59 protein-coding genes and 1 pseudogene (2 of these 60 cut by a window edge) are annotated in these 55,369 nt (G+C 53.2%); 30 read left to right on the top strand and 30 right to left on the bottom strand.

The window, feature by feature from the left end:
- The 9 genes in view from AB0A83_RS13980 to AB0A83_RS14020 are tightly spaced (at most 56 nt apart) and all read left to right on the top strand, a layout consistent with a single transcriptional unit that may run on beyond the window.
- Nucleotides 1-253: the 3' portion of a glycerate kinase gene (locus AB0A83_RS13980; RefSeq protein ID WP_367154504.1), read on the top strand. Its footprint begins 1,118 nt before the window's first position; only the last 253 of its 1,371 coding nucleotides appear in the window; the start codon falls outside the window, past its left edge; it ends in the stop codon at nt 251-253.
- Between the two features lie 10 nt (nt 254-263).
- Nucleotides 264-1,517 (top strand): serine hydroxymethyltransferase, encoded by a 1,254-nt coding sequence (gene glyA / locus AB0A83_RS13985; protein ID WP_150049410.1) that lies wholly within the window; start codon nt 264-266, stop codon nt 1,515-1,517.
- A complete protein-coding gene (locus AB0A83_RS13990; protein WP_367154505.1) occupies nt 1,510-2,229 on the top strand; it encodes a glutathione S-transferase in 720 nt (239 codons plus the stop codon). The genes glyA and AB0A83_RS13990 overlap by 8 nt, the downstream gene beginning before the upstream one ends.
- A 28-nt stretch (nt 2,230-2,257) precedes the next feature.
- On the top strand, nt 2,258-2,905 hold the full coding sequence (locus AB0A83_RS13995) for a uracil-DNA glycosylase (RefSeq protein WP_367154506.1): 648 nt from the start codon (nt 2,258-2,260) through the stop codon (nt 2,903-2,905).
- Entirely contained in the window at nt 2,902-4,743 is a 1,842-nt protein-coding gene (uvrC, locus tag AB0A83_RS14000; protein ID WP_150049416.1) for an excinuclease ABC subunit UvrC, read from the top strand. Before AB0A83_RS13995 ends, uvrC begins: the two co-directional genes overlap by 4 nt.
- Nucleotides 4,733-5,311, top strand: coding sequence for a CDP-diacylglycerol--glycerol-3-phosphate 3-phosphatidyltransferase (gene pgsA / locus AB0A83_RS14005; RefSeq protein WP_150049418.1), 579 nt, complete (start codon nt 4,733-4,735; stop codon nt 5,309-5,311). The genes uvrC and pgsA overlap by 11 nt, the downstream gene beginning before the upstream one ends.
- Before the next feature lie 56 nt (nt 5,312-5,367).
- Complete coding sequence (locus tag AB0A83_RS14010) at nt 5,368-5,967, top strand: TetR/AcrR family transcriptional regulator (protein ID WP_150049419.1); 600 nt, start codon at nt 5,368-5,370, stop codon at nt 5,965-5,967.
- Nucleotides 5,968-6,001: 34 nt separating this feature from the next.
- Entirely contained in the window at nt 6,002-7,273 is a 1,272-nt protein-coding gene (gene tviB / locus AB0A83_RS14015) for a Vi polysaccharide biosynthesis UDP-N-acetylglucosamine C-6 dehydrogenase TviB (protein WP_150049421.1), read from the top strand.
- A 3-nt stretch (nt 7,274-7,276) separates the two neighbouring features.
- Entirely contained in the window at nt 7,277-8,284 is a 1,008-nt protein-coding gene (locus tag AB0A83_RS14020) for an NAD-dependent epimerase (RefSeq protein WP_367154507.1), read from the top strand.
- 7 nt (nt 8,285-8,291) lie between these two features.
- Here the strand turns inward: AB0A83_RS14020 and AB0A83_RS14025 are convergent, their stop codons facing one another.
- The 3 genes from AB0A83_RS14025 to AB0A83_RS14035 form a co-directional block, all read right to left on the bottom strand.
- Nucleotides 8,292-9,173: a fructosamine kinase family protein gene (locus AB0A83_RS14025; protein ID WP_150049425.1), complete on the bottom strand. Its 882-nt coding sequence runs from the start codon at nt 9,171-9,173 to the stop codon at nt 8,292-8,294.
- A 10-nt stretch (nt 9,174-9,183) separates the two neighbouring features.
- The gene (locus AB0A83_RS14030; protein WP_150049427.1) at nt 9,184-10,845 is read right to left on the bottom strand and encodes a glutamine--tRNA ligase/YqeY domain fusion protein; all 1,662 of its coding nucleotides are present in this window, start codon (nt 10,843-10,845) and stop codon (nt 9,184-9,186) included.
- Between the two features lie 295 nt (nt 10,846-11,140).
- The gene (locus tag AB0A83_RS14035) at nt 11,141-11,680 is read right to left on the bottom strand and encodes a gamma carbonic anhydrase family protein (RefSeq protein WP_367154508.1); all 540 of its coding nucleotides are present in this window, start codon (nt 11,678-11,680) and stop codon (nt 11,141-11,143) included.
- Nucleotides 11,681-11,760: 80 nt separating this feature from the next.
- On the opposite strand from AB0A83_RS14035, the gene AB0A83_RS14040 reads away from it, so the two are divergent.
- Both AB0A83_RS14040 and AB0A83_RS14045 read left to right on the top strand, forming a co-directional pair.
- Nucleotides 11,761-12,771 carry an SPFH domain-containing protein gene (locus AB0A83_RS14040; protein WP_150049431.1) on the top strand — a complete coding sequence of 337 codons (1,011 nt, stop codon included), beginning with the start codon at nt 11,761-11,763 and terminating at the stop codon, nt 12,769-12,771.
- A gap of 2 nt (nt 12,772-12,773) precedes the next feature.
- The gene (locus tag AB0A83_RS14045) at nt 12,774-13,442 is read left to right on the top strand and encodes a zf-TFIIB domain-containing protein (RefSeq protein ID WP_367154509.1); all 669 of its coding nucleotides are present in this window, start codon (nt 12,774-12,776) and stop codon (nt 13,440-13,442) included.
- Here AB0A83_RS14045 and AB0A83_RS14050 read toward each other — a convergent pair.
- Nucleotides 13,419-13,997 (bottom strand): chorismate lyase, encoded by a 579-nt coding sequence (locus AB0A83_RS14050; protein WP_150049435.1) that lies wholly within the window; start codon nt 13,995-13,997, stop codon nt 13,419-13,421. The two genes, AB0A83_RS14045 and AB0A83_RS14050, sit on opposite strands and share 24 nt — an antisense overlap.
- Before the next feature lie 276 nt (nt 13,998-14,273).
- Between AB0A83_RS14050 and AB0A83_RS14055 the strand changes: the two genes are divergently transcribed.
- The 6 genes and pseudogenes from AB0A83_RS14055 (at nt 14,274) to AB0A83_RS14080 (ending at nt 18,495) form a co-directional block, all read left to right on the top strand.
- A complete protein-coding gene (locus tag AB0A83_RS14055; protein ID WP_150049437.1) occupies nt 14,274-14,465 on the top strand; it encodes a hypothetical protein in 192 nt (63 codons plus the stop codon).
- 5 nt (nt 14,466-14,470) lie between these two features.
- Nucleotides 14,471-14,662 (top strand): hypothetical protein, encoded by a 192-nt coding sequence (locus AB0A83_RS14060; protein WP_150049439.1) that lies wholly within the window; start codon nt 14,471-14,473, stop codon nt 14,660-14,662.
- A gap of 341 nt (nt 14,663-15,003) precedes the next feature.
- Nucleotides 15,004-15,330, top strand: a pseudogene (locus tag AB0A83_RS14065) (RDD family protein); the annotation flags it as partial.
- 1,260 nt (nt 15,331-16,590) lie between these two features.
- Entirely contained in the window at nt 16,591-16,899 is a 309-nt protein-coding gene (locus tag AB0A83_RS14070) for a putative quinol monooxygenase (protein ID WP_150049445.1), read from the top strand.
- 460 nt (nt 16,900-17,359) lie between these two features.
- Complete coding sequence (locus tag AB0A83_RS14075; protein ID WP_367154510.1) at nt 17,360-18,058, top strand: hypothetical protein; 699 nt, start codon at nt 17,360-17,362, stop codon at nt 18,056-18,058.
- 35 nt (nt 18,059-18,093) lie between these two features.
- The gene (locus AB0A83_RS14080; RefSeq protein ID WP_150049451.1) at nt 18,094-18,495 is read left to right on the top strand and encodes a GNAT family N-acetyltransferase; all 402 of its coding nucleotides are present in this window, start codon (nt 18,094-18,096) and stop codon (nt 18,493-18,495) included.
- A gap of 9 nt (nt 18,496-18,504) precedes the next feature.
- On the opposite strand, the gene AB0A83_RS14085 is transcribed toward AB0A83_RS14080, so the two are convergent.
- Nucleotides 18,505-21,267 carry an EAL domain-containing protein gene (locus AB0A83_RS14085; protein WP_367154511.1) on the bottom strand — a complete coding sequence of 921 codons (2,763 nt, stop codon included), beginning with the start codon at nt 21,265-21,267 and terminating at the stop codon, nt 18,505-18,507.
- Nucleotides 21,268-21,535: 268 nt separating this feature from the next.
- On the opposite strand from AB0A83_RS14085, the gene AB0A83_RS14090 reads away from it, so the two are divergent.
- Nucleotides 21,536-22,585 (top strand): low specificity L-threonine aldolase, encoded by a 1,050-nt coding sequence (locus AB0A83_RS14090; protein WP_367154512.1) that lies wholly within the window; start codon nt 21,536-21,538, stop codon nt 22,583-22,585.
- 103 nt (nt 22,586-22,688) lie between these two features.
- Here AB0A83_RS14090 and AB0A83_RS14095 read toward each other — a convergent pair whose 3' ends face one another.
- Genes AB0A83_RS14095 through AB0A83_RS14115 form a run of 5 tightly spaced genes read right to left on the bottom strand, consistent with a single transcriptional unit; the run spans nt 22,689 to nt 25,911 of the window.
- Nucleotides 22,689-23,156: a GNAT family N-acetyltransferase gene (locus tag AB0A83_RS14095; protein ID WP_367154513.1), complete on the bottom strand. Its 468-nt coding sequence runs from the start codon at nt 23,154-23,156 to the stop codon at nt 22,689-22,691.
- Between the two features lie 49 nt (nt 23,157-23,205).
- The gene (locus AB0A83_RS14100; protein ID WP_367154514.1) at nt 23,206-23,670 is read right to left on the bottom strand and encodes a nucleoside deaminase; all 465 of its coding nucleotides are present in this window, start codon (nt 23,668-23,670) and stop codon (nt 23,206-23,208) included.
- A 3-nt stretch (nt 23,671-23,673) separates the two neighbouring features.
- Nucleotides 23,674-24,738, bottom strand: coding sequence for a homoserine O-succinyltransferase (locus AB0A83_RS14105; protein WP_150049461.1), 1,065 nt, complete (start codon nt 24,736-24,738; stop codon nt 23,674-23,676).
- A 12-nt stretch (nt 24,739-24,750) separates the two neighbouring features.
- Nucleotides 24,751-25,599 carry an ATPase gene (locus tag AB0A83_RS14110; protein ID WP_367154515.1) on the bottom strand — a complete coding sequence of 283 codons (849 nt, stop codon included), beginning with the start codon at nt 25,597-25,599 and terminating at the stop codon, nt 24,751-24,753.
- 9 nt (nt 25,600-25,608) lie between these two features.
- Nucleotides 25,609-25,911, bottom strand: coding sequence for a DUF6763 family protein (locus AB0A83_RS14115; RefSeq protein WP_150049465.1), 303 nt, complete (start codon nt 25,909-25,911; stop codon nt 25,609-25,611).
- A gap of 132 nt (nt 25,912-26,043) precedes the next feature.
- Here AB0A83_RS14115 and AB0A83_RS14120 point away from each other — a divergent pair, with 132 nt between their 5' ends.
- On the top strand, nt 26,044-26,250 hold the full coding sequence (locus AB0A83_RS14120; protein WP_150049467.1) for a SlyX family protein: 207 nt from the start codon (nt 26,044-26,046) through the stop codon (nt 26,248-26,250).
- A gap of 79 nt (nt 26,251-26,329) precedes the next feature.
- Here the strand turns inward: AB0A83_RS14120 and AB0A83_RS14125 are convergent, their stop codons facing one another.
- The 7 genes from AB0A83_RS14125 to AB0A83_RS14155 all read right to left on the bottom strand — a co-directional run bounded on the left by AB0A83_RS14125 (nt 26,330) and on the right by AB0A83_RS14155 (nt 31,297).
- Nucleotides 26,330-26,986, bottom strand: a complete 657-nt coding sequence (locus AB0A83_RS14125) for a DUF2076 domain-containing protein (RefSeq protein ID WP_150049469.1) — start codon at nt 26,984-26,986, stop codon at nt 26,330-26,332.
- A 26-nt stretch (nt 26,987-27,012) separates the two neighbouring features.
- Nucleotides 27,013-27,483, bottom strand: a complete 471-nt coding sequence (locus AB0A83_RS14130) for a hypothetical protein (protein WP_150049471.1) — start codon at nt 27,481-27,483, stop codon at nt 27,013-27,015.
- A 324-nt stretch (nt 27,484-27,807) separates the two neighbouring features.
- The gene (locus tag AB0A83_RS14135; RefSeq protein ID WP_150049473.1) at nt 27,808-28,131 is read right to left on the bottom strand and encodes an iron-sulfur cluster assembly accessory protein; all 324 of its coding nucleotides are present in this window, start codon (nt 28,129-28,131) and stop codon (nt 27,808-27,810) included.
- A gap of 9 nt (nt 28,132-28,140) precedes the next feature.
- Complete coding sequence (locus tag AB0A83_RS14140; RefSeq protein WP_150049475.1) at nt 28,141-29,244, bottom strand: cysteine desulfurase family protein; 1,104 nt, start codon at nt 29,242-29,244, stop codon at nt 28,141-28,143.
- Entirely contained in the window at nt 29,244-29,729 is a 486-nt protein-coding gene (locus tag AB0A83_RS14145) for a Fe-S cluster assembly transcription factor (protein WP_150049477.1), read from the bottom strand. The genes AB0A83_RS14140 and AB0A83_RS14145 overlap by 1 nt, the downstream gene beginning before the upstream one ends.
- 86 nt (nt 29,730-29,815) lie before the next feature.
- Nucleotides 29,816-30,568: a serine O-acetyltransferase gene (cysE, locus tag AB0A83_RS14150; protein WP_150049479.1), complete on the bottom strand. Its 753-nt coding sequence runs from the start codon at nt 30,566-30,568 to the stop codon at nt 29,816-29,818.
- Between the two features lie 6 nt (nt 30,569-30,574).
- Entirely contained in the window at nt 30,575-31,297 is a 723-nt protein-coding gene (locus tag AB0A83_RS14155) for an RNA methyltransferase (protein WP_150049481.1), read from the bottom strand.
- Between the two features lie 84 nt (nt 31,298-31,381).
- Here AB0A83_RS14155 and AB0A83_RS14160 point away from each other — a divergent pair, with 84 nt between their 5' ends.
- The 3 genes from AB0A83_RS14160 to AB0A83_RS14170 all read left to right on the top strand — a co-directional run bounded on the left by AB0A83_RS14160 (nt 31,382) and on the right by AB0A83_RS14170 (nt 34,137).
- Nucleotides 31,382-32,176, top strand: a complete 795-nt coding sequence (locus AB0A83_RS14160) for an inositol monophosphatase family protein (RefSeq protein ID WP_150049483.1) — start codon at nt 31,382-31,384, stop codon at nt 32,174-32,176.
- Between the two features lie 98 nt (nt 32,177-32,274).
- The gene (locus tag AB0A83_RS14165) at nt 32,275-33,183 is read left to right on the top strand and encodes an NAD(P)-dependent methylenetetrahydromethanopterin dehydrogenase (RefSeq protein WP_150049485.1); all 909 of its coding nucleotides are present in this window, start codon (nt 32,275-32,277) and stop codon (nt 33,181-33,183) included.
- 48 nt (nt 33,184-33,231) lie between these two features.
- Nucleotides 33,232-34,137, top strand: a complete 906-nt coding sequence (locus AB0A83_RS14170) for an NAD(P)-dependent methylenetetrahydromethanopterin dehydrogenase (protein WP_150049487.1) — start codon at nt 33,232-33,234, stop codon at nt 34,135-34,137.
- A 43-nt stretch (nt 34,138-34,180) separates the two neighbouring features.
- Here the strand turns inward: AB0A83_RS14170 and AB0A83_RS14175 are convergent, their stop codons facing one another.
- Complete coding sequence (locus tag AB0A83_RS14175) at nt 34,181-34,819, bottom strand: response regulator (RefSeq protein WP_150049489.1); 639 nt, start codon at nt 34,817-34,819, stop codon at nt 34,181-34,183.
- Nucleotides 34,820-34,976: 157 nt separating this feature from the next.
- Here AB0A83_RS14175 and AB0A83_RS14180 point away from each other — a divergent pair, with 157 nt between their 5' ends.
- Nucleotides 34,977-36,722, top strand: a complete 1,746-nt coding sequence (locus tag AB0A83_RS14180; RefSeq protein WP_367154516.1) for a proline--tRNA ligase — start codon at nt 34,977-34,979, stop codon at nt 36,720-36,722.
- A 60-nt stretch (nt 36,723-36,782) separates the two neighbouring features.
- The gene (locus AB0A83_RS14185) at nt 36,783-36,998 is read left to right on the top strand and encodes a TraR/DksA C4-type zinc finger protein (RefSeq protein ID WP_150049493.1); all 216 of its coding nucleotides are present in this window, start codon (nt 36,783-36,785) and stop codon (nt 36,996-36,998) included.
- Nucleotides 36,999-37,040: 42 nt separating this feature from the next.
- Here the strand turns inward: AB0A83_RS14185 and AB0A83_RS14190 are convergent, their stop codons facing one another.
- Nucleotides 37,041-38,000, bottom strand: coding sequence for an alcohol dehydrogenase catalytic domain-containing protein (locus AB0A83_RS14190; protein WP_150049495.1), 960 nt, complete (start codon nt 37,998-38,000; stop codon nt 37,041-37,043).
- 88 nt (nt 38,001-38,088) lie between these two features.
- Here AB0A83_RS14190 and AB0A83_RS14195 point away from each other — a divergent pair, with 88 nt between their 5' ends.
- On the top strand, nt 38,089-39,597 hold the full coding sequence (locus AB0A83_RS14195; protein WP_367154517.1) for a phenylacetate--CoA ligase family protein: 1,509 nt from the start codon (nt 38,089-38,091) through the stop codon (nt 39,595-39,597).
- A 62-nt stretch (nt 39,598-39,659) separates the two neighbouring features.
- On the opposite strand, the gene AB0A83_RS14200 is transcribed toward AB0A83_RS14195, so the two are convergent.
- From AB0A83_RS14200 to orn, 3 genes are all read right to left on the bottom strand, one after another.
- Nucleotides 39,660-40,040 (bottom strand): group 1 truncated hemoglobin, encoded by a 381-nt coding sequence (locus AB0A83_RS14200; RefSeq protein ID WP_150049499.1) that lies wholly within the window; start codon nt 40,038-40,040, stop codon nt 39,660-39,662.
- A 204-nt stretch (nt 40,041-40,244) separates the two neighbouring features.
- Nucleotides 40,245-41,516 (bottom strand): serine--tRNA ligase, encoded by a 1,272-nt coding sequence (serS, locus tag AB0A83_RS14205; protein WP_150049501.1) that lies wholly within the window; start codon nt 41,514-41,516, stop codon nt 40,245-40,247.
- 80 nt (nt 41,517-41,596) lie between these two features.
- On the bottom strand, nt 41,597-42,142 hold the full coding sequence (gene orn / locus AB0A83_RS14210) for an oligoribonuclease (protein WP_367154518.1): 546 nt from the start codon (nt 42,140-42,142) through the stop codon (nt 41,597-41,599).
- Between the two features lie 91 nt (nt 42,143-42,233).
- Between orn and AB0A83_RS14215 the strand changes: the two genes are divergently transcribed.
- Complete coding sequence (locus AB0A83_RS14215) at nt 42,234-43,484, top strand: M48 family metallopeptidase (RefSeq protein ID WP_150049505.1); 1,251 nt, start codon at nt 42,234-42,236, stop codon at nt 43,482-43,484.
- Entirely contained in the window at nt 43,484-44,377 is an 894-nt protein-coding gene (rsgA, locus tag AB0A83_RS14220) for a ribosome small subunit-dependent GTPase A (RefSeq protein ID WP_150049507.1), read from the top strand. The genes AB0A83_RS14215 and rsgA overlap by 1 nt, the downstream gene beginning before the upstream one ends.
- Here rsgA and lipA read toward each other — a convergent pair.
- From lipA to AB0A83_RS14260, 8 genes are all read right to left on the bottom strand, one after another.
- Nucleotides 44,374-45,330: a lipoyl synthase gene (gene lipA / locus AB0A83_RS14225; RefSeq protein WP_367154519.1), complete on the bottom strand. Its 957-nt coding sequence runs from the start codon at nt 45,328-45,330 to the stop codon at nt 44,374-44,376. The two genes, rsgA and lipA, sit on opposite strands and share 4 nt — an antisense overlap.
- The gene (gene lipB, locus AB0A83_RS14230) at nt 45,327-45,941 is read right to left on the bottom strand and encodes a lipoyl(octanoyl) transferase LipB (protein ID WP_367154520.1); all 615 of its coding nucleotides are present in this window, start codon (nt 45,939-45,941) and stop codon (nt 45,327-45,329) included. Before lipB ends, lipA begins: the two co-directional genes overlap by 4 nt.
- Before the next feature lie 5 nt (nt 45,942-45,946).
- Nucleotides 45,947-46,213 carry a DUF493 domain-containing protein gene (locus AB0A83_RS14235; RefSeq protein WP_150049512.1) on the bottom strand — a complete coding sequence of 89 codons (267 nt, stop codon included), beginning with the start codon at nt 46,211-46,213 and terminating at the stop codon, nt 45,947-45,949.
- Nucleotides 46,210-47,049, bottom strand: coding sequence for a D-amino acid aminotransferase (locus AB0A83_RS14240; protein ID WP_150049514.1), 840 nt, complete (start codon nt 47,047-47,049; stop codon nt 46,210-46,212). Before AB0A83_RS14240 ends, AB0A83_RS14235 begins: the two co-directional genes overlap by 4 nt.
- A complete protein-coding gene (locus AB0A83_RS14245; protein WP_150049516.1) occupies nt 47,049-48,206 on the bottom strand; it encodes a D-alanyl-D-alanine carboxypeptidase family protein in 1,158 nt (385 codons plus the stop codon). The genes AB0A83_RS14240 and AB0A83_RS14245 overlap by 1 nt, the downstream gene beginning before the upstream one ends.
- Before the next feature lie 100 nt (nt 48,207-48,306).
- Nucleotides 48,307-48,810 carry a YqiA/YcfP family alpha/beta fold hydrolase gene (locus AB0A83_RS14250; protein WP_150049518.1) on the bottom strand — a complete coding sequence of 168 codons (504 nt, stop codon included), beginning with the start codon at nt 48,808-48,810 and terminating at the stop codon, nt 48,307-48,309.
- 60 nt (nt 48,811-48,870) lie between these two features.
- The gene (gene waaA, locus AB0A83_RS14255; protein WP_367154521.1) at nt 48,871-50,139 is read right to left on the bottom strand and encodes a lipid IV(A) 3-deoxy-D-manno-octulosonic acid transferase; all 1,269 of its coding nucleotides are present in this window, start codon (nt 50,137-50,139) and stop codon (nt 48,871-48,873) included.
- Nucleotides 50,140-50,411: 272 nt separating this feature from the next.
- Nucleotides 50,412-51,335: a VPLPA-CTERM sorting domain-containing protein gene (locus AB0A83_RS14260; RefSeq protein ID WP_367154522.1), complete on the bottom strand. Its 924-nt coding sequence runs from the start codon at nt 51,333-51,335 to the stop codon at nt 50,412-50,414.
- A gap of 554 nt (nt 51,336-51,889) precedes the next feature.
- Between AB0A83_RS14260 and AB0A83_RS14265 the strand changes: the two genes are divergently transcribed.
- The 3 genes in view from AB0A83_RS14265 to AB0A83_RS14275 are tightly spaced (at most 16 nt apart) and all read left to right on the top strand, a layout consistent with a single transcriptional unit that may run on beyond the window.
- Nucleotides 51,890-53,608: a lysophospholipid acyltransferase family protein gene (locus AB0A83_RS14265; protein ID WP_367154523.1), complete on the top strand. Its 1,719-nt coding sequence runs from the start codon at nt 51,890-51,892 to the stop codon at nt 53,606-53,608.
- 16 nt (nt 53,609-53,624) lie between these two features.
- Complete coding sequence (locus AB0A83_RS14270; protein WP_367154524.1) at nt 53,625-54,629, top strand: M14 family zinc carboxypeptidase; 1,005 nt, start codon at nt 53,625-53,627, stop codon at nt 54,627-54,629.
- A protein-coding gene (locus tag AB0A83_RS14275; protein ID WP_367154525.1) for an alpha/beta fold hydrolase crosses the window boundary here: on the top strand, nt 54,622-55,369 show its 5' portion. It continues 41 nt past the right edge of the window; only the first 748 of its 789 coding nucleotides appear in the window; the start codon lies at nt 54,622-54,624; its stop codon lies beyond the right edge, outside the window. The genes AB0A83_RS14270 and AB0A83_RS14275 overlap by 8 nt, the downstream gene beginning before the upstream one ends.

Below are 55,369 nucleotides of genomic sequence, written 5' to 3' on the forward strand. Positions count from 1 at the left end.
CTGGGTATTTTTAAGCGCCGGCACCGACGGCCGGGACGGCCCAACCGACGCGGCTGGCGCCATAGTCGACGCAAAAACCTTGCCCCGCATTCGCGCAGCCGGCATCGATCCTGGCGCCGCTTTACGGAACAACGACGCCTACACGGCGCTCGATGCCGCCGGCGCGCTGTTGAAAACCGGCGCAACCGGCACCAATGTCGCCGATATCCAGATTTTATTGTTATCCCTCTTTTCCGAATACCATCCCCACTAAGGAGCAGCGCATGTTCACCCCAGCCATGACTATCGAAGAATTCGACCCGGATTTATACGCGGCGATACAACAGGAACGCAAACGCCAGGAAGACCACATCGAATTGATCGCCTCGGAAAACTATGCCAGCCCGCGCGTTCTGGAAGCGCAAGGCACCTTGCTGACCAACAAATATGCGGAAGGTTATCCGGAAAAACGCTATTACGGCGGCTGCGAATATGTGGACATTGTCGAACAGCTGGCAATAGACCGCGCCAAGGCTTTGTTCGGGGCCGACTACGCCAACGTGCAAGCGCACTCCGGCTCGCAAGCCAACATGGCGGTATTCATGGCGCTGGTGCAACCGGGCGATACCATCCTAGGCTTGAGCCTGGCGGACGGCGGCCATTTGACCCATGGCGCCAAGCCCAATTTTTCCGGCAAACTTTACAACGCAGTGCAGTACGGGCTGAATCCCGCGAGCGGCGAAATCGACTACGAGCAAGTCGAAGCCTTGGCCTTGGAGCACAAGCCGAAAATGATAGTAGCCGGCTTCTCGGCCTATTCGCGCATTTGGGATTGGCAACGCTTTCGCGACATCGCCGACCGGGTCGGCGCTTACTTCGTGGTCGACATGGCTCACGTCGCCGGCTTGGTCGCGGCCGGGTTATATCCCAACCCGGTACCGATCGCCGACGTGGTAACCAGCACCACCCATAAATCCTTGCGCGGCCCGCGCGGCGGGCTGATTTTGTGTAAAAGCAACCCGGAGTTGGAGAAAAAACTCAACTCCAACATTTTCCCCGGCATTCAAGGTGGCCCGCTAATGCACGTGATCGCCGCCAAAGCCGTGGCATTTAAGGAAGCCATGACCCCGGAATTCAAGGCCTATCAACAACAAGTGGTCGCCAACGCCCGGGCAATGGCGGAAGTTTTCATGCAGCGCGGCTACGACGTGGTATCCGGCGGCACCGACAACCATCTGATGCTGGTATCGCTGATCGCCAAAGGCATCACCGGCAAAGCCGCCGACGCCGCGCTGGGCCGCGCCCACATCACCGTCAATAAAAACGCCGTGCCCAACGATCCGCAATCCCCCTTCGTAACCAGCGGCATTCGAGTCGGCACCCCGGCACCCACGACCCGCGGCTTCAAAGAGGCCGAGGTCCGGGAAATCGCCGGCTTGATGTGCGACGTGTTGGACCACCTGGACGACGACAGCGTGATTGCCGCAGTACGCACCAAAGTCGCGGATTTGTGCGCGCGTTTTCCGGTTTATGCCTGACTACCCGTATGCGGACGGTTCCACAAGGAGCCGTCCGGTCTTGACGCCAATGCCGTCCTCCGCACTCCACAGCACCTGCCCGATTTTCTATAGCTTTCGCCGCTGCCCTTATGCGATGCGGGCCAGATTGGCGCTTGCCAGTGCCGGAATCAGGGTGCAGTTACGCGAAGTGGCGCTACGAAACAAACCGGCCGCCCTGCTTGCCGCATCGGCTAAAGGCACGGTCCCCGTACTGGTCCTCGCCGACGGCCGGGTGATAGACGAAAGCTTGGACATCATGCTGTGGGCGCTGGATCGGCACGACCCGGAACGCTGGCTGACCGCTTGGACCTCAGCCGACAACGCCGACCTCATTAGAGAAAACGACGGCGAATTCAAACGCCATTTGGACCGTTACAAATATGCCGACCGTTATCCGCAGCATCCGCCGCAACATTACCGCGAACTCGGCGAAGTCTTCCTCGCCAAACTGGAAAATCTATTGGCAAACGCCGCATATCTAAGCGGCGAACGATTTGGCATTTCGGACGCCGCCATCGCCCCCTTCATCCGCCAATTCGCCGCCGTCGACCACGACTGGTTCGCCCGCTCGCCCTACGGCCGATTACGGCTGTGGTTACAAAACTTTGTCGATTCGCCACGCTTTCAAGCCAGCATGTCCCTCTATCAGCCCTGGATGCCGGACAGCGAAGCGCTGTACTTTCCCGCGTAATCTCGTTACCACCTATCGTCAACAGTCAATGGACGCAGCAAGCACTTTCGATTCGGCCTGCAAGCAATGCCCGCGTTTGGCCGACTTTCTCGACCAAGTCAAATCCCAATATCCAAGCTACCACGCCCGACCGGTTGCGCCGTTCGGAGCGTGCGACGCCCGGCTGTTGATCGTGGGGCTGGCGCCCGGCATGCACGGCGCCAACGCCAGCGGCCGGCCGTTTACCGGCGATTACGCCGGGATCCTGTTGTATCAAGCCTTGTACGATTTCGGCTTCAGCAACCAAGCGCAATCCACTGCCTTGGGCGACGGCTTGAACTTGATGGATTGCCGCATCACCAATGCGGTCAAATGTCTGCCGCCGCAAAACAAACCGACCGGCGAAGAGATCAAGCGCTGCAACGGCTTTTTAGCCGCCGAATTGCAAACCCTGCCGGCCGGAGCGGTGATTTTGGCCCTGGGCAATATCGCTCACCAAGCGGTACTCAGGGCTTACGGCTTGAAAGCCGGCGCCGCCGTTTTCGGTCATCATAGGCTGTTCGAATTGCCGGACGGCAAGCGCCTGGTCAGCTCCTACCATTGCAGCCGCTACAACGTGCAAACCAAACGGCTGAGCATGGCTATGCTGGCCGAGGTGTTTGCCACCGTTAAAACCTTGTTGCCGCCCTTGCCGTGATCGATAACAGCCCTCCCACGAATTTCGATCCGAAAGCGTTTCTACAAACCCTGACCCAACGGCCGGGGGTTTATAAAATGCTGGATCAGAAAGGCGAGATCATCTACGTCGGCAAAGCCAAAAATCTGAAAAACCGGGTTTCCAGCTATTTCCGCAACCAAGCCACGACTCCGAAACAGCAAGCCATGGTTGCCCGGATAGCCGGCATAGAAGTGACGGTCACCCATACTGAAGGTGAGGCCCTGCTGCTGGAAAGCCAGCTGATCAAACGTCACAAGCCGCGCTACAACATCAGTTTGCGCGACGATAAATCCTATCCTTATATCTATGTCTCCACTTTTCACGATTTTCCGCAATTGGCCTACCACCGCGGCGCCAAGAAACGCAAAGGCCGGTATTTCGGCCCCTACCCCAGCGCGGCAGCCGTCAGGGAAACCTTAAAACTGTTGCAAAAAATCTTCCCGGTACGCCAATGCGAAGACTCTTACTACAGCGCCCGCTCGCGCCCCTGCCTGGAATATCAAATCGAACGCTGCACTGCGCCTTGCGTCGACTTGATCACAAAGGAAGCCTACCGGCAAGACGTCGAAGACACCATTTTGTTTTTGGAGGGGCAAGGCGGACAGCTCATAGAGCAATTGGTACAAAAAATGGAACGGGCCGCGGCAAAACTGGAATTCGAACAAGCCGCGGCTTATCGGGATCAGATTCAACGCTTGCGTAGCGTGTTGGAGAAATACCGGGTCGAAGGCGAAAAAGGCGACGTGGACATCATCGCTTGCGCGACCAAAGCCGATTCGGCCTGCGTACAAGTGTTTTACATACGCAACGGCCAAAATTTGGGCAATCGGCAGTTTTTCCCCAAAATGGGCGACGACAACGAAGCCGCCGCGGTTTTGCAAGCTTTCATCGGTCAATATTACCTGGACAAAGCGCTACCTCAGGAGTTGATCGTCAGCCATCCGCTGCCGGAAACCGCGCTGTTGACCCAGGTACTGACCGAACAAGCCAAGCACCCGGTCGCCATTAGCCACAGCGTGCGCGGCGAGCGGCAAAAATGGTTGCAACTGGCCTTGACCAACGCAGACAACGCCTTGCAAACCCGCTTGGCCGATAAACAAGGTTTATACGCCCGCTTTTTAAGTCTGCAGCAAGAATTCAAGTGCGCCGAAGTACCCAAACGATTGGAGTGTTTTGACATCAGCCACACCCAAGGCGAACAAACCGTCGCCTCCTGCGTCGTGTTCGACCGCGAAGGTCCGGTCAAATCCGATTACCGCCGTTTCAACATCGAAGGACTTACCGGCGGCGACGATTACGCCGCCATTCACCAAGCCGTGTTTAGACGTTTCAAACGCCAGCAGCAAGGCGAGCACCCGGCCCCGGACATTCTGTTCATCGACGGCGGCAAAGGACAAGTCGCCGCGGCGCAAAAGGCACTGGCGGAATTAGAGATAAACAATGTTATGATAATCGGGGTATCCAAAGGACCGGACCGTAAAGCGGGCATGGAAAAAATCATCGTGCCGGGGCGGGATCATCCGGTCGACGTTACGCCGAACGCCAGCGCGTTGCTGTTAATTCAACACATTCGGGATGAAGCGCACCGGTTCGCGATTACCGGCCACAGACAACGGCGCGGCAAAGCCAAACAGCAATCCCTATTACAAGAGATTGCCGGTCTGGGACCGAAAAGAAGGCAAAGTTTGTTGAAGCAATTCGGCGGTTTGCAAGGCGTCAGCAATGCCAGCGTCGAAGCTTTGGCCGGCATCGACGGCATCAGTAAACAACTGGCGCAACGAATATACGATACGTTTCACCATCAAGATGGTAGTTAAATTTAATTTACCGACATATTTGACCTTATTACGGATTGCGCTGATCCCGCTATTGGCCATCGTATTTTATTTACCGTGGGAATTCAGTCGTATCGCCTGTACCGTCATTTTTCTGGTAGCCGGCTTGACCGATTGGCTGGACGGTTATCTGGCCCGCAAACTAAATTTGGAAACTGCATTCGGCGCGTTTTTAGACCCCGTCGCCGACAAGTTGATGGTGGCGTTCGTGTTGGTACTGGTCGTACAAGCGGAAGCGACTCCCTATCTGGCTATTCCTGCGGCGGTTATCATCGGTAGGGAAATTACTATCGCCTCGCTCAGGGAATGGATGGCTGAGATCGGCCAACGCGCCAAAGTCCAGGTTTCGCAGCTGGGCAAATGGAAAACCACGGCGCAAATCACGGCAATCAGTTTATTGCTTTACCGGGACGATTTGCTGGGTTTACCGATCAATCAAATGGGCTATTGGCTGTTATACTTATCCGCCGTCTTAACCCTATGGTCGATGGTTAATTACCTGGTTGCCGCTTTATCGACAATAAATAATAACAATTTAAACAACTTGTAAGGCGCACGCACCTTACTCACCGGTAAGAACAGCAGGTAAAGCTGTACATAACAACCATGGAACAAGAATTAGAAAACACTATTAACAACGTTCCGAGCCAAGACGAAGTCCTGCAAGCGGCACTCAAACTGTTCGCTCAAAAGGGTTATTTCAATACGTCGCTCGCGGACCTTAAAAATGCCGCCGGACTGGGATCCACCAATGCGGTCTATCATTATTTCAAAACCAAGCAGGCAATCGCGCAAACCTTGCGGGAAAACATTCTCGACAGCTTGAGTATTTCCATAGACGACATCCGGCGCAGAAACCGCAAAGCCTCCGAGCAATTGCGCGAGATCGTGGATTTGTTGTGCCGGCTGACCGACGACGCCCCCGAAATCGTGCAATTTCTGTTGTTCGTCAACGCCGAGGATTTCATGCCCGACGCGATGCCTCTGCTGGATACTCCGGCTTTTACTAAAATAAAACGTATTATTCAGAACGGCATCAGGGACGGCGAAATCCGAGCGATCGATCCTTTGCTAGCCTATTGTTATTTTTTTGGCATCATCAACCAAACGCTGTCCATGGTGTTGACCGGCGCTCTGCCGAAATCGGCCGACAGCTATCAATCGCAGGTCTGGATATCGGCTTGGGGATGCATCGCCAAAAAATGAATTGTGACCTCGTATCAATACAGGAGTGACGCATATGCTTAAAGACATCAAGATCGGCATGATAGGTTTAGGTTATGTCGGCTTGCCGCTAGCGGTGGAATTCGGACGCCGATACCCTACCGTCGGCTTCGATATCAATAAGCATAGGGTGGCGGAACTGCAATCCGGCAACGATCACACCTTGGAAGTCAGCCCCGAAGAACTGGCGCAAGCCACTCAACTCAGCTACAGCGCCGAGGTTGCTTCGCTAACCGACTGCAATATTTACATCGTTACCGTCCCCACGCCGATCAACGAACACAAACAACCGGACTTGACGCCTTTGCAAAAAGCCAGCGACTTACTGGGCAAAGTCATCAAAAAAGGCGATATCGTGGTCTACGAATCGACCGTGTATCCCGGCGCCACCGAAGAAATCTGCGTGCCTATTCTGGAAGCGGTATCCGGCTTAAGCTTTAACCGAGACTTTTTCGTCGGATACAGTCCGGAACGCATCAATCCCGGCGACAAGCAGCATAGAGTCACCAATATTCTGAAAGTCACTTCCGGCTCCACGCCGGAAATCGCCGACAAAGTCGACGCCTTGTATAAAAGCATCATCAGCGCCGGCACCCACAAAGCCAGCAGTATCAAAGTCGCGGAAGCGGCCAAAGTCATCGAAAACACCCAACGCGACGTCAACATCGCCTTGATAAACGAACTGGCGTTGATATTCAACAAGCTCGGCATAGACACCGAGGAAGTGTTGATCGCCGCCGGCACCAAGTGGAACTTTTTACCGTTCCGGCCCGGCTTGGTCGGCGGCCATTGCATCGGCGTCGATCCTTACTATCTGACCCACAAAGCCCAGGCCATCGGCTACAACCCCGAGGTCATCCTATCCGGCCGGCGCATCAACGACAGCATGGGGGTATACGTAGTCTCCCAGTTAATCAAATTGATGCTGAAAAAGCGCATTCAAATTCAAGACGCCAGGGTGTTGATCATGGGCTTGACCTTCAAGGAAAATTGCCCGGACATACGCAACACCCGCATTGTCGACATCGTCGCCGAACTAAAAACTTACGGCGTCAACATCGACGTTTACGACCCCTGGGTCAACCGCGACGAAACCTTCGAAGAATACGGCATCCGCCCGGTCAGCCAGCCGAGCAAAGGCAAATACGATGCTATCGTGCTGGCCGTCGCCCATCAGGAATTTAAGGAAACCCCTATCGACGAAATTCGTGCCTTGGGCAAACCGCACGCCATCATCTACGATTTGAAATATCTGTTTCCGGCCCACCAAACGGACGCGAGGTTATAAGGCATGCGCATACTGGTTACCGGCACGGCCGGTTTTATCGGCAATCATCTGGCTTTGCGCCTGCTGGAACGCGGCGACGAAATCATCGGCGTCGACAATTTGAACGATTATTACGACGTCAATTTAAAAAAAGACCGGCTGGCCAGACTCGCCGATTTTAACGCATTCACCGACGTGCGCTTGGATATTGCCGACCGCGACGGCATGGCGAATTTGTTCAAACAATACCGGCCGCAAAAAGTCGTGAATTTAGCCGCCCAAGCCGGCGTGCGCTATTCGCTGGAAAATCCGCACGCCTACATCGACAGCAACATCGTCGGTTTCATGAATATCCTGGAAGGCTGCCGGCACTACGGAACCGAGCACTTGGTTTATGCGTCCAGCAGTTCGGTGTACGGCGCCAACGAATCCATGCCGTTTTCGGTACACGACGTGGTCGACCATCCGATGAGCCTGTATGCCGCCTCGAAAAAGGCCAACGAACTGATGGCCCACACCTACAGCAATCTATATCAGTTACCGACTACCGGCTTGCGGTTTTTTACCGTCTACGGCCCGTGGGGACGTCCGGATATGGCCTTGTTCCTGTTTACCAAAGCCATATTGGCCGGCGAGAAAATCGACGTGTTCAACTACGGCAAACACCGCCGCGACTTTACTTATATCGACGATATCGTGGAAGGCGTGATCCGCACCTTGGACCACAACGCCCAAGCCAATCCGGACTGGAGCGGCCTTACTCCCGACCCCGGCACCAGTAAAGCGCCGTGGCGAGTCTACAACATCGGCAATCAGAGTCCTGTGGAATTGATGACTTATATCGAAACCTTGGAACATTTTCTAGGCAAATCCGCCGAGAAAAACTTGCTGCCGCTGCAACCGGGCGACGTTCCGGATACTTACGCCGACGTCGAAGCACTGGTTACCGACGTGGGGTATAAACCGAATACCAGCATACAAGTCGGTATCGAACGCTTCGTATCCTGGTACCGCGAATACTACCGTTGCTAAACGGTGTTTAGCCTATCTCAGCCAACAGTTGTTCCATCATACGGTGGGCTTGGCCGGCATATCCTCCGCCGAACAAATTGAAATGATTCAAAATGTGGTACAGGTTGTACAGGGTTTTTCTAACCTTGTAACCGGCATCCAACGGAAACCCGCCTTGATAGGCGGCATAGAAATCGGCGCCGAAACCGCCGAACAATTCCGTCATCGCTATATCCGCTTCGCGGTCGCCGTAATAGCAGGCCGGATCGAAGATAACCGGATTGCCCTGCTGATCCCTTGCGGCATTGCCGCCCCATAAATCGCCGTGCAGCAAGGATGGCTGCGGCCGGTAGCCGCTGAACAATGCGGCACAATTTTGCATCAACTTTTCGCCGCTATCCAACAACTGCTTGGGACACCCATTGCTCGCCGCGAATTGCAGTTGCCGGCCTAAGCGCTGTTTGCGCCAAAAGCCCACCCAATCGTCGTCGCGCGCATTGAACTGCGGGGTTGAACCTATGGTGTTGTGCATGTGCCAGCCAAAAAACATTTGCGGCAGGCCATGCAAGCGCGCCAATTGTTCGCCGAGTTTGCCGGCGCCGGACCTTAACGCATCCAGCTCGATAAATTCCAGGATCAAATAAGCTTGAGTGCCGAATTCGCCATGCGCGACCACGGACGGCACTTGCACGGCGCCGGATTCCGCCAATTCGGCCAAACCCGCAGCTTCGGCCACAAACATGGACAATAGATCGACGCGATTGAACTTGATGAACCAGTCGGTGTTTTCAGCCTGCAAACGGTAAGCGGCATTGATGTCGCCGCCGCCGACACTGGTAATTTTGTGTTTGGCCAGATTGCGACCGGTTTCTTCGCTGATGTGTTTGACCAATGCCGGCGATAAAGGCATGCTGCCTCCTCTATTTACCCCAACTATCGCGTAAGGTAACGGTACGATTAAATACCAATTTGCCTGCCTCGCTTTCCAAACTGTCCAAACAAAAATAGCCGGTACGTTCGAACTGATAGCGGCAATCGGTTTGCGCCGCCGCCAAACCGGCCTCCACCCGACACTCCGTCAAAATTTCCAAGGAGTTGGGATTCAACGCATCCAGGAAATTATCCAAGGTATCCGGATTGGGGTGGCTGAACAAGCGGTCGTAAAGACGAATTTCCGCCGGCAACGCATGTTGTGCGGATACCCAGTGAATGACGCCCTTCACTTTACGGCCTTCCGGATTCTTTCCCAGGGTCGCCGGGTCGTAGCTGCAACGTAATTCCACGACCTTGCCGTCCGCGTCTTTGATCACCTCGTCGCATTTAATCACGTAGGAACCGCGTAGACGCACTTCGCCGCCGGGCTGCAACCGTTTGAAATCCTTGGGCGGATTTTCCATGAAATCGTCCTGTTCGATCAAAATCACTTTCCCGAACGGCACTTCCCGACTACCCATTTCCGGCTTTTGCGGATGATTGGCCATTTGGTAGGTTTCGGACTTTGCCTCATCCCAATTCGTGATGATTACCCGCAGCGGCCGCAAAACCGCCATAGCCCGTAGTGCACGTTCGTTCAAGTCTTCACGGATGCAGTTTTCCAACACCGTCATCTCTATCCAAGAGTTTTTCTTGGTCACCCCGATACGCTCGCAGAAATCGCGGATGGCTTCCGGCGGTACTCCGGCCCGTCGCAACCCGGATATCGTCGGCATGCGCGGGTCGTCCCAGCCGGATACGTGCTTTTCGTTAACCAGTTGCAGCAGTTTGCGCTTGCTGACGATGGTGTACTCCAATTGCAAGCGGGCAAATTCGATTTGTTGCGGATGGCAGGGGGTTTCCAATGTATCCAATACCCAATCGTACAGCGGCCTATGGTCTTCGAATTCCAAGGTGCAAATCGAATGGGTAATACTCTCCAGCATATCCGACAAACAATGCGTGTAGTCGTACATCGGATAGATACACCAGGCGTCGCCGGTTCGATGATGATGCGCGCGGCGGATCCGGTAAATCACCGGATCGCGTAGGTTGATGTTCGGCGCCGCCATGTCGATTTTGGCGCGCAGCACGTAATGGCCGTCGTCGAACTCGCCGGCACGCATGCGCTGAAACAAATCCAAATTGTCCTCGATACTGCGATTTCTGTCCGGACTTTCTTTGCCGGGTTCAGTCAAAGTACCCCGGTCGGCGCGCATTTGTTCCGCGCTGGAACCATCCACATACGCCCTGCCCATCTTGATCAACTGCACGGCGTAGTCGTACAGGGTTTCGAAATAATCCGAGGCATGGAACTTCCCAGCCCATTCGAATCCCAACCAGGCAACGTCTGTTTCGATGGATTCCATGTACTCGACGCTTTCTTTCTCGGGATTGGTGTCGTCGAAACGCAGATTACAGGTGCCGTTGTTTTCCGCCGCCAAGGTAAAATTCAAGCAAATCGATTTGGCGTGGCCGATATGCAAATAGCCGTTAGGTTCCGGCGGAAAGCGCGTGGCGACTTTGCCGGCGTTTTTGCCTGCCGCTAAATCTTCGGCAATGATATGACGGATGAAATTGGCTGGAGCAAGGCTTTCGCTGGTTGACATGTGAGAGGTGCAAAAGTGAATGAACGCTTGCATTTTAACGAGTTTGCTTGGAAGGCGTAAAGGCGGCTGGCGGACTGATGGGCCTAACGGCGCCGCTTGCCTCGATTCTAACCGTCGTTCAGGCAAGCATGCCTGCGTTCGCCGCAAAGCCGCTAACACGGTTTCGAACTACGCCGCCGACACAGCAACCCGTGCGGGACAAACGCCGCCGGAGCGAATCGCGGATCATCCTATCCCACAAGCGCGCCGACCGACCGGTATAGAAACCGGCCGTTCGCCCGCGTCAACCGTCGCTTCAACCGGTATGCTCGGCTAAATACTGGTTTTTTAATTCGATGTAATGCTGATAGGAATATTCTAAAAACGCCTTTTCTTTCTCGCCCAATTCCCGAACCGGCCGCGCCGGCGCGCCGACGTACAAGTATCCGCTTTCTAAGGTTTTACCCGGCGATACCAAAGCGCCGGCCCCCAACATCACGTAATCTTCGATTACCGCACCGTCCATGACGATCGCGCCGATACCGATCAAACAACAATTGCCGACCGTACAGCCGTGCACGGTCGCCCTATGCCCTATCGTCACCCCGCGACCTATCGTGAGCGGGAAACCGCTGGCCGAATAGTCGCCGGCGTGGGAAACATGCAACACGGAGCCGTCTTGCACATTGCTGCCGGCACCGATGCTGATCGACTCCACATCGCCGCGAATCACCACGGTCGGCCAAACCGAAACATCGTCGCCGATTTCCACAGCGCCGATCACCTCGGCGGACGGATCGATAAACACTCTCTCCCCGATTTTAGGGAGTTGCTGGTTAAAGCTACGAATTGCCACATAGACTCCTGTTGTTTGCCATACTTGTAAAAACAATGTTACGCAATTACGCAAGGCTACACCACATCCAAGGAGTCGCGATGCCCATCCTAGACGGCCTGAAACGGCAACTGCGCTCGGTTATCGAGTGGCAAGAATCTGATCCCGATATACTTTTTGCCCAATGGAGCGAAAACGGCGACGAAATCAAAAATGCCTCCAAATTGATCGTCGGTCCGGGCCAAGGCTGCATTTTCGTGTACCAAGGCCAAGTAAAAGCGGTGATCGAACAACAATGCCTGATCAATTTGCAAACCGATAACGTACCGTTTTGGACCACCATCAAAAAATTCATGCAATTTTTCGAAAGCGAGCACAAAGTCGGCCTCTATTTTTTCCGGACCAGCAAAATCCTGGACCAGAAATGGGGCACCAGCTCGCCCATAAAATATCAAGACCCGGCCTATCATATTCCAGTCGGTCTGAAAGCTTACGGTAATTTTAGCTATCAAATCACCGACCCTAATGCGTTTTTCGTCAACGTGGTCGGCAGCCACGGCCAAATCCGCGTCAGCGAATTTCGCCCGGTCATTTCCGCCCGCATCGTGCAGCCGATTAGCGATTACCTGGCCGAATGCGGTTACAGTTTTGCGCAAATCGACGCCAACCGGGAAGAAATCGCCCGCGGCATCGGTATAAAACTGGCGATGGCCTCGCGTAAACTCGGGTTCGCTATCGGCGATTTCAGGATAGAGGGTACCGATTTCGACGACGACACCTTGCGCCGCATCAACCGAATTGCCGATGTCACCGCCGAAAACCAAGCGGCCCGAGCGGCAGGCGTAGACTATGCCGAATTACAACGCTTGGAGGCGGTCAGAGACGCGGCGCGCAACGAAAGCGGCGCAGCCGGAGCCGGCGTGAGTCTCGGTGCCGGGGTAGCATTGGGACAAAGCATGTTGCAAGGCACGCAATCCTCCGCCACACCCCCTGGCGCAGACCAAGACGACATCAGCGTCAAGCTGGCAAAATTGAAACAGCTTTACCAAGCGCAATTGATTTCCGACGCCGAATACGCCGCGAAAAAACAGGAATTGCTGGAAAAATTGTAACAATGGCCAAATGTCAAACCTGCTCGGCGCCGCTGGCGGCTAACACGCAAATCTGCCTGTACTGCGGCGTGCGAAACGATGTCGATCTGCACGGTAAACTGGCTTATCAACCGGCCGGCATACAACATCATCGAATTTGCCCGCAATGCGACCTGGAATTACAGACCATCGCACTCAGCCTAGCGGCCGCGCCCTTGGAACTAGACCGCTGCCCAAGCTGTTTCGGCTTGTTCTTCGATCCGGGCGAAGTGGAAATATTGCTGGACCATGCCGACTCTCCGGCCATACAAACCAATTCCGCCTGGCTGGACAACATCAACCTTGAGCGTTTTCCGAAAGACAAAACGGTGAGATACCTCAAATGCCCGGTCTGCCGGGAATTTATGAAACGCACGCTGTACGGTCACCGCAGCGGCGTCGTCATAGACCGCTGCATGCCGCACGGTATTTGGCTGGATCCCGGGGAAATCAGCCATTTACTGGAATGGCAAACCGCCGGCGGACGGCTGATAGACGAAAAGAAAAAACAACAGCGTCCGCAAAAGCCGCCGGCTCGCCAGACCCGCTACCGAACCGGCGATGACAACTCAACCGGCTATAGCGGCAATTGGGGCGACGAAAACAATCTGATCCAAACGGTAGCGGATTTAATTTTCACCCTGTTCCGATAACTGGTGCAGCATTTCCGGCAGGAAGAACTCGGCCACCAACAACGGTTGCCGGTGTATGCCGTAAAGGGTGCGCCGCCCAAAAACCGCCTGTTCGCCCAAAAAACGCAACCGCACCGCAGTCGACCATTGCGCCGCCGTCGCCAGACTGAAATCGCGCTGCGTCAATGCCAAATCCGGATACGAAAAAATCACTTCTCCCAAAGGGCGCGTACCCAAATGCGATAAATTTCTCTGCGCGATTTTAATGGTCGCGGCCGGTAGCACCGTCCGCGCCAAAACCAACGGCACCCCGTCGGCGTGCAGCAACACCTCGCGGATCAATTGGTATCGGCTATGAGGCACAGCCAATTGCCGACATTCTTCCACGAAAGCCGGCTGCCATTGATGAAACAACAAACTGACCGCTACATTGGCACCGAAATACCGGCGCAAGCGCTTAGTCAGCGAACCTTGTTCCTGCAGCCAGGGTTGCAAAATCGCAGGCGCTCGAGAACCCGCATTGCCGATTCCCGCAGACCATCGCGGCGAACGCAAAAATAAATAACTATTGTGCAAGGTAAAATTTTACGTAACGGAAAAACCGGTTATTCTACCGAAACCTAAGTCGATTTTCGCACTGCCGCTCGATCTATCGGAATGGCCGCCAATAAGCTAGCGAAGCGCATGCCGCATACCGGCAGGCTTAGATAGCATCCTGAAAGCGGGCCATTACCCGAATAAAAACACATTAAGGGCGGGAACGGACACCCGGTTGCGCGACCGAAGATTATCATCGCGAAACCGTATCGCTCCCGTCACCACCTTCATCGTTAATCAGGAGGAAGACTCACCATGTTTATGCCGCCGGAATTTCTGCAAGCCGTGATCGTGGGCTTAACGATCTTGATTCCCACCTTGTTGATTTACCGCAAAGCCGGCTTGAATCCCGCCTGGGCTGCCTTGGTATTTTTACCGGGATTCGGCTTGTTACTGATTTTTATACAACTCGCCTTCATGCCTTGGCCTAATGCCGGCAAGGAGTAGTCATCATGTTCTATGCAATAGCGCCGATTTTTGCGATGTTCGTGTTGTGGCTGGGTTACAAAATCTTGCTGAAAGCCGGCCTGGACGGCCGTTGGACCTTGATTTTGCTGGTACCTATCGTCAACATCATCATGATCTGGATATTCGCATTTTGCCGCTGGCCGAATCTGCGCTCCGATGTGAAACAGGATTTATGACAGAGGATCGCGGCAAACCCTCAGGTATTGATAACCGAAGGCAAGTAACAAACAATGCATATGTATCATTCCAGCCTACCGCTTTTCGCTACACTTCCGGCGTCGGCGGAATTCCACATTAGGCAACATAGTCATGGCAACAGCTGAACAGCTCTACCCGCGAATCCTTCGGCGCAACCTAGGAGCCAGCATAGACGGCATTGTGTTGCCTGTCTCAGCTGTTACTTCAATCTATTTGCTCGCTGTCGCAGGTATTGAGAGTGGCCGCCTTAAGGCGGTCGCTGCAGTGCTTGTCATTCTTGCCTTAGAACCCTTTGCAGTAGGCATTTACCGGCGGTTCGGTTGCTCATCATCTGGTAGGGATCCGCGTGCGTCGCGTTTCTTCTAACTCTAATATTGGGATTGGGGCCGCCTCGATTCGGTTTTTGGTTAAGAGCATTACCGGTCTACCCGCATTTCTTTTTGTTCTAACGACAAAGCGGCGTCAAGCATTGCACGATGTAGTAGCCGGATCGGTTATCGTCTACAGAGATGATCGGCTAGTTTTAGACCATGAGATTCTCCCTGAACTAACACGCCAAGAAGAGCACAACGTTTATCTTAGCGTTGGCGCCGACTCCTGGTTATTTTGGTATATTGGTTCGGCTGCTATTTCATTTGGGGCATAACGGTAGTCGCCCTTTGCAGCAAGGATGCGTGCTCCGAGACTGCGACCATCGTCATGATGGTCGTTACTGTTATGACTCTGGTTGGCCTTGTCGCGCTGACCATCCTTGGCTGGAAAGGATACCTATATGGGGCACGCCGTCAGCCTAGTGGCGCCTAAGGCCGTAAAGTGGAACCGGTTTACCGGGGTCCGCCGCAATAATGATGGCGTTACCCATTTGATTTGGCGGATCGCCTAGCCGCATACGCCCACAGGCTCAATTTGCTCCGGCAAAAACTCGCTAGGCACAAACCCATGCCGAATTTGAGGTTCTGAGAGCTTTTTCGCTTAATGCCGGAAGACTGCGTCCAACGGGACCCTCGAGTACATACCCGCCGCGATCGTCCACGAACAGCCTCTTGACTGGAACAATCTACCTGATAAACTCAGCGGCCAAAGACATCCGAGCCTTATTGAAAAAATCGACCGCCAATATCCGATTGTCACTTCAACTATGCCTGATTTTCCGAAGAGCCGGTAATCTGCTTGAAAAGGCGGTCCAATATCAAGCCGACCTAGCGGATTTATTTGATATTCATAAATTTAGACAACGGAAAGACATGCCTTTTACAGGCATTTCGGATAGGGCCGGGAGCAGCAATTAAAGCATTAACCGGCCGCTATTTTAGTTTGACAGTCTTCGGAATTTATCAGTGATTATCGACTTAGAGCCGCTAATTCGTATTTTAAGCCATGATGACATCTTGCACCGCTTTACCCATACCTATATAGGTGCGTTCGCTATAGGTTTGTTTACTCTCTTCATAGGCACAATAGTATGCCAATGGTTACTCAGCACCTGGAATGCCTGCTCGAATTTTAAATACTTGAAATGGCTACAAGTAAAATCAAGCCTTACTTGGTTTTCGGCGTCAACGGGCGCGTTTATCGGTACATTTTCACACGTAGCCCTGGATAGTATTATACAGGGCTGATATGCAACCGTTTTGGCCTATTAGGCCGGATAACGGATTATTAAATTTCATACCTGCGGCTTGGGTATACTTACTGTGCCGTTTGGGAGTAATTGGACTAATTAGCCCGTTAGTCAAAAGCTTATGGGATAAATGGGTAATCAAAATTGAATGATTAGTACCGGTAAACTAAGAAATTCCCTGTTATTTATTTCACCCACGTTCGTTTAGGCGGAATGGCCGCTTAACTATCCGTTGGGCCACCACAAAACGCTCCAAACGCAGCCATTTTATTTTAGGGTACTTCAATGCAAGCCGCTGTAGCTGTATTCGGAATTCTCAGATTTCCACCCGAGCAGATGCCAAAGGTTCGCCCGCATCTACGAACCTTGGTCGAAACGACCTACCGAAGCGATGGCTGTATTGCCTATGACGTAGCGGAAGATCCGTTTGATCCCGGGCTTATTCGTTTTTCCGAACTATGGCCGGATCACGAAAGCCTTGCTCGGCATCTTCAGGCGCCGCACATCGAACCTTGGCGAACGGTTGCTAACAGTTGCGGCTTGATTGAACGAAGATTCACCGCATATGACATCACCGGTTCACGCAGTGTTTGAAGGAACTTACAGCCAATCAATCATGGCCGGACCTGCGCTACGTTATATGTAATGAATAAGCAATTCATCCTTGCAACGCTGGTGACCGGACTTTTGCTATTCGGATGCCGGAAACACAACGGAGAACATGAGTACCTATCAAGAAAGTGGAGCGGCGAAAAAATTATTGAGGATCCTGACTCACTCACTAAAGAACAGCTGGATCGGGTAGAGCATATACTCCGCTACTACGGAATCAAATAGCGGCGGATTTCCGATCTGAGATTACTGCTGAAGACTCGATAGACGCCGATACGTCATGGAATTTCACCTCAAAGGCCAATCATACAAAATAGCTTATGGAACATCATATTTATATTAAATAAAAAATATTTTATTATCGCGACAAAGAAAATTCAAGATACGCAAATACTCCCGTTCAACTTACTCATAATTTACAACCTCTTTGGAGCATTAAGGAATGATAATCGCCTCAAAAAAAAGAAAAATTCTTGCTATTTATATAGACTTACTGTTATTTCTTACCTTCAAGGAGTTATTCGAATATTTTTTCGAATCTGTTTTACCGTTTTTAGCTTGGATTATAGCCTTTGGATTAATTCTTTATATGTCGAACAAATTTTTACCTTCCCCGGGAAAACATTTCTTAAGCATAGAGAAAGATAATACTGTAGAGCCAATTATTTATGAAAATGAAAGCTGGCTTACCCTCTTACTCGGTGTACTATTAATTCTTGAAGGTACAAAAAATCTGGTCAGATGGACCGAATTTATGGTGCCCATGCCTTTTTTCGGGATTTTTATTGATTCCGCAGCGCAAATTATTTTTAGTGTCATTGCAGGAATTCTGTTCCTGCTTTCAGGCTATCTGATTTTAAAGCTGAAAATGCCTGGATTATTGCTGGGAATTGGCATTACCATCGTTACCATCGTATCCAGCCTATTAAGCTGGGATTTATGGGATCCATTTATTACCCAAATGGTGGAAGCCAGAAGGAACTTTCAGGATATTCCTGTAAGAGAAAGTGAAGTTGAATTTATGAATATGATTTATCCGAAAATGATCATTGTAATTGAATTCATTTATTTGATTGCTATGATATTGTCGATGCAACGCTTTAAATTGGCTTCGCGGCCCGCAACCGAAGATGACCGCTAAGTCAACTTGATTCGGTCCAGCAACGTCAGGTTCTTATGCCGGCGATTGAATACCGTCAAAATTCTCCCCTGGCATCCGCGGATATAGCGGCAGTTTTCGATGCTTCCGGCATTCGCCGTCCCAGCGCCGATTTGGCGCGGATCGAGCGTATGTTTGCTAATGCGAACCTGATTTTCTCCGCTTGGCATGAGGACAAACTCGTTGGGGTATGCCGCGCCCTGACCGATTTTAGTTATTGTTGCTATCTTTCCGACCTCGCCGTGGACAAGGCTTTTCAAAAACAAGGGATCGGCCGCGAGCTGATTGGCCGCGTTCGCCAAGCCATTGGGGAGGAAGTGGCGCTTATCCTGATATCGGCCCCCGAAGCCACGGAGTATTACCCCAAGATCGGCTTCGAGGAAGTGCAAAATGGCTTCATGATTAAACGCAGCCGGTAATTCCAAGGATCAGACGAGACGGTCGCTATCACCGTTTCTTGGCGCTACGCTATCCGTCATCAACCTGTTTTTGAACAGTTTTTCAAACTCCGGGGCCGGCAGCGGCTTTGCGAACAGAAAGCCCTGGCCGTAATCGCAGCCGATTTCTACGAGCAAGGCCAGTTGATCCCGAGTTTCCACGCCTTCGGCAATCACCTTGAGACCCAAGGCATGCGCCATACTGACTATGGCTTTGGATAGCGCGAAATCCGTTGCGTCAAAAGTTAAGTCGCGGATGAACGAGTTATCGATTTTTAGGTAATCGATAGGAAATTTATTCAGATAAGACAAAGCGGAGTAACCGGTGCCGAAGTCGTCTATGGCTATTTGCGCACCCGCTGCGCGGAGCCGCAACAAGCGGTTGCGAATAGTCGGATGGTTTTCCAGCAGCAGACTTTCGGTAATTTCGACGACTACATTTTTACAGTCCGTATCCATCGCCATCAGCCCTTCCTGCCACTCGGCATGATTGCGGTTGCTGTCTTTAAATTGCGCAGGCGATTGGTTGACGCTGATTTGGAAGTCTGCTCCGGTTAAATGACGCCATTCCTTTAATCGGCTCATGGCTTGCTTAAATACCCAGTCGTCTATGTCCTGAATCAGCAAGCATTCTTCCGCTACCGGAAGAAACTGCGCCGGATCGATATAGCCACACGTGGGATGATTCCAACGTAACAAGGCTTCGGCTTTTACGATACAACCGCTTTGTAATTCCACTATCGGCTGATAATGAACTTCGAATTGTCGGGTATCGATAGCCGCATGGAGGTCGCACGTCAGCTGCAGCCGTTGATCGGCCTCGTGTTGTAAGCTGGCGGTAAAAAAACAAAACCGATTACGACCTTGTTTTTTAGCCGCATACATCGCCTGATCGGCCTGTTTGAAGAGTAGCTCGGAAGTCTGTCCGTCGTCGGGAAAAACGGTTATGCCTATGCTGACCGAGATGTAAGCGGGCTGCTCGCCCAGGTAAAACGGCTTGGCTACGCACTCGATCATGTCGCGCACAACCCGCAATATGTCCGAGCCGTCGTTTAAATGGGTTAACACCGCAGTGAATTCGTCGCCGCCCAATCTGGCCACGGTATCGGCTTCGCGTACGCAACGCTGCAAGCGTTTGGCGGCCATTTTCAACAATTCGTCGCCGACCTGGTGCCCCAGGGTGTCGTTGACGTCCTTAAAATGATCCAGATCCATGAACAACAAGGCGATTTTGCTTTCTTCCCGTTCCGCCCGTTTGAGTTCCCGCTCCAATAAGTCCAAAAACATGGAACGGTTCGGCAGTCCGGTCAGCGGATCGAAATTGGCTTGCCGCCAAATTGTCGCTTCGGAGCGTTTTTTTTCGGTAATGTCGGTGAACAGTGCCACGCGCTGGCTAACCTGACCGTCGTCGGTAAAGATGGTGTCGATTTTCAACCACTCCGGGTAAATTTCCCCGTTCTTGCGACGGTTCCAGATTTCCCCTTCCCACTGGCCGGTGGTATACAAGGAGTGCCACATCTCTTGATAAAACTCAAGATCATGTTTGCCCGAACTCATGAAATTCGGATTTTGCCCCAGGGCTTCTTCCGCCGCATAGCCGGTCAGGCGCGAAAAAGCCGGATTGACCGAGACGATTCGGTTGGCGGCATTTGTGACCAGCATGCCTTCGCGGCTATTGGAATAAACCAACGCGGCTAGCCGCTGCGATTCCGCCGCCGACTTCAGCGCGGTAACGTCTCTGACGACGCCGTGCCATATGCTGCCGCCATCCGCTCGCAAGATAGGATCGGACGACAAACTGATCCAACGTATGCGGCCATGCACGATAAAACGGCCTTCCCAGCGAAAAGGCGTGATATGGGTACGGACATATTCGTTTCGTTGTTCCAAGCCGGCCAGATCGTCGGGATGAACGGCGTCGAAAGCTAAGCGATAGTTTTTCAACACCTCGGCAGCGTCCAGGCCTAAGATATGGCAAAAACGCGGACTCACATAAATGAAGCCCATGTTGCCGTCGGCACCGAATTGCCAACTATAAATGCCGTCCGGAATGTTTCTGATCAACTGAGCGTAACGCTGTTCGCTTTCTTGTAAAACCCGTTGGGTGTTTTCCAAACGCTGCAGCGCTACCGCCATGTCGGCGCGGGTCGCCTGATCCGAGAGCAGCAAATTTTCGATTTCGGCTTCCAGATTTCGTGCGGACGGAGACACGACGAATTCGTCGTAAGCGTGGCCTTTGGCGACGAAATGCGTTTGCGTGGCCCAGCAGTTACATCCGAACAATTTGCCGCAAATGCCGGCCAATTTGCCGGCCAGCATGCCGCTGCCCCAACACACGCCCAAGGCTTTTTGGTAAGCGCCTTCCCAGTTGTTGAAGGCTCTAAACACGCATTGTTTTTTTTCCGGGGAATAGCTCACCAGTTGCCAATCGCCCCAGCCGGCGACTTTGGCATTCAAATTCAACTGGGCGAAGCCTTCGGAGAAATCCGCATATTCTTGAATCAACAACCAATCGGATTCCACGCTCTTGCGGCCTTCGGCCTGCAACGCCAAACTGAACCGCTCCGGACCCACCATGGACGCCACACCCGACATCAAACCGGCCAAGGTAGAGTCTATCCACATCATCGCGACCGGAATATCTCTAAACGTACAGCCGCCGGTTCGCGTGTTCCAGGAAATTTCTATGCCGTCGACATTGATGGCGCTTTGAGATTCGCCGGATTGTAATGGGGCTGGCGTCGAAATAGGCATAGCGGAGTCGGAAGCCGGTAATTGTTAATAAATTTGTTCACCAAGGTAATGCCTGCATGATGTGAATTAGTGTAGTGGCTTTTGTTAGCGCCGCTGGGCTTAATTCAGCACCCGGCCGGCCTTCCCTGCTATGCTGCACACATCCCATGCTTAAACCATTTGAACATCAGTGAACGTCTATGAAAACCGTGGTGGAACATTCTGATTCGCTTGTAAACTTTGCCGACAGTTTTCTGATTCCAGTTGCTGCAAGGAGGGATAGAGAACTATGAATTTTGCTTCGGACAATTGGGCCGGGGCCCATCCTGTCATCGCCCAACGCCTACTGGACGCCGCTAGCGGTTTTGCGGCCCCTTATGGCGTCAGCGAGCAGGACAAACACATAGAACAGCGTTTTAACGAACTGTTCGAGCGCGAAGTGGCGGTGTTTTTCGTAGGCACCGGTACCGCTGCCAACTCCTTGGCCTTGGCGGCGGTCAACCGTCCGGGCGGCGTGAGCTTTTGCCACCGAGAAGCGCATATGCTGGAAGACGAATGCGGCGCGCCGGAGTTTTTTACCCACGGTGCCCGCTTAGCGCCGGTAGACGGTGATTTCGGCAAGATAAACCCGCAGCAATTAAAAGCGGAAATTGCCCGCTTCCCGCCCGGCTTTATCCATGCCGGTCAACCGATGGCGATATCCATCACGCAAGCCACCGAAATCGGCACGCTATACCGGCCGGAGCATATCGCTGCGATAGCCGACATCGCCAAACAGCACGATTTGCCGCTGCATATGGACGGGGCGCGTTTCGCCAATGCCTTGGCGGCATTGGCGTTAACCCCGGCGCAAATGACGTGGAAATTGGGAGTGGATATTGTGTCGTTCGGTGCGACCAAAAACGGTTGTTGGTGCGCCGAGGCTTTGGTATTTATGCATCCGGATCAGGCCAAAGACTTGCCTTTCATTCGCAAGCGGGCGGCGCAGTTGTTTTCCAAAAGCCGTTTCATCGCCTGCCAATTCGATGCCTATCTCGAAGGCGATTTATGGCTGCAGATGGCGAACCATGCCAATGCGATGGCCGCCCGCCTGCAGCAAGGCATTGCCGCTTCGTCGTCAGCACGGCTGGCTTGGCCGGCCGAAGCCAACGAGGTATTTGCCGTATTCAGCGAACCTGTCGCCGCGCGCTTACGCCAAAACGGTGCCGTATTCTATCCGTGGAACCCGCCGCGCGCCCGGCCCGGTTTGTTGAAAGACGGGGAAATCCTGGTTCGCTTGGTAGCCAGTTTTGCCACACGGCAACACGAGGTCGATCGTTTCGTCGACTTGCTGCGCTAACCCGCAAACCGTTTGCGCACATTACGGGAGTGCTGCCGAGACCTTAACGGCGGCCTCTGCGAAAGAAGCGTGGATTCCTCATTTTTACTTAACCTTGCACAAACTAACCGGGCAATTTCATCGGCACAAAGGCAACGCCGTTTTCCTCAACTCGGATCCCCTGGATTTCGAAGCCGAACCGTTCGTAAACAGGCAGCGCATGCGGTGCGGCGTTAACGGTAAAACCCTGAGCGTTTCCGCTTTCGACAGCCTTAGCTTTGGCCCTTGCCCACAGGCTCGAAGCGATACCGCGGCGCTGAAACTTGGCTGCCACGAATAAATGATAAAGGTGGCTACCATCCCGAACGGCTACTACCCCGGCCAGCTCTGAATCAACGTAGCCCAGGAGATAAATAAAGTTCGGGCTTGTAACGTAGCCGGCGATGGCTTCCGGTGTAACAGAGGAAAAGAATGGCTGTGCGCCCTCCCCGTTTGGATGGATCGTGCAGTAACGGGCTTCACCTTGAATGAGGGCACTGATGTTTTCCGCGTCGGCGGGCAATGCGCTACGAATCGTGACGTGTAGACTCATAATGACGACGCTAATCTGCGGCAACGTTTAAGGATGAAGGGGTATTTACCTAGTATTTGATTTTACTCTGCAGATCATCCCAGGCCTGAAACGGTAATCCCGCATTGTTCAGATTGAGATAAATCATAGGGATGCACCGGTTATCGGAGGATTTTCCGATTTCATCGTAAATAAAACGGTCGTCAAAGCCGGCTTGCGCCGCATCCTGCCGGTTACAAGCATAATAAACAGCTTGTAACCGAGCCCAATAAATCGCCCCCAAACACATGGGACAAGGTTCGCAGCTGGTGTAAAGCGTGCATCCGGTCAATTGGAAACTACCCAGCTCCCGGCAGGCCAACCGGATGGCCAAGACTTCGGCATGCGCGGTGGGATCCAGATTGACCGTCACCCGGTTACCGCTGGCGGCAATGACTTTATCGTCCTTGACCACCAAAGCGCCGAACGGTCCGCCGCCTTGTCCCACGTTATCGACGGCTAGTTCGACCGCGCGGCGTAGGAAGCTGGAATGCATGATTTACAAACCCAAGGGATTGTCCGGGTCCACCCCGGTCATGAACGGTAAACGGCGATCTTCATTGGTGATTTGGTAGACTTTACCTAACCAGTTGTTAAACACCGCTTTAGCCGAATCGCGCCAAGTTATATCCAATTCATCGATGATTTGCGCTTCCGGCATGGGCGCTATCGCCTGCCCCGCGGCTTTGGCGTTTTTGACTTGTTGCGCGTAATCGCTCAATAAGGCTTGCATTTCGGGCTTGAAATAATTATCCGGAAACGGCGGATAATCGTCGCGTTCGCCGTGATAAAACCGCAGCACCTCGCGCTTATATTCTTTCAGCAAACTGATGTCGTCGTATTCCGGATGTCCCTGAAAAAACACGGTGCGAAAACCGTCCGGACTCACTGCCAAATGCACCCCGGCCTCCCGACCGGCCACCAATATTTTCAAGCCGTGCTTTTCCATATCGGCGCGGAACACCTCGTTGAAACGCGAATGCGGCACGTCGAAACGGGTGTTGATCTCCGCCACCAGCGGATGTTTTTTATCGACCACAGTATGCGGAAAAACCCCCCAACGCTTGGCCGGTAAGCGGGTGCGCTCCACGCCGTAGCTGTGTTGGATCAAGGCGTGAGTGGCCAAGCACGAACATAAAACGGAAGTCACGTGTTGATGCGCCCATTCGAACACTTCCGTTAAAGGTCGCCAAAACGGTTCGTCCTGCAAATGATCGTGAGTCACGTTGGCACCGCTGATAATCAACGCATCCAAACCGTCCTGTTTGATGCGCTCGAAACTTTCGTAATAGGTACGAATGTGCGCCAATGCAGCGGGCCCTCGTTCCAGCCCGTCGATAGTAAACGGATGAACGTGAAATTGAGCGATCTGATTGCAGGCCCCGACCAGGCGGAAAAACTGGCGTTCGGTGGCTTCCAAGGCCGCATCCGGCATGATATTCAACAAGCCGATATGCAATTCGCGTATGCACTGGTGTTCGGCGCGATCCGGGGTCAGAATTTCTTCGCCTTCTTCCTGCAAACGGCGAAAAGTGGGCAACGCGGTATGAGCAACTAACGGCATAGCGAAAGTCCGTTAGTGACTTTGCCGCGCAATCGCTTGCGCGATCATTTGGATAAAGTCGTCTTCGCTTTGTATGCCCGCAACCTCGTCGGCATCGAGGGTATAACCGTATTGCGCGGCAATGGCTTCGTAGCGCGGCACACGCGCCCGAAACAACTCGGGAAATACCCAACTGACAAAGTCGTCGGGAGCGATTTGGTCGGTCGATTGATAACCACGTTCCGCCATAAACTGCGCCAGTTTTTCGTCGACGAATTCAGGTCGATAATACAAAGGCTTAGGATCCTTTTTAGCCCGTTCGATAATGGTTTGTTCCAATGTCGGTGGAATTTTAATGTAGACGATCAGCGTATGCTCGGCCAAGGCTTCTATCACTTCCGGGCAATCCAGCTCGCAGACGCTACCGCCGGCGTCGTTAATGAAATGTCGGTAGCCGTAAATATCTTCCGCTTTATGAATGAAATCCGGCACATCCTTCATGGCTGCGACTTCCGCCTGATGATGCAGGGCTTGGCGGCGCTTGAATTCGTCCAAAGACAAACCGCCTTTGCCGGGGTCACCGATTTTACCCAGAAAGCTAGACACGGGCGATAAGTTCTCTACCGTGATATTGCTGCAGATATAAATGGAATCGGATTTAAGCAAATCGCGCAGGAAAGGCACCCCCATCGCCTGCTGTTTAATATTGTCCAATATCGGCTCTTCCAGATATTTGGTGCCGATACGGTAGTCACCGGAATAATGGAACCATTTGTCCTTAGGTAATTTGTTCGACAAAGTGGTCTTACCGGCGCCGGACATTGCCAGCAAAGTGATGCATTTGGATTCCCAGTCCAAAAATTGTTGCGGGGTCATTTTCATAAAGTAATTTCAATCCAGATAGTTACTAAGATCTAAATCTTCCTGATCGGGTCTGGCGTGACGATCCGGGTCACTGTAACCCAACTCGTCGTCTTCCAAAGCACCGAACGGCGCGCTCCAATCGTCCGGGTCTTCGATGTAATCGAAAGTCGACGCGTACCAAGCTTCGTTGTCGTATTCGCCCAAATCGCCGTTGGCGTACTGCACCTCGATGGTATCGTCCTTCCCGTCGATCGCCACTACTTTAAAAGTCAGGTCGTTTTCGAAGTCTTTATACCAGCGGCCAATGACCGGATCGGTTATTGTAGTCATCTTCGCATCCTCGCTGTGGTTGATGGTTAATCTATCATAGCCGAGATTGCTAATCGGGTGAATTTCGAACCGGCATTACAAGCAGGGATTCGATTACAATGAAACGCGATTAACCCTGCATTTTATAGCCGTATGAATGAGAATCGCGTTATCGAGTTGGAAATCAAGCTAGCCTATCAGGAAGACTTGCTTCAAACCCTGAACCAGGCGGTTGCCGAACAGCAAAAACAAATCGGCAAGCTGGAAGAAACCTGCAAACTGTTACACGAAAAAATCAAAAGCCTGGCGCAGGCCGACCGCCTGCCTAATCAGGCGGACGAGCGCCCGCCGCATTATTAGTCTTAAGATTAACCCATGAGGCCTACTCGGCACGGCCACTGCCGACATTGGAACCATGAAAGGTCCCCCCCTAACCCGGTCAAATCCAGTCGCTCTGCGATTCATCAGCGTCGAAGTCGCTATCGCTAGCGTCGTCGATTAAGAATTGGCTATCTTCTTCTTGGGCAAATTGATCGGAATCCCCGTAATAATTGTTGACCACGGTTTGCTCCGGCGTACCCCCGCCACCCCAGTGATTTTCTTGCCCCCAAGCCGCGCCGGTATTGTGGTGACCCAGCAAGTTTTCTATGCCTTGGAACAAGAACGATCCGGCCACGACGCCCGCGGCGGTAGTAGCGACACTGCCGAGAAAACTGGAGCCTAAGCCTCCGGCTTGCGGAGCGGCATAACGACCTAGGTTATTCGAGCCACCGGACTGCTGAGGCATTTGATAAGCGGCCGCCCCTGGAACTCCGCCGCCCGCAGGCGCTGCCCAAGGATCGTTATTCAAAAAGCCTGAGCCTCCGGGTTGGTGGCGTTGTTGGATCTGTTGCTGCAATTCGGCGATTTGCGCTTGTGCGGCGTGCAATGCGTGATCTTGCAACAAGCAGCGTTGGACTAACAAATAGGCGGAGTCCGGCTGCTTGGCCAACGCTTCATTAATTAAACGCTCCGCTTCGTCATCCTTACCGGCTGTCTTGACGGCGGTCAATTGCTGCAAAAAAGCATTGAGTTGTTCACGTTCGCTGACATTCATAAAATAATCCTCAAATTCGTGCTAAATCAATCGGTTTGGCGTTTGTCCAGCAAAATGCCTTTATCGTTCAGAGCCACGCGCCAATTGACTCCATTAGCGCGCAAATACACTTCGTACTCTTGTCCGGCCCCGTTAGGATTTCCGATGAGCTCAGCGTGTTGTAGTTCAAATTCCGGAAACGCTTGCTTCAACGCAGCCATGGCCTCCGGCGAGACCTCTCCTAAGTTTGCCACTTTGTATTCGTTGGTTACTAAATGTCCTTTGGCATTGAAAAGTTCTAAAATTTCAACGCCTTCTTGGTCTTTAAAGCTCACTTCCAACAATGGTTGACCGAAATGCGTTTCGTTAATCCCGCGCAAATTACCGGCTCCGGGATGACGTTTCATGATGTTTGCAACGACATTGTCCGGTACGGTTATGCTTGGCGGTTCGGCATAAACGGTTACTGCGGCCGCACTGAACGCGGCAGCCAACGATAAATAAATCAGGTGGCGCATGGTGTCCTCGTTATTGTTATAAGTTGTCAAGAATCAAACTCCCCCGCTCTGACCGGACCGATAGAAGTTTTGTTCAACGCCTCTCGGTATCGGACCTTTAGATGCCGGCGATCAATTCGATAGCAGTGTCGTTGATGCGGGCGTTCGAAAAAAGCGGCGGGCGGATGAGTCCATCGGCCACGCCGATTTCAATTCAATGTGCGAACGCAAACATTCAGTACGGTAGGCGCATTGTAGCGACGATGATCACTCAAACCGTTCGCTCTTAAATTCATTAACAACGCCCGCCAAGAACAAGGGCGAAACAACAGCCCGGCCCTATCCTTAAACACTAAAGCTTTCGCCGCAACCGCAAGTAGCTTTAACATTGGGATTGTTAAATTTAAAGACTTCGTTAAACCCTTCCCTGGCATAATCCAGTTCAATTCCGTCCAATTTATCCAAATCGTCCGACTTTACTAACACCTTCACGTCGAATTGTTCGAAAACCACCTCGTCGCCGGCTTGCTCGTCCGCATAGTCCAGCACGTAAGCATACCCGGAACAACCGGCGGTTTTCACCCCCAGGCGCAGACCTAAGCCTGAACCACGCTTTTGCAATTGTTTTTGAATTTGGCGTGCAGCGCGTTCGGTTACGTTGATTGTCATACTATTCTCCTATTTTTCCAGCAAGGCTTTAAGCGCATTAACAAAATTATCTACATCGTTTTCCGAATTATCCTTCCCCAGACTCACCCGAATAGCCGATTTCGCTAAATCGGCGGACAGACCCATCGCCGCCAGCACAGGACTCACCGCATCGGAACCGGCCGCGCAAGCCGAGCCGCTGGAAACGGCTATGCCTTGTTTATCCAAACGCATCAGCAACATTTCACCGTTGACGCCTTGCACACCGAACTGCACGGTATTCGGCAAACGCTCTACCGCTTCGGCAAAGATGGTTAACCCGGGAATACGGCTGAGTTGTCGCTCCAACCTTAGGCGTAAGTGCTTGGCTAAGTCCATTCTGTGTTGCAATTCCAGCTTGGTCAATTCCGCGGCTTTGCCGAAACCGACGATAGCGGCGACATTTTCGGTCCCCGCCCTTAATCCGGCTTCCTGATCACCACCGAACAGCAGCGGCTGCAATTCGGTATCCATGGCCCTTACCAGCGCGCCGCAACCCTTGGGACCATAGATTTTATGACTGGACAAAGACATCAAACTCACCCCCAGCTGCCGAAAACTCACCGGTATTTTCCCCAAAGCCTGCACCGCATCCGTATGCACAATGACCGCTTTTTCCACCGCCGCTGCCGCCAAAAACCGGACCGGCTGAATGGCACCGGTCTCATTATTGGCCAGCATCAAAGACACAAAGTCCCCGGGCTTTAACGGCAGATCGGCAATCGTCGCTTCGGCTACCAAGCCCGAACGGCCGACAGGAATTTGGCCTATCTGCGGATAGTGCGCGCGATTGCCGCTAGCATTGTCCGATACGGAAGGGTGTTCGATGGCCGACAGCCAAACCGCTCGCCCTCTGGCAAACGCCAACGCTTGCGTATTCGCTTCGGTACCGCCGCTGGTAAAAGTGATTTGGTTCGGGCTTGCATCGATTAATGCAGCCACTTGTTCTCGAGCGGTGTCGACCGCGCTACGTGCTATCCGCCCGAACCTATACAGACTGGAAGGGTTGCCGTAAAAACGCTGCAAATACGGCAACATTGCTTCGACTACCCGCTCATCGACCGGAGTAGTAGCATTATGATCCAGATAAATCATTACGCCATTCTGCGTTCCTTAATCGTTTGGATATCCACCACTTGCTCGACTTGCTTGCTTTGCCGCTTAGCCACTTCGCTAACGGCTTCCCGTTCAAGCAACTGACCTAAGGAAATCTGTTTCAGATACGCGCGGATCTGATCGCTCAATCCCATCCATAAATCATGGGTAATACAAGGTTGATCGTTATGACAATTGGCTTTTCCGCCGCATTTGGTCGAATCAACCGGCTCGTCCACGGCTTCGATGATATCCGCCACGTTGATTTCGTAGGCGCCTCGGCTCAGCGTATAACCGCCTCCCGGACCTCTAACGCCTTTAACCATACCGGCTTTGCGCAAGCGGGCGAATAATTGTTCCAGATAAGACAGCGAGATGGTTTGCCGAGTCGCGATATCGGTCAAGGTCACCGGATTTTTCTGGCTATGGTACGCAAGATCAAGCATCGCCGTAACCGCATAGCGTCCTTTAGTCGTGAGTCGCATAGAGCCCCCCTTAGATTAAGCCCATTGAATGTGAGGGCAATATAAATAAACCCAGTAAATCAGTCAAGTATTCACCGCAGGATAAGTTAATCTTTGTCTTTGATCTGACAATCATTTAGTGCCGGTATTTTCTGTTCCCCGCACGAAATGCCCGCTTCGCTCAAAGCAGCACACATCATCTCGATTTGTTTGTCCATTTGATGGATGTGATCCAACATCAAGTTGATCGCATTGGCTACCGGATCAGGCATATCCTTGGCGGTCCCATAGGCGTCGAAACCGATTTTCTGCGCTATGGCATCACGTCTGGCTTGGTCTTGCTTGGCTTTAGGGTCGATGATATGCGCGGGAATTCCGACCACGGTCACCCCATCCGGCACCGACTTGACCACAACCGAATTGGATCCGACTCTAGCGCCTTCGCCTATATCGATAGGCCCTAACACCTTAGCACCGGCTCCGATCACTACGCCGTTTTTTAGGGTTGGATGGCGCTTACCCTTGTTCCAACTAGTCCCGCCAAGGGTAACGCCGTGATACAGAGTACAGTCGTCGCCGATCACCGCCGTTTCTCCTATCACCACTCCCATACCGTGATCGATAAAAAAACGCCTACCGATCAGCGCGCCGGGGTGAATTTCTATGCCGGTCAACCAACGCGACAAAAAAGACAGATAACGGGCCGGCCAGCGCAATCCGCGCTGCCACAACCAATGGCTGCCGCGGTGCAATAACAACGCATGGAACCCGGGATAAGTAGTAATGACTTCGAAAACCGATTGCGCAGCCGGATCACGCGCAAACACGCACTGAACATCCTCTTTAAGACGACTCAACATAAACGGTTATTTCAAATTGTGATTTTGAGAAAAGCGCAAAATTCCGCGCAAAATATCCAATTCCTTGGCATCGAGCTGCGCCCGGTTGAACACTCGCCGCAAGCGGCGCATCATGCTTGTCGAGCGATCGGCCTGCAAAAAGCCTATATCGATCATGGTTTGCTGCAAATGCCGATAAAACCCTTCCATCTGCTCGGCGGACGCCAAGGGCTGCTCTCCTCTGTCCCCGATTGAACTAACGGTTTCTCTACCTGACGCCACAAACAATTCATAACAAACCACCTGCACCGCGGCGGCTAAGTTCAACGAACTGAAATTCGGATTGCAAGGGATACGCAGTAAAAATTGGCATAAATCCAATTCGTGATTTTTCAATCCGTTATTTTCCCTGCCGAACACCAAGGCAATATTGCATTCATTCGTTCCTACCCAACGTTCCGCGCATTCACGGGCTGTCACACTCGGCCAGCTAATGGTTCTATCACGCGCACTGGCGCCTAAGACGATTTCGCAGTCGGCGACAGCGTCGGCTAGACAAGAATAAATTCGGGCGTTTCTCAATACGTCGTCGGCACCGGCAGCACGTGCCGTCGCATCGGCGTGCGGAAACGTTTTGGGATTCACCAAGCGCAGTTGCCCCACGCCCATATTCTTCATGGCGCGGGCGACCGCACCGATATTGCCGGGATGCGAGGTTTCCACCAAAACGACTTTGAATCCACTTAACAAAGGACCCACCGATTCATAAAAAGCCGTCGATTTTAGCAAAAGATTTGCTATTCTATTTAGGATTTACCAGCCACTCCTGCCGTTATGCATCCAATGCTCAACATTGCCGTCCGCGCAGCTCGTAGCGCCGGCGACATCATTCAACGATCTTCCTATCACATCGAAAAACTGACGATAGACCAAAAAAGCCGCAACGATTACGCATCGGAAGTCGACCGCTCCGCCGAACAGGAAATCATCAAGGTATTGCGCGCGGCTTTTCCCGATCACGCCATACTGGCGGAAGAAAGTGGCGCGCACTCCGGCAACGATTATACTTGGGTGATAGACCCGCTGGACGGCACCACCAACTTCCTGCACGGCTTTCCGCAATATGCGGTGTCGATTGCTTTGAAACATAAAAACAAGTTGGAAATCGGCGTCATCTACGACCCGATCCGCGACGAGTTGTTCACTGCCGAACGCGGCGGCGGCGCCATGCTGAACAACCGACGTATCCGGGTAACCAAACAAAACAGCATGCGCGGGGCATTAATCGGCACCGGCTTTCCATTCAAAACCATGGAGCACATAGACGCCTATCTCGGCATGTTCACCGCCATAGCCGCCGACACGGCCGGGATTCGCCGCGCCGGCGCCGCCGCGCTGGACATGGCCTACGTCGCTTGCGGACGCTTAGACGCTTATTGGGAAATCGGCGTGAAGGAATGGGACATCGCCGCAGGCGTATTGTTGATTCATGAAGCCGGCGGTGTCGCAACCGACTTTTCCTTTAACGACAAATACTTGCAATCCGGCAACATCATAGTCGGCAATCCGCGCATGCATCAATTGATGTATCACGCAATCGAGCCGCACGTCACCGACAAACTAAAATAGTCGGCGCAAGCCTAAACCGGCCAATTCGACGAAAATTGTGACAGGCCAACCTTTTCTCTTATACTTGTTGGTCAAAATTAAAATATTCAGAGGCAATCATGGAAAAACCCTTCATCCTACACATGCTGACTACAGCCAAAAACCTTAGCCCGTTCGACGTCAACATGGCGATGGATGCCGGCTGGATCTCTGCGATTCCTTATATCAACGTCGAACCCAGCGAAGTCAGAGGTTTGGTACAAGACGCCATTTTTTCCCGCAGTCCCAAAGGTTTGAGGCGCACCGCGATTTTCATCGGCGGCCGCGAAACCAAACAAGCGATGGACATGCTAAAGATGGCCAAAAACTCAATGGTCCCACCATTCGAAGTATCGGTATTCGCCGATCCTAGCGGTGCGTTCACAACGGCCGCCGGCATGGTCGCAGCCGTAGAAAAAGAATTAGCGGAAAAATTCAGCACCGATTTAGCCGGCAAAAACGTACTGGCACTGGGCGGCACCGGGCCGGTGGGACAAGCGGCGGCGGTTCTGGCTGCTCAAGCGGGCGCCAATGTACGTATCATTGGGAGACAGCTGGACAAAGCACAACGCATCGCGGAACTGTGCAGCGAAGAATTCGGTGACAGTAAAATCAACATCCTTGCCGGTGTCGACTCCGATAAGCCGGAATATTTAAAAACTACCGACGTAGTATTCGCTACCGGTGCAGCCGGCATCGAATTATTGAGCGCAGAGCAAATTGCCGCAGCGCCGCAACTTAAAGTCGCTGCCGACGTCAATGCCGTTCCACCGGCCGGTATCGCCGGCTTGGATGCTTTCGACAGCGGAAAACCGCTTACCGGTTCCAAAAGCGGAGCGGTCGGCATCGGCGCATTAGCGATAGGCAACATAAAATACCAAGCACAAAGCCGTTTGCTTAAAACCATGCTGGAAAGCGATCAAGCGCTATTTTTGCATTTCGAACATGCATTCAAAGTAGCCAGGGAGTTTATCGAATCCGCCAGCTAACGCGCAAACCAGTGCTATTATTCGTTTAACTAACCAGGAAAATAGTAGATGTCTAAACGCAGCATACTTCACATGTTTGATCCCATGCCGAACAACAGCCCGTTCGACATCAATATGGCGTTAGACGCCGGATTCGATGTGTTGATGCCCTATTCGAACGTTAAACTGGAAAACATCCAGACTCTAACCCAAGACGCGATATTTTCCCGCAGCCCGTCCGGAACCAAAAAAACCGGCATTTTCATCGGCGGCCGCGACATCGGCATGGCAATCGACATGTTGCAAGCGACCAAGCCGGCCATGATGCCGCCGTTCCAGGTTTCGGTGTTTGCTGACCCGAGCGGCGCATTTACAACCGCGGCAGCTTTAGTGGCCTGCGTTGAAAAAGTATTGATTCAATATCACGGTAAAACCCTGAAAGACTGCAAAGCAATGGTATTCGGCGGTACCGGTCCGGTCGGCATAGCGACAGGGGTTCTCTGTTCGTTGGAAGGCGCTGAAACGACTTTGATCGATCACCTATCGGTTGACACTGCAACGGATGCCGCCAAACAATACAACCGCCGCTTTGGTGCCAACATGACCGGTGCAGCAGCCCGTAACGACGCGGAAAAAATCCAATTGCTGGAAGGAGCCGATATCGTATTTTGTACCGCCAAAGCGGGCATACGCGTCTTGAGCGCAGCCGTGCTGGGACAAACCCAACATTTGAAAGTTGCGGGAGACGTCAACGCGGTTCCGCCGGCAGGCATCGAAGGCATCAACAGCAACGACATGGCCGTACCGTTGGTACATGCCGTACAGGCGCCAAATGCTTTAGGGGTAGGTGCACTAGCAATTGGCAATCTGAAATACCGCTTGCAACACGAGTTACTAAAATCAATGCTGGAAGTCGAAATGCCGGTTACGATTGATTTTAGAGAAGCGTTCAGAAAAGCCCGCACCTTAGTCTGACGACTACTATTAGAAACCCGCTGCCGGTCTGGGCAGCGGGTTTTCAAAACGATTCGAAATAATTGAATTTCAAAGCCAAACGAGTTAACTCCACATCGTTTTTGACTTTCAATTTGGAATACAAGCGGTATCGGTAAGTATTGACCGTCTTATCGCTTAATGCCAAAGCCCCGGCGATTTCCTGAATACTTTTGCCCCTAAGTATCATTTGCGTCACTTCGGCTTCGCGTTGAGAGAGTTGAAAAAACGGGGAGATCTCTTCGCTTTCGATGGCTTCGAATACCAGATTACTGGCAACCTCTTGGCACAAATAACGTTTACCGTCCATCACCGTCCTGATTGCCGCCACCATTTCGCTGACCGGAGAAGCCTTGGAAACAAACCCACCTACCCCTAATTTCAGCAATTGGTGCGGCACCGGCCCACCGTTGTGTACCGACAAGCCAATGATTTTTACTTTAGGAAAGCGCATTAAAATTCGCCGGCACGCCTCGAAACCACCCATGCCCGGCATATTGACATCCATCAACACCACGTCCGGCAAGGTATCCTCGACCTGTTTCAACGCCTTTTCCCCGCAATCGCATACCGCAACCACAGAAATGTCCTCGACAGCGTTTAACAAAGCTTCGATACCACTTCTTACCAATTCATGATCATCAACAAGCAGTACCCTAATCATACGTCCCAAGGTCCCTAATATTGGCTACAGTTTCCCAAATTTAACGGCATTTAGCAAAACTTCAAAGCCCTATCGCCCTGCCCCGTACCACGGAAATTCTCAGCCGCCCGCTTAAACGGTAAAATATAGCTTTTTCGCTTCGGAACTGTCTACCAACATGCGCACCTCACAATTTCCGCTCAGCACCGTCAAAGAAACACCCGCCGATGCCGAGATCGCCAGCCACAAACTCATGATCAGAGCCGGCTTGATCCGCAAATTGGCCGCCGGCATTTACACTTGGCTGCCGCTCGGCCTGCGCGTGTTGCGCAAGGTCGAACAAATCACCCGGGAAGAAATGACCAAAGCCGGCGCTTTAGAGTTGTTGATGCCCGCCCTGCAGCCCGCCGAACTATGGCAAGAAACCGGCCGCTGGGAAAAATACGGGCCGGAATTGGCCCGCCTGCAAGATAGACATCAACGGGATTTCTGCTTGGGCCCAACCCACGAAGAAATCATTACCGACATAGCCCGTAACGAGCTAAAAAGCTATAAGCAGCTGCCGGTTACTTATTATCAGATTCAAACCAAATTCCGCGACGAAATACGTCCCCGCTTCGGCGTGATGCGTTCGCGCGAATTCGTCATGAAAGACGCTTACTCGTTTCATTTGGACCAAGCGTCGCTGCAGCAAACCTACGACGTGATGTATCGAACCTACAGCAACATCTTTAAGCGCTTCGGCTTGAAATTCCGCGCGGTGATGGCCGACTCCGGCGCCATCGGCGGCGCGGTATCCCATGAATTTCACGTTCTGGCCGATTCCGGCGAAGACGCCATTGCTTTTTCCGATGCCGGCGACTATGCCGCCAACGTCGAAAAAGCCCAAGTACACCGGCCGGTATTTAATCGCGCCCACCCCACCTTGGAAAAAACCGCCGTGGAAACCCCGGGCAAAAAAACCATCGCCGAAGTCTGCGAATTCTTGGGGGTAGCCGCCGACAAAATCCTGAAAACCCTATTGGTGGTAGCCAAACACTACGACGAGAGCACGGAGCAGTACAAAGACAGCTATGTCATGCTGCTGATGCGCGGTGACCATGAAGTAAACGAAGTCAAATTGCAGAAAATCATCGGCGACTTCCGTTTCGCTCATGACGAAGAAATCGAGCAAAAATTTCATTGCCGCCCCGGTTATATCGGCCCGATCTTCGAAGCCGGCAAAGGCTTCGCCGGCCAAATCGTCGCCGACTTCGCCGTCGAAAACCTGAGCGATTTCGTCTGCGGCGCCAACCAAGCCGGCTACCACTTAACCGGCATCAACTGGGAGCGCGATTGCAAATTACCCGGCGATTGCTGGCACGACATCCGCCAAGTAGTCGACGGCGACCCCAGCCCGGACGGTAACGGCAAGCTGACCATCGCCCGTGGCATAGAGGTAGGCCATATTTTCCAGCTCGGCAGTAAATACAGCGAAGCGATGCAGGCGGCCGTGGTCAACGAAGCCGGCAAAAACCAAACCATGATCATGGGCTGCTACGGCATCGGCATCTCGCGCGTGGTGGCTGCGGCGATAGAACAAGGCCACGACGAACGCGGCATCATCTGGCCGAACGAATTGGCGCCGTTTCAAGTCGCGATTTGTCCGATGAATATGTACAAATCCGACCGCTTGATCGACACCGTCGAAAAAATCTACAACGACCTGCTGGCGGCGGGAGTCGAGGTACTGCTGGACGACCGCAAAGTCCGGGCCGGTTTTATGTTCTCGGACATGGAATTGATCGGCATTCCGCACCGTTTGGTGGTTGGCGACCGCGGCTTGGACAACGGTACCGTCGAATACCAAGGCCGCACGGATACCGAAAGCCAGGAAGTGCCGTTCGACCACATCGTCGATTTTATCAAGCAGAAACTGGCCTGACGTCAGCGCCCTTTCGAGCAGGACTACGAAGGGGCCGTATTATTTTCAGAAGGTATATCAATGTCTACAGCTTGGGCCGGCGGTGCGGACGCCATCGCCGAACGCATGGAAAAAATGACCGAGCTTTTCGTGGCCGAAACCCGCAAGAATATGTACAGCGGCGTTTCGGCCACGCACTGCGAAGAATGCGGAGAGCCGATACCGGAAGCGCGCCGTCAAGCAATCGCTTGTAAATATTGCCTGACGTGCCAGACTGCATTGGAAAAAGGCGGTTGACGCTCCGTCCCCGCCACATGCAGTCGCCCCAACCCCTTTAACCTAAGGGGTCAACACGATTTTTCTAACGCCGGGTTCAGCCGCGCGGGCAAAGGCTTGCCGTCCTTGTTGCAACGAATAGCAACCGTCTATCATGCTTTGCACCGGCAGGGTACGCCGTGCCAAGCACTGCACCGCCAAATCCATAGGTCCGCAACGCGAGCCGAGCAGCCTGATCTCGTTGACCACCAAAGGACTCAAGTCGACAGCCTCGCCGCCGGCAAAGGTACTTTTCAACAGCAATATTCCGCGCGGCTGCAAGAGGCGTAGCGCTTGCCGCAACCCTTCCGGGCTGCCGCTCGCGTCTACCACGCATGTTTGGCTGCAATCGTCCGGATCGCTGACCAACACGGTGTCCAATTGCCAGCTTTTCGGCAACGCCAGCGACGCTTCGTTCCTGCCCGCAACTGTCAGGCTATATCCAGCCTCGGCCAACACCCAGGCAATCAACAAACCCAAGCGTCCGGGGCCCAAGACTAGAACACGCTCGACGTCCAACCCGTCAAGCTGCTGCAAGACGCGTAAGGCCGCTGCCAACGGCTCGGCAAATACGGCCTCCAGGTCCGGCACGCTTTCGGGTAACGCATACAGATTGACCACCGGCAAACTGAAATAGTCGGCGAAAACCCCGTCTTTACCGCGTATCCCCAACACCCGCCGCTGCCGGCAATGTTCGGGACACGCGGTTCGGCAAGCTTGGCATTGCCGGCAGCCGATATTGATAGCACCGACCACTCGCTGACCGACCCAATCCCGATGTTCGGGATCTCGCACTTGTTCGACCACGCCGACAAACTCGTGCCCCGGCACGCCCTTAAACCCGGCGTATCCGCGGCAGAGTTCCAAATCGGTCGCACAAATGCCCGTCAACAAAGGCCTGATCAAGGCTTCTCCCGGCTGTAACCAGGGCTGTGCAAGATCGCGACGAAACGACAAGCCTTGTTCCAAATATAATCCGCGCATGGTTAAGCTAACTCCGCGCCGGCGTAAATGGCGCCCTAAAACGGCGTAAACCGGCTACATTAGTATTTTTATCGAAAGCATACGACCTATGAGCCCTAGCAAACCCGACTCAACTTGTGACGCACTGGACCAATTCCTGGCTACGCCTCTGGACGCATGGTTTGCCGGGCGTCCGCCCGAACAAACCGAACCAATAAACTTGGATCTGTTTCGGCGTTGTGCGACCCAGGTCCCAGCCTATCGGGATTTTCTCACTCGCCACGGCGTTCAGCCAGAGGCAATCCGCACGGCACAAGATTTTCACCGGTTGCCGTTAATGGGCAAACAAGACTACATGCACGCTTATCCCTTGCCGCAACGTTGTTTAGGCGGCAGTTTGGCCGGTTCCGACCGCATCGCCGTCTCTTCGGGTTCCACCGGCTCACCGACGTTTTGGCCACGCTCGGCCGCCTTCGAGGCAGACGTCGCGGTACGATTCGAACAAGTATTCGCCGACAGTTTCCAGGCCGGCCGGCGTAGCACCTTAGCTATAGTCTGCTTCGCGCTGGGCAACTGGGTAGGCGGCTTGTTCACTACTTCGTGCTGCTGGCATTTGGCGCGCAAAGGTTATCCGCTGTTAGTCGCCACGCCGGGCAACAACAAAGCCGAAATCTTTCGGGTCGTGCGCGAACTGGCGCCGCAGTTCGAACAATTGGTGCTGTTGGGATATCCGCCGTTCATCAAAGACGTCGTCGATGCCGGCACCGTGGAAGGCATTCGTTGGAGCGACTACCAACCCAAGCTGGTGTTCGCCGGCGAGGTATTCAGCGAAGAATGGCGCAACCTGGTCTACGCGCGCATCGGAGCCAAGCAACCTTGTTTCGATTCAGCCTCGCTCTACGGCACGGCCGACGGCGGGGTACTGGGCAACGAAACCCCGTTTAGCATCGCGATCAGGCGCTGGCTGGCCAACAATCCGCAGGCTGCGCGGGATCTGTTCGGCGAATCCCGTTTGCCGACGTTGGTACAGTTCGACCCGTGCAGCCGCTATTTTGAAACTGCTGAGGGCACCTTGGTCGTCAGCGGCGAGAACAGCGTGCCTTTGCTACGCTACCACATCGCCGACAAGGGCGGAGTGATCCAATTCGCCGAGATGTGGACGTTTTTGCGCGCTCAGGGAGTAAACACTTGCGCCGATCTGGGGTTGCCGACCGACTACACGCCGCGTTCTTTGCCCTTCGTATTCGTGTTCGGTCGCGCCGACTTTACCGTATCGTTTTACGGCGCCAATATTTATCCGGAAAACGTCACAGTCGGCTTGGAACAAGGGGAAATACCCGGTTGGACCAGCGGCAAATTTGTATTGGAGGTAAAAGAAGACGCGGAAGGCGACAAATTATTACATGTCGCAGTGGAGTTGTTGCCGGCTGTGCAAGCCGATCCGACACTGGCGGCAGCGATAGCCGAGTCCGTAAAAATTCAATTGCTGCGCCTGAACAGCGAATTTGCCAACTACACGCCGCCGGAACGGCAAATGCCTGAGGTGACTTTACACAACTTTTCCGACCCGGAATATTTTCCGGCCGGCGTTAAACATCGTTATACGCGAAAATCCTAAAATCGGGAGGTCGTATGGCGTTTGCCGGCAGTTGCGCGCAACTGTCGGCAAACCTCCCCGAGTTATTTACCCAATATTTCCGGACGCGTGGTTTCTACCAGGGCAGCCGCTTCGGCAATCAATTCTGCGGGAACGTTCAGCTCTTGCAAGGTAGCCCCCAGGTGCTCCATAACGATGTCGAAATGCGAGTCGTTCAGACCCATTTTCACCAGACGCGCGTGCCCATCGCGCAACGAACGGCCGCTGTAGTTATTCGGCCCGCCCATTGCAACCGTCATGAACGCTTTGAGGTGTTCGACTTGTTTCGCCATATCGGTTTTGTCGAAAAAGCGGTTGATGCGGTAATCGTCCAACACTTTATGGTAGAACACGTCCACCGCCGCGTTAACCGCCGCTACACCACCGATACGCTCGAACAACGAGTCTTGCGCTACTTCACTCATACTTACCCTCTAAAATTATTGTTATCGTTAAAGTGAAACTCGTCCCGCTCAACGTCAAAAAATTCTTAAACGCCACGGACGAATTGGTGCGGCTACGCCGGTAAGCCATTGATAGGCAACCCGGCGTAATCGGGAGGGCATGATACTGCAAAACGATTTCGACCCAAAACCATTTTCACAGTATTGAAAATAAAATCCGGGCGATTAACGAATCGTCGCCAAACCACCCAGGTAAGGGCGTAATGCTTCGGGTACGCTAATCGAACCATCCGCGTTCTGGTAATTTTCCAGCACGGCGATCAAGGTTCGCCCGGCGGCCAACCCAGAGCCATTCAAGGTATGCACCAATTCCGGTTTACCGCTTGCCGGATTGCGCCAGCGCGCTTGCAGGCGGCGGGCTTGGAAATCCTTGAAGTTGCTGCAGGACGATATTTCCCGGTATTTTTGCTGACCGGGCAACCAGACTTCCAAATCGTAGGTTTTAGCGGAAGAAAACCCGGTATCTCCAGCGCACAGCAATACCTTGCGGTAAGGAAGATTCAACTTGCGCAAAATCGCTTCCGCATGTCCTGTCAGTTCTTCGTGAGCGCTTTCAGACTGCTCAGGCGTCGTGATCTGTACCAGTTCCACTTTCTCAAACTGGTGCTGACGTATCATGCCACGCACATCGCTGCCGTAAGCACCGGCTTCACTGCGAAAACACGGAGTGTGGCAGACAAATTTCAAAGGCATCTGTTTGGCGTCGACGATTACATCCCTAACAATATTGGTCACCGGTACTTCGGCGGTCGGGATCAGGTAAAAAGTCGGGTCGTTCTTGACCGTGAACAAATCCGCTTCGAACTTGGGCAACTGTCCTGTACCGCGCAAGCTGTCGGCGTTAGCCATAAACGGCACGTAGGTTTCCTGATAGCCGTGTTCGTTGACATGAGTATCCAGCATCAGCTGAATAATCGCGCGCTGCAAGGTGGCTAATGGTCCGGCCAACACGACAAAGCGGGCGCTGGCAATCTTGGCCCCCAACTCGAAATTCATCCCTAAAGGCTCGCCTAAATCGACGTGATCTTTCGGCTGAAAATCGAACTGCGGCAATTCGCCCCAGCGACTGACTTCTATATTGTCTTGCTCGCTGTTACCGTCCGGCACCGAGACGTCCAATATGTTGGGAATGCCTTCCATCAGCGCATTCAAGCGGTTTTGCAGGTCAGCCAATTCCGATTCGGCGGCTTTTAACTGATCGCCCAAGTCCTGCACCTGATCCAACAAGGGTTGTATATCTTCGCCTTTGGCTTTGGCTTGGCCTATCGCTTTGGAACGGCTGTTGCGTTCGTTCTGTAAGTCCTGGGTTTTAACTTGAATGTCCTTACGGCGCGTTTCTAACGCCAAATACGCGTCGGCTTGGAACGCGAACTTGCGGCGTGCCAATTGTTGTTGAACCTGTTCCAGTTCGCTACGGAATAAACGAGGGTCTAGCATGAGTCTGATTGAGTAATTGAAAAAACTAATCGGCGCGCACTAGCACACCGAGCTTGACGAATCCCGGCTTAAACCGGCGTTCAGTATCGAAAAAAATGTTCGCGGTAATATTTCAACTCGGCGATGGATTCCAAAATATCATCCAAAGCCTTATGCGATGCCTGTTTACGCAAGCCGTCTTTAAGATGCGGCGCCCAGCGCCCGACCAACTCCTTTACCGTCGACACGTCTAAATTGCGATAGTGAAAGAAAGTTTCCAATTTCGGCATATAGCGGTATAAAAACCGCCGGTCCTGACAAATACTATTGCCGCACATCGGCGACGCGCGGGCCGGCAACCATTGCTCCAAAAACGCTAGAGTTTGTGCTTCGGCGCTTGCGTCGTCGAATTGCGATTCCCTAACGCGTTGAATCAAACCGGATTCGCCGTGATGCTTTTGGTTCCAATCGTCCATAGCCGCCAAGGCTTCTTCCGCTTGATGCACGGCCAACACCGGGCCTTCCGCTAAAATATTCAATTGCTTGTCGGTCACTATCGTGGCAATTTCGATGATCAGGTCATTGTCCGGATCCAACCCGGTCATCTCCAGGTCTATCCATATCAGGTTGTCAGCATCCCGAGCCATTTTTTTCCTTTACTTATTTTGATGTTGCGGCAAATTGTAGCATTAGCTAATCTGTGCCGCTAATCGCAACCCTACAATCGTATATAGCTTAATGAATACCTTTACCGTCATTTTCTTGGTCGCACTGGCGATTTCTTACGGTCTGCATTTTTGGCTGTCGGCCCGACAGAAATATTATGTCGCCGCACACCGCGAACAGGTCCCGCCGGCTTTTTGCGAGCGCGTCACGCTGGCAGCCCACCAAAAAGCCGCTGACTATACGATAGAAAAAAGCAAACTGGGCGATCTGGACAGCATCGTCGGCATTCTATTCTTACTGGCATTAACGCTAGGCGGCGGGATTAGTTTGGTGTTCGAATTCTGGTCCACCTTCGATCTTTCGCCCATGGTTGCCGATTTACTGGCCATGGCCGGCATTTTCTTACTGATGACTGTCGTAGAAATTCCGTTCAGCCTCTATCAAACCTTCGTCATCGAGGAAAAATACGGCTTCAATAAGAATACCTTGGCCCAGTTCGTCAAAGACCAGTTTCTATCAATCGCTTTGACGTTGGGCCTGGGCGGTCCGATCCTAGCGTTGATTTTGTGGGTCATGGACAGCATAGGCAGTTTGTGGTGGCTGTACGCCTGGGCCATTCTGCTGAGCTTTTCGCTATTGATGAGCTGGCTGTTCCCTACTTTGATTGCGCCGTTATTCAACAAATTCACGCCGATGCAGGACGGCAGTTTGAAAGACCGCATTCAAAATCTGTTGCAACGCTGCGGTTTCAACAGCAACGGTATTTTCATCATGGACGGTTCCCGCCGCTCCGGCCACGGTAACGCTTATTTCACCGGTTTGGGCAACAACAAGCGCATCGTGTTTTTCGATACCTTGGTGGAGTCTTTGGACGAAGAAGAACTGGAAGCGGTATTAGCGCACGAACTAGGCCATTTCAAATGCAAACACGTGATCAAAATGTTGGCCGCCTCGTCGCTGATGACCTTGATCAGTTTCGCGCTGCTGGGCTGGCTGATTGGTCAAAACTGGTTCTTTGCAGGACTGGGCGTGTCCACTCAATCCAACGCGGCCGCTTTGTTGCTGTTTATGCTGGTTTCTCCGGTGTTCACCACCTTCATGCAACCTATCAGCGCCTATTTTCAACGCAAATTCGAATTCGAAGCCGACGAATTCGCCACCCGCCATGCGCAAGGCCGCAAAATGATCAGCGGCCTAGTCAAGCTTTACGAGGAAAACGCCAGCACGCTGACCCCCGACCCTTTGTATTCGGCATTTCACTATAGCCATCCGCCGGCGGCAATCCGCATCGCCCACATCGAACAAAAAATGCAGTCCGCCTGATGTCGGCCCTGCTCGAAGGGCTGGTGGTCTCCCACTTGGGCAAAGGCATTGCCGTCGAAGTGGGAGAACGTACCTTGTTATGCCAAACCTTGCGCAAGCTGGATACCGTAGTGGTCGGCGACCGAGTGCTGCTATCGCAGCAGACTCCGGAACAAGGCCGCATCGAACGGATAGTGGCCCGCCGTTCGGTACTGCAACGTCCCAGCCGCGGCGATCAAGTCCGTCCGGTGGCCGCCAATCTGGATACGATATTCATCGTATTCGCCGCCGAACCGGAATGCGACTTTTTACTGTTGGACCAATATTTGGCAATCTGCGAAAACTGTAATATCGACGCGGCACTGGTGTTAAATAAAATCGATCTGGGTTTGAGCGAAAATACCGAACGGGAATTAAACACCTATACCGGCCTGAATTACCGCCTATTCCGGGTGAGCGCCCGCCAACAAATAGGCCTGGAGCACATTCGACATGCGCTTCGCGGCCAAACCGGCATGTTCGCCGGTCAATCCGGGGTAGGAAAATCGTCTCTGACCAACGCCTTGCTGCCGGATAAGCGTTTAAAAATCAATAGCGTCTCGGAAACCACCCGCCACGGCCGCCATACCACTACTGCCGCAACCCTGTACCACTTGCCTAGCGGCGGCGATCTCATCGACAGTCCCGGCGTGGCGATCTTCGGTTTGGCCGGTTTGTCGGAAGCGCAACTGGCCTGGGGTTACCGCGAGTTCCAACCCTTTATCGGCCGATGCCGCTTCAACGACTGCCGCCACGTCAACGACAAAGACTGCGCGGTCCGCTCCGCAGTCGATACCGGACACATTTCGGCCAGCCGTTATCAGCGTTTTCTGAAATTACGCGACAAAATGCCGCCGGCTAACCGCAACGGCTAAATCACCTTCGCCGCTTGCAAATCGGCATGGTAAGACGACCTGACCAACGGAGCGCTAGCAACCTGCGCAAAGCCCAACCGGTAGGCAATCTCCGCGTAGCGACGAAATTGTTCGGGATGCACGTATTCTTTAACCGCTAAATGCGCTTTGCTCGGTTGCAAATACTGGCCGATAGTCAACATGCTGCAACCGTGAGCCAACAAGTCTTGTAACACCTCGACCACTTCGGCTTCGCTCTCGCCTATACCCAGCATCAAACCGGATTTGGTCGGCACTTGCGGCAGCAAGCGCTTGTGCTCCTGCAACAATTGTAGAGAGCAATGATAGTCGGCTCCCGGCCGCGCTTCAGGATACAAGCGCGGTACGGTTTCCAGATTATGGTTGAATACATCGCACGGCTGAGCCTGCAGTATCGGCAAAGCGACCGCTAAGCGGCCACGAAAATCCGGGGTGAGAATTTCCACCGTGGTGTGCGGACTGTGCCGGCGTATTGCGGCAATGCAGGCGGCAAAATGACCTGCCCCGCCGTCGCGCAAATCGTCGCGGTTAACCGAAGTGACTACCACGTATTTCAAAGCCAGGGCTGCAACGGTTTTTGCCAAATTGGCCGGCTCGTCCTGATCCGGGGGCAACGGTCTACCGTGTGCCACGTCGCAGAACGGGCAGCGGCGGGTGCACAAATCGCCCATAATCATGAAAGTAGCCGTGCCGTGACCGAAACACTCGCTCAAGTTAGGGCAGGCGGCTTCCTCGCAAACGGTATGCAAGCGATTTTCCCGCAACGTTTGCTTGATCTGATTGACTTTGTCGCCGCTCGGCAATTTCACCCGAATCCAATCCGGCTTACGCAGCACGCTATCGGGTTTTTCCACCCTGATGGGAATTCGCGACAATTTGTCGGCATTGCGTTGGTGAGTGTCGGGCGTAGAGCGGGAAGGAGCGGTCAATTTCATGATTCGATAGCCTCGATCAGATGATGCACGACCGGCACAGCCAGTTCGTGAGTTTTGATGCACACGCCTAAATCGGCCAATTGGGTGACTTGCATGCCGACATAACCACAGGGATTGATCCGGCTAAACGGGGTCAAGTCCATAGCGTTGTTCAAACTCAATCCGTGGTAGCAACAGCCACGCCGTATTCTAAGTCCTAAGGCGCCGATTTTGTGTCCCTGCACATACACGCCCGGCGCATCGGCGCGCGCTTCGCCGCTGATTCCGTATTGGGCCAGCGTCGCAATCATCGCCTGTTCCAGTACGCTGACCGCCCGCCGGGGCCCCCACGACAAGCGCCGCAAATCGGCCAACAGGTAAACCACCAATTGGCCCGGACCGTGATAAGTCACTTGCCCGCCGCGATCGCTTTGCACCAATGCCACATCCCCGGCAGCCAACGCGTGTTCCGGCTTGCCGTTGAGCCCTAAGGTGTAGACCGGCAAATGCTCGGTAACCCAAATTTCATCGTTGCTATCGGGACCGCGCCGGTCGGTGAACTGCTGCATGTCTTGCCAGACCGTTCGATAATCCGTCAAGCCCAATTGCCTGACCAGAGTGGATGCGTTCACCCGGCTTAAAGCGCCATCAACACGTCGGGATGGTCCACCAAGCCTTGATAAATGGCATCCAATTGCGCACGGCTGGTCGCTTCTATCATGACGGTGACCGAAACATACGTGCCGCCTTTACTCGGACGACTGCTGACCGCGCCTTCGTGGATGTCGGCCACGTGGCGGCGCACGATTTCGACCACTACGGCATCGAAGCCCGGGCTGCTCTTACCGACCGCCTTTATCGCGAACCGGCAGGGAAATTCCAGCAAACTTTCTGTTTCGCTCATACTAAGGACTGCTTGAACTGCTGCAACAATTGATCCATGCGGAAAAACAGCGGGCCGGGTTTGCCGTCGCCTACCGGCATGCCGTCGATTTCAACCACCGGCACGACTTCCCGGGTGGAGCTTGCCACCCACACTTCGCTGGCATCTTGCAGGGCTTCGACGGCGATAACGTCCTCCCGGTAAGCGATACTGTTAGCCGCGGCCAATTCCAAAATCACGTCGCGGGTAATGCCTGACAAAATTTCGTGGTTCTTGGGCGGCGTGATCAATTCCCCATCGATCACCGCAAACAAATTGCTGGCAGCGCCTTCGGTGACATAACCGTTACGTACCAAAATCGCTTCTTCGCAGTCCTGATCCAAAGCTTCTTGCCGCATCAAGATGTTGGCCAACAAGGTAATCGCTTTGACATGGCATAACTGCCAGCGAATATCGTCCACGGTAATCGCTTTAATTCCCGCTACCCGCCCCGGAAAGGCTTTGATCTCGTTACACATCGCGAATATGGTCGGTACCATAGGATGCGGAAATCCGTGATCTCGCTTGGGTGCGTATCCGCGGGTAATTTGCAAGTAGACGGACTGGTCTTTGTCCTGTTCCAGCAGCGGCTGAAAAATCGCCTGCCATTCCGTCGCGGTTTTGGTAAGCTCCAACCGTATCGCCCGCAAGCTGTTATTCAAACGAGTGACGTGTTCCTCCAAGCGAAACAGGCGGCCGCGATATACCGGAATCACTTCGTAAATGCCGTCTCCGAACAAAAAGCCGCGATCGAGTACCGACACTTTGGCCTGGGCCAACGGCAAATATTCGCCGTTCAAATAGACGGTATCGCTCATCAACGCTCCAAAAATACCAAAGCGGCGTCGTACAATCGGCGGAAAAAGCTGCCTTCAGCGACATCTTCCATGGCTACCAACGGTTTGGTCAACACGGTTTCGCCGTTTAAAGTGACTATCAAGCTGCCGACCGTGTCGCCTTTTTTCAACGGTGCTATCACCACTTTATCCAATTGGCTTTCCGGTTTTAATTCGTTGAAATGCTTGCGCGGAGCAGTGACGTAGACGTCCTCACCCACCCCAACCGGCAACAGGGATTTTTCGCCTTTGCGCACCCGGGTTTCGGTTAACGGGGTACCGGCTTGATACAACCTATGCGTTTCGAAAAACCGAAAACCGTAGTTCAACAGCGATTGGCTTTCGTTAGCCCGCGCATTGGGACTGGCAGTACCCATGACCACCGAAATCAAGCGCATGTCCTCCCGCTTGGCGGAGGCCACCATGCAATAGCCGGCATCGTCGGTGAAACCGGTTTTCAAGCCGTCCACCGACGCGTCGCGCCACAACAGCAAATTCCGGTTGGTTTGAGTGATACCGTTATAAGTGAATTCTTTTTGCGAATCCCAGCGGTAAAATTCCGGAAAGTCGCGAATCACAGCCTGCGCCAGCAAGGCCAGATCGTGGGCACTACTGTAATGGTTGGGACTCGGCAAACCGGTCGCATTCTCGAAGTGGCTGTTGACCATGCCCAAGCGCGCCGCTTGTTCGTTCATCATGTCGGCAAAGGTTTGCTCGCTGCCGGCCACGTGCTCGGCCAGTGCGACGCTGGCGTCGTTGCCCGATTGAATGATCACGCCTTGCAGTAAATCTTCCACCGAGACTTGTTTGTTGACCTCGATAAACATTTTGGAACCGCCGGTCTGCCAGGCGTTTTGACTGACGGTCACTTTTTCGTCCAGGGTCAGATGGCCGGATTTCAGTTCGCGAAACACCACGTAAACCGTCATGATCTTGGTCAAACTTGCCGGGGATACCCGTTTATCCGGATCTTTTTCGGCTAACACACGGCTGCTGTTGAAATCCATCAAAAAGTAACTGCTGCCGGCAATGCTAGGCGGAGCGGGAGTAAAAGCCGGACCGGCGGCCCGGGCCGGCGCGGATAACAAAAATAACAGGCCCAGAAAAAATGCAGCCGCTGAAGACAAAGACAACTTCATGATTACCATTGGTTAGTCGTTCCGAGAATTTGCATTGTAACACCGTAGCGGCCCACCCCCATAACAGCGGACGTGCCGCGCCAGCTTTAAAACCCTTAATTTAAGCCGTACAGGCGATTAAAAACCGCCCGAAAGCCTCGGCCATTTGCGGCAATACAGCGAGCAAGCGATGATCGGCATCCAACATATGCAACACCGCGCGGTGGGTCCGACAGAATCGCCAGGCGTGCTCCGGCGGTACCACCTCGTCTTGCCAGCCGTGAAAAACTTCTATTCGCGACGTATAGGGTTCGAAGGTTTGGCAGGTATAGCCCGGCAGATAGAAGGCCGGCGCGATTAGAAATAATCCTGCGGGCTTGATGTGCGTCGCCGCCACTGTGGCGACGTAAGCGCCCATGCTGGATCCCGCCAGCACGATACGCTCGTAACCGGACAAATCCATATTCAGCAACTGCCGCACCCGCCAGTCGGGATCATTGCTGACTTGATAATCCGGGCTGATAAACGCATATCCGTGCGTCTTGGCGATGCTCGCCAGGGCCAAGGCTTTTTCGCCCCACGGAATGCTGTCCTTGCCGTGATTGTAAATCACCAAATTTTGCATAGCGACCGCCTAATGATGATTAATGAACCTCTCGCCCTACCCTGCTCCGCTCGGATTGCCTCAATTGCCACGTAAGCGGGCGATTAACAAATCGGCGACCCGGCGAGTGGCGCCTTGGTTGCGCAGCACAAAAGCCTTGGCGGTCGCGGCCAGTTTATCGCGGTAATCGGCGTCCCGGTAAATCCGCAAAACGGCGGCGGCCAGTTGCTGAGCATCCGCACATTGCACGACCGCCTGCTCGGCCAACAATCGTTCGGCGATATCCTGGAAGTTAAACATTTGCATGCCGAACAACACCGGAACGCCCACCAACGCCGGTTCCAATACGTTATGCCCGCCTACCGGCACCAGACTACCGCCGACGAAGGCAACATCCGCCGCGGCGTACAACATTTTCAGTTCGCCCATGCTATCGGCCAAGTACACGTCAGTTTCGGCCGCTACGGTTCGCGCCGAACTGCGCGTCACCACCGCCAGCCCCTGTTCCTGCGCCACCCGCTCGACGGCGTGGAAACGCTCGGGATGCCGCGGAGCGATCATTAACAGCAATTCGGGAATTTCCCGCTTCAGTCTGGGATAGATGTGCATCAACTGCGCTTCCTCGTCTTGATGCGTGCTGGCCAATATCCAAACGAAGCGACCTTTGAATTCGCTGCGTTTTAGCTGGCGACCTTTTTCTATCACCTCGGCGTCTATCGACACATCGAACTTCAAATTACCCAAAACCGCAGTGTTATCGGCCAAAGCGCCGATTTGCAGGAAATTTTGCCTATCGGCCTGGGTCTGGCAAGCGATTCCCGCCACCGTGGCCAGTGCAGATTGGCTTAAACTCGGCATTTTGCGATAGGCTGCCGCGGAGCGAGCCGACAAGCGGGCATTGACGATGAACAGGGGCACGGCGCGCCGACGGCAAGCGGCACAGATATTCGGCCAAAGTTCTTTTTCCATGAACACCGCGAGGCGCGGGCGAAAATGCCGTAAAAACCCGGTGATTATCCAAGGCAGATCGTAAGGCAGATACACGTGCTCGACGCTATCGCCCAATACGGCTTTGATTCGAGCGGATCCGGTCGGCGTCGTCGTCGTCACGACTAGGGGCAAGGCTGGCAATTCGGCCTGCAGCAGGCGTATTAAAGGAAACGCGGCTTCCGCCTCTCCCACCGATACGCAATGAAACCAAAGCGTAGGTCCGCGTGCGGGACCGCGGTAAATGCCCAGACGCTCCGCCCAACGCTCCCGATAGGCAGGCGCCTTGAATCCGCGCCAATACAAGCGAGCTAAGATTAGCGGCAAGGCTAGGGTAAATAAGCAGGTATAAAGCCTAAGCATAAAAGCTCGTGGAGTGTCTTCAGGAAATGCAAACCGGAAAACGATTGTAACAAACCCGCATCCGGTTCGCTCAGCGCAAGGACTTAATGGGTTTGCCGACAGGACTTTATATCGATTCGAGAAAAAAAGCCCGACTTGAACACGAGAGACCATTCAAGCCGAGGCTAAAGCGGGCAGATAACCAATTTAACAAAGCCATCCCTGGCGGTCGTCCTGACCATTCCGTCGAGCCTTCCTGAAGGCCGGTTGAGCCGGCCCGTCAACGATCGTAGTTAAGCGGACAAGCGCACTTTTTTACGTCCGCTAAAACCTAACAAACCCGCAAAAGCGCTACCGAACAGCCACGCGGCTGCGGGTAGCGGCACCGGCGCGGTCAGCGCGGTCGTAATATCCATGCGGTAGTTATCTACCCCGGCGTTCCATCTGGAGAAATCCACCCCGCCGAGATAAATGGTGTAAATCTGCCCGGCTTGCGCCAGGAAGGTGAATCCGGCAACCGCGTCGACGTTGTCGCTATAGCCGATATTGGTTAAGCCGGTAGTTCCGAACGGATTGTCCAAGGTGTAAGGCTTGGAGGCGTTATTCCAAGAACCGTGATGCACGTAATCGCCGGTATTGGTGTCCATGCCTTCGAAAACCGTGACGCCGAACTGGCTGTAGGTTGGCGATTGTAGCTGGCTCAATGCCGTCAGGTTGATCGTAACCCATTGCGTCACGTCCGACGAAATCAGACCGATGTCTGTTTGATGTTTCCAACCGGTGGGTCCGGTCGCGGTCGGATTGCCGTTGCCGTCTAATCCGGTATCGCGCCACGCGCCGCCGCCGGTATCGATTTCCGCGTCGAATCCGTATCTTGCCATGGAATCGGCGCCGGAGATTTGCGCCGTATCGCCTTCACCGCTGAGCTGTACCGCCCAATTCAAATGCGAAGAACCGGTATAGTCGAACGGCAGTTTATTACCGGTAGTACCCGCCCAAGGCAGGATCAAGCCGGAGTTACCTTTGCTTTCCGGTCCGGTACCGTAACCGTCGCCGTTGCTATCGGCGATTCGCGTCCAACCGTCGGTTGCGCTCTTGGCGGTGGTGGTAAAGGTGTTATACATGGTGGTCGAAGCTGCAGCGGAGCCGCTGGTGCAGACCAGCGCGGTGCCGGCGATCAGAGTGGAGATAGCTTTCGCTAAAGTAGTATTGGTCATATGGATTCCTACAAATGTGTTACGCGTACAGGGCCAATTCGTTCGATACTGCGGCCATTGCTTAGCGCTACGGATAACGCAACCCTTATGCCAAGTGATTTATACCTATGCGGCGCGGCTTCCAAGCCATGCCAGAACCTTACCCCCCAAGCCGAATAGGTGATTTCCCGCACTAAAATCCGGGCAAATAACACAGCTTACTTTACAAACAGCGCTAGCCGCCGGCAGCGAGTTTTAGCCGCCAGCGGTCATATTGCTGTCACATTGCTGCAATACGCTGTAGCGCAGATCGATGTAAGGACTTAAGCATGCGCGTTACCCATTCACCCCCAAACCGGAAAATCCGCCGCGTTATCGAATTCAGCGGCAACCAGCAAGCGGAGCCCGTGCATCCCTTGCTTGGCGCCATACCCGCCGCAGATTCGCAACGGTGACAAATGCTGATTTTGCCGCGCTTTAAAGCCCTGCTATTCCTGAATCACTTCTAGCGCTTACGGCTTTACTCCGCTCAATCCGTATGCCTGATTTTTAGTTTTTATTTGGACCCACCATTCATGATCGATGCCGAACGCATTTTGCAAGAAACCTATCCGGACGCTAATTGGGGAAAACACAACAAGTTAGTGATCAAAACGTTGCGAAAACTGTTGCACGAAGACGATTTCAACAACGTCATCCGCAAAAACCAGCATTTACGCGGTTATGCGTTCTTGGACAAATTATTGAATTATTTCGATTTCAGCTACCAAGTCAGCAGCAACTCCTATAACAACATCCCGGCCGAAGGCCGCTTGTTGATTGTCGCCAACCATCCCATAGGCACCTTGGACGGCTTGGCTTTAGTCAAGTTGATCCGTTCCGTTAGACCGGACGTGCGCATCGTCGCCAATCGGATATTGACTTACATGGAACCGTTGCAATCGGTATTTTTGCCGGTGGACGTATTGAGCGAAAAGAAAGCCTTCAAAGAAAGTTATAAAGCCATGCTGGACGCCTTGGAAAGCGAACAAGCCTTAATTATGTTCCCGGCCGGCGAAGTATCGCGCATCACCCCCAAAGGCATACGCGACGGCAAATGGCAAAGCGGATTCATCAAACTGGCGAAGAAAACCCGCTGCCCCATTTTGCCGGTACACCTGCAGGCCAAGAATTCGGCGTTGTTCTACAGCATGTCCACCTTGTACAAACCGTTAGGCACCATGCTATTGGTCAAAGAAATGTTTAACAAAAACGGCCAGGAGATCAAAATCAAAGTCGGCGCGCCGATTCCCTACCAAGCCATAGTCAACAGCGATCAGAGCGACAAGCAGCTTTGCCAAACATTTCGCAAGCACGTGTTGAATTTGGGCAAGAAAAACAAACTTGCCTTATTCGAAACCTTTGAAGCCGTTCAGCACCCGGCCGACGCCAAAGCGATCAAAAAAGCCTTGTACCAATCGCGCCTGTTAGGCGAAACCCGCGATAGAAAAAAAATCTTCTTATACCAATTTCAAGATGATTGCCCGGTAATGCAGGAAATCGGCCGCTTGCGGGAATTAACCTTTCGTACCGTCGAGGAAGGCACCGGCACGCCTACCGATATCGACAAATTCGACGTCTATTACAGCCACTTGGTACTGTGGGACGAAAACGACTTGGAAATCGTCGGCGCGTATCGGATAGGCGAAGGCCCGAAAATCATGGCAAGCCACGGCATAGACGGTTTCTATACCAGTACCTTATTCGATTTGACCAGCGAATTCGCCCGCTTCTTGCCCAACAGTCTGGAGTTGGGCCGCAGCTTCGTGCAACCGCGCTATTGGGGACAGCATAGCTTGGACTATTTGTGGTACGGCATCGGCGCTTATCTACGCGAGCAACCGGACATCAAATATTTATTCGGCCCGGTTAGCATCAGCAATGCCTACCCGCAATTGGCCAAGGAACTGATCATTGGATTCTACCGACAACAATTCGGTAGCGAGCTACCCAGTGCCAAAGCCAAGCAACCCTTTTTGCTGTCCGAACAATGCCGGCAATTCGCCGCCCAGGAATTTGCGGCCGACTATTCGACCAGCTTTAAGGTTTTAAACAGTGAGTTAAAAAAACTGGGAGTCAAAGTGCCTACCTTGTACAAGCAATATGTCGAATTGTGCGTGGACAAAGGCTGCCACTTCATCGATTTCAACATAGACCCCGACTTTAACAACTGCATCGATAGTTTGATCATGGTGGAAATAGACAAAATCGCACCGAAAAAGCGGCAGCGTTACATCGAAACCTCTTTGCACTAATAGCCCTAATAGCCCGGTGTTCCAGGAATTAGCCCAACTCGAATCGCTATTGGAGCGCTTGGATGGCCATGCCCGCATCGAAACCCTGACCCGCATCCGTTGGCAGGGTCACGATTTCCCGGTTTACGCGATTGTGTTAGGGACGTTGCAGCCGCAAGCGCCTACCCTAGGCTTTTTCGGCGGCGTGCACGGGCTGGAAAAGATAGGATCGGAAGTCATATTGTCTTACTTGCAGACCTTGATCGAAATGCTGGAATGGGACCGGGAATTACAACGGCGTCTGGCCGAATCCCGCCTGGTGTTTGTGCCCATCGTCAACCCGGTCGGCGTTTACCGCGGCACCCGCGCCAACGGTAACGGGGTCGATTTGATGCGCAACGCGCCTATCGAAGGTCAAGGCAATACCAAGTTGTATAGCGGCCACCGCTTAACGCCTTGGCTACCGTGGTACCGCGGCGACGCATCCCGCATGGAAACCGAAGCCGAAGCCCTGTGCGAGGTGGTGCGGCGCTATTTGTTCGAGGCCGAACTGTCCATAGTCTTGGATTTGCATTCCGGTTTCGGCATTCGCGACCGTTTGTGGTTTCCTTATGCTTCCTGCCGCAAACCCTTTCCCGACATAGCCGAAGCTTACGCGCTGAAAAATTTATTCGATCATTGTTTTCCTCACCACGTCTATCGCATAGAGCCGATGAGCGAAGAATACGTGATTAACGGCGATCTCTGGGATTATCTATACGACAGTTTCAAATCCTCGCCCCAAGCCGGCCGCTTGTTCTTACCGTTGACCTTGGAAATGGGCTCCTGGTTGTGGTTGCGCAAAAGCCCTTTGCACTTGTTTCAGCGTCACGGCCTGTTTCACCCTTTGCTACCGCATAGGCAACAGCGCATCTTGCGTCGCCATTTCACCTTGTTCGAATTTTTGCACCGCTGTTTATTATCCCCGACTAAATGGGCCGAACAAACTCACGATCAGCGCGTCGACAACCGCCGCGCGGCATGGGAGACTTGGTATGCGTGACGCTTACGGAAAACATTGGCTGTTGCTGCGTGGCTTGTCCAGGGAGTCGGCGCATTGGGGCGATTTTCCCGAGTTGCTGAGGCAAGCGTTTCCGCAATCGAAAATCTCGACCCTGGATTTACCCGGCAGCGGCAACCGCAATTCGGAAAGTTGTCCCATGACCATAGCGGATATTACGGACGCAGTAAGGCGACAAGCGATCCGTCAGAATCTGATGCAGCAACCCTTAACCGTGCTGGCCTTGTCCATGGGCGGCATGATTGCCTGGGAATGGATGCTCAAGCATCCCGAGGATATATGCGCCGGCGCCTTGATCAACGTGAGCCTGGCATCGCTAAGCCCGTTTTATAAGCGAATGCACTGGCGCAACTACCCGGAACTGTTTAAGTTACTAACGCTGCAAGACCCACTGCAGCGTGAGCTGACTATCGTACGCCGAGTGACCAATTTGAACGAGAAACACCATGCGCTCGCCGAGCGCTGGGAGCAAATACACCGCGCCCGCCCCATCAGCCGACTCAACAGTCTGCGACAACTGGCCGCTGCTGCCTGCTACCGGCCCGACGCGCGGAAACCGCAGAGCCCGATACTGTTGTTAAACAGCCGGGGCGACCGTTTGGTCGACCCGGATTGCTCGGCAGCGATTCAACGACGCTGGCAATTACAGTTGGAAACCCACCTTTGGGGCGGCCACGATTTAACTTCGGACGACGGCCCGTGGGTGGTTAACACACTTCAAG

Source organism: Methylomonas sp. HYX-M1 (assembly GCF_040741385.1).
Lineage (GTDB): Bacteria > Pseudomonadota > Gammaproteobacteria > Methylococcales > Methylomonadaceae > Methylomonas > Methylomonas rhizoryzae.

What these genes read in the sequence shown, in the direction of transcription:
- glyA (WP_150049410.1), top strand. Translation starts at nt 264, where the DNA reads ATGTTCACCCCAGCCATGACTATCGAAGAATTCGACCCGGATTTATAC.
- AB0A83_RS13990 (WP_367154505.1), top strand. Translation starts at nt 1,510, where the DNA reads ATGCCTGACTACCCGTATGCGGACGGTTCCACAAGGAGCCGTCCGGTC.
- AB0A83_RS13995 (WP_367154506.1), top strand. Translation starts at nt 2,258, where the DNA reads ATGGACGCAGCAAGCACTTTCGATTCGGCCTGCAAGCAATGCCCGCGT.
- pgsA (WP_150049418.1), top strand. Translation starts at nt 4,733, where the DNA reads ATGGTAGTTAAATTTAATTTACCGACATATTTGACCTTATTACGGATT.
- AB0A83_RS14010 (WP_150049419.1), top strand. Translation starts at nt 5,368, where the DNA reads ATGGAACAAGAATTAGAAAACACTATTAACAACGTTCCGAGCCAAGAC.
- tviB (WP_150049421.1), top strand. Translation starts at nt 6,002, where the DNA reads ATGCTTAAAGACATCAAGATCGGCATGATAGGTTTAGGTTATGTCGGC.
- AB0A83_RS14020 (WP_367154507.1), top strand. Translation starts at nt 7,277, where the DNA reads ATGCGCATACTGGTTACCGGCACGGCCGGTTTTATCGGCAATCATCTG.
- AB0A83_RS14025 (WP_150049425.1), bottom strand. Translation starts at nt 9,173, where the DNA reads ATGCCTTTATCGCCGGCATTGGTCAAACACATCAGCGAAGAAACCGGT.
- AB0A83_RS14030 (WP_150049427.1), bottom strand. Translation starts at nt 10,845, where the DNA reads ATGTCAACCAGCGAAAGCCTTGCTCCAGCCAATTTCATCCGTCATATC.
- AB0A83_RS14040 (WP_150049431.1), top strand. Translation starts at nt 11,761, where the DNA reads ATGCCCATCCTAGACGGCCTGAAACGGCAACTGCGCTCGGTTATCGAG.
- AB0A83_RS14045 (WP_367154509.1), top strand. Translation starts at nt 12,774, where the DNA reads ATGGCCAAATGTCAAACCTGCTCGGCGCCGCTGGCGGCTAACACGCAA.
- AB0A83_RS14055 (WP_150049437.1), top strand. Translation starts at nt 14,274, where the DNA reads ATGTTTATGCCGCCGGAATTTCTGCAAGCCGTGATCGTGGGCTTAACG.
- AB0A83_RS14060 (WP_150049439.1), top strand. Translation starts at nt 14,471, where the DNA reads ATGTTCTATGCAATAGCGCCGATTTTTGCGATGTTCGTGTTGTGGCTG.
- AB0A83_RS14070 (WP_150049445.1), top strand. Translation starts at nt 16,591, where the DNA reads ATGCAAGCCGCTGTAGCTGTATTCGGAATTCTCAGATTTCCACCCGAG.
- AB0A83_RS14075 (WP_367154510.1), top strand. Translation starts at nt 17,360, where the DNA reads ATGATAATCGCCTCAAAAAAAAGAAAAATTCTTGCTATTTATATAGAC.
- AB0A83_RS14080 (WP_150049451.1), top strand. Translation starts at nt 18,094, where the DNA reads ATGCCGGCGATTGAATACCGTCAAAATTCTCCCCTGGCATCCGCGGAT.
- AB0A83_RS14085 (WP_367154511.1), bottom strand. Translation starts at nt 21,267, where the DNA reads ATGCCTATTTCGACGCCAGCCCCATTACAATCCGGCGAATCTCAAAGC.
- AB0A83_RS14090 (WP_367154512.1), top strand. Translation starts at nt 21,536, where the DNA reads ATGAATTTTGCTTCGGACAATTGGGCCGGGGCCCATCCTGTCATCGCC.
- AB0A83_RS14095 (WP_367154513.1), bottom strand. Translation starts at nt 23,156, where the DNA reads ATGAGTCTACACGTCACGATTCGTAGCGCATTGCCCGCCGACGCGGAA.
- AB0A83_RS14100 (WP_367154514.1), bottom strand. Translation starts at nt 23,670, where the DNA reads ATGCATTCCAGCTTCCTACGCCGCGCGGTCGAACTAGCCGTCGATAAC.
- AB0A83_RS14105 (WP_150049461.1), bottom strand. Translation starts at nt 24,738, where the DNA reads ATGCCGTTAGTTGCTCATACCGCGTTGCCCACTTTTCGCCGTTTGCAG.
- AB0A83_RS14110 (WP_367154515.1), bottom strand. Translation starts at nt 25,599, where the DNA reads ATGAAAATGACCCCGCAACAATTTTTGGACTGGGAATCCAAATGCATC.
- AB0A83_RS14115 (WP_150049465.1), bottom strand. Translation starts at nt 25,911, where the DNA reads ATGACTACAATAACCGATCCGGTCATTGGCCGCTGGTATAAAGACTTC.
- AB0A83_RS14120 (WP_150049467.1), top strand. Translation starts at nt 26,044, where the DNA reads ATGAATGAGAATCGCGTTATCGAGTTGGAAATCAAGCTAGCCTATCAG.
- AB0A83_RS14125 (WP_150049469.1), bottom strand. Translation starts at nt 26,986, where the DNA reads ATGAATGTCAGCGAACGTGAACAACTCAATGCTTTTTTGCAGCAATTG.
- AB0A83_RS14130 (WP_150049471.1), bottom strand. Translation starts at nt 27,483, where the DNA reads ATGCGCCACCTGATTTATTTATCGTTGGCTGCCGCGTTCAGTGCGGCC.
- AB0A83_RS14135 (WP_150049473.1), bottom strand. Translation starts at nt 28,131, where the DNA reads ATGACAATCAACGTAACCGAACGCGCTGCACGCCAAATTCAAAAACAA.
- AB0A83_RS14140 (WP_150049475.1), bottom strand. Translation starts at nt 29,244, where the DNA reads ATGATTTATCTGGATCATAATGCTACTACTCCGGTCGATGAGCGGGTA.
- AB0A83_RS14145 (WP_150049477.1), bottom strand. Translation starts at nt 29,729, where the DNA reads ATGCGACTCACGACTAAAGGACGCTATGCGGTTACGGCGATGCTTGAT.
- cysE (WP_150049479.1), bottom strand. Translation starts at nt 30,568, where the DNA reads ATGTTGAGTCGTCTTAAAGAGGATGTTCAGTGCGTGTTTGCGCGTGAT.
- AB0A83_RS14160 (WP_150049483.1), top strand. Translation starts at nt 31,382, where the DNA reads ATGCATCCAATGCTCAACATTGCCGTCCGCGCAGCTCGTAGCGCCGGC.
- AB0A83_RS14165 (WP_150049485.1), top strand. Translation starts at nt 32,275, where the DNA reads ATGGAAAAACCCTTCATCCTACACATGCTGACTACAGCCAAAAACCTT.
- AB0A83_RS14170 (WP_150049487.1), top strand. Translation starts at nt 33,232, where the DNA reads ATGTCTAAACGCAGCATACTTCACATGTTTGATCCCATGCCGAACAAC.
- AB0A83_RS14175 (WP_150049489.1), bottom strand. Translation starts at nt 34,819, where the DNA reads ATGATTAGGGTACTGCTTGTTGATGATCATGAATTGGTAAGAAGTGGT.
- AB0A83_RS14180 (WP_367154516.1), top strand. Translation starts at nt 34,977, where the DNA reads ATGCGCACCTCACAATTTCCGCTCAGCACCGTCAAAGAAACACCCGCC.
- AB0A83_RS14185 (WP_150049493.1), top strand. Translation starts at nt 36,783, where the DNA reads ATGTCTACAGCTTGGGCCGGCGGTGCGGACGCCATCGCCGAACGCATG.
- AB0A83_RS14190 (WP_150049495.1), bottom strand. Translation starts at nt 38,000, where the DNA reads ATGCGCGGATTATATTTGGAACAAGGCTTGTCGTTTCGTCGCGATCTT.
- AB0A83_RS14195 (WP_367154517.1), top strand. Translation starts at nt 38,089, where the DNA reads ATGAGCCCTAGCAAACCCGACTCAACTTGTGACGCACTGGACCAATTC.
- AB0A83_RS14200 (WP_150049499.1), bottom strand. Translation starts at nt 40,040, where the DNA reads ATGAGTGAAGTAGCGCAAGACTCGTTGTTCGAGCGTATCGGTGGTGTA.
- serS (WP_150049501.1), bottom strand. Translation starts at nt 41,516, where the DNA reads ATGCTAGACCCTCGTTTATTCCGTAGCGAACTGGAACAGGTTCAACAA.
- orn (WP_367154518.1), bottom strand. Translation starts at nt 42,142, where the DNA reads ATGGCTCGGGATGCTGACAACCTGATATGGATAGACCTGGAGATGACC.
- AB0A83_RS14215 (WP_150049505.1), top strand. Translation starts at nt 42,234, where the DNA reads ATGAATACCTTTACCGTCATTTTCTTGGTCGCACTGGCGATTTCTTAC.
- rsgA (WP_150049507.1), top strand. Translation starts at nt 43,484, where the DNA reads ATGTCGGCCCTGCTCGAAGGGCTGGTGGTCTCCCACTTGGGCAAAGGC.
- lipA (WP_367154519.1), bottom strand. Translation starts at nt 45,330, where the DNA reads ATGAAATTGACCGCTCCTTCCCGCTCTACGCCCGACACTCACCAACGC.
- AB0A83_RS14235 (WP_150049512.1), bottom strand. Translation starts at nt 46,213, where the DNA reads ATGAGCGAAACAGAAAGTTTGCTGGAATTTCCCTGCCGGTTCGCGATA.
- AB0A83_RS14240 (WP_150049514.1), bottom strand. Translation starts at nt 47,049, where the DNA reads ATGAGCGATACCGTCTATTTGAACGGCGAATATTTGCCGTTGGCCCAG.
- AB0A83_RS14245 (WP_150049516.1), bottom strand. Translation starts at nt 48,206, where the DNA reads ATGAAGTTGTCTTTGTCTTCAGCGGCTGCATTTTTTCTGGGCCTGTTA.
- AB0A83_RS14250 (WP_150049518.1), bottom strand. Translation starts at nt 48,810, where the DNA reads ATGCAAAATTTGGTGATTTACAATCACGGCAAGGACAGCATTCCGTGG.
- waaA (WP_367154521.1), bottom strand. Translation starts at nt 50,139, where the DNA reads ATGCTTAGGCTTTATACCTGCTTATTTACCCTAGCCTTGCCGCTAATC.
- AB0A83_RS14260 (WP_367154522.1), bottom strand. Translation starts at nt 51,335, where the DNA reads ATGACCAATACTACTTTAGCGAAAGCTATCTCCACTCTGATCGCCGGC.
- AB0A83_RS14265 (WP_367154523.1), top strand. Translation starts at nt 51,890, where the DNA reads ATGATCGATGCCGAACGCATTTTGCAAGAAACCTATCCGGACGCTAAT.